The organism is Coprococcus sp. HCN-4056, assembly GCF_037892645.1.
GTDB lineage: Bacteria > Bacillota > Clostridia > Lachnospirales > Lachnospiraceae > Coprococcus > Coprococcus ammoniilyticus.
The window spans coordinates 461,371-519,041 of the sequence record NZ_JBBKBL010000001.1 but is presented as its reverse complement, the minus strand read 5'-3'; the positions used below and the strand labels follow the sequence as shown (position 1 = coordinate 519,041).

General features: G+C 42.2%; 47 protein-coding genes and 1 riboswitch (2 of these 48 only partly in view). Of the genes, 13 read left to right on the top strand and 34 right to left on the bottom strand.

Translation table 11 applies throughout. From position 1 onward, the window contains the following. The 7 genes from WKT03_RS02185 to WKT03_RS02155 all read right to left on the bottom strand — a co-directional run. Window positions 1–132 carry the 5' portion of a glycoside hydrolase family 9 protein gene (locus tag WKT03_RS02185; RefSeq protein WP_021944006.1) on the bottom strand. 2,169 nt of this gene lie to the left of the window's left edge, so 132 of the gene's 2,301 nt are visible here — the first part of the coding sequence; it begins with the start codon at window positions 130–132; the stop codon falls past the left edge of the window. Window positions 133–255: 123 nt separating this feature from the next. Next, complete coding sequence (hisA, locus tag WKT03_RS02180; RefSeq protein ID WP_021944007.1) at window positions 256–1,032, bottom strand: phosphoribosylformimino-5-aminoimidazole carboxamide ribotide isomerase; 777 nt, start codon at window positions 1,030–1,032, stop codon at window positions 256–258. Window positions 1,033–1,234: 202 nt separating this feature from the next. After that, window positions 1,235–1,957: a ComF family protein gene (locus WKT03_RS02175; protein ID WP_117784691.1), complete on the bottom strand. Its 723-nt coding sequence runs from the start codon at window positions 1,955–1,957 to the stop codon at window positions 1,235–1,237. Between the two features lie 81 nt (window positions 1,958–2,038). After that, on the bottom strand, window positions 2,039–4,288 hold the full coding sequence (gene recD2, locus WKT03_RS02170) for an SF1B family DNA helicase RecD2 (protein ID WP_117784690.1): 2,250 nt from the start codon (window positions 4,286–4,288) through the stop codon (window positions 2,039–2,041). Between the two features lie 15 nt (window positions 4,289–4,303). Next, window positions 4,304–5,296: a rod shape-determining protein gene (locus WKT03_RS02165; RefSeq protein WP_021944010.1), complete on the bottom strand. Its 993-nt coding sequence runs from the start codon at window positions 5,294–5,296 to the stop codon at window positions 4,304–4,306. A gap of 24 nt (window positions 5,297–5,320) precedes the next feature. Continuing rightward, entirely contained in the window at window positions 5,321–7,810 is a 2,490-nt protein-coding gene (locus WKT03_RS02160) for a PAS domain-containing protein (RefSeq protein ID WP_173789211.1), read from the bottom strand. Between the two features lie 99 nt (window positions 7,811–7,909). Beyond that, complete coding sequence (locus tag WKT03_RS02155; protein WP_118675510.1) at window positions 7,910–8,839, bottom strand: hypothetical protein; 930 nt, start codon at window positions 8,837–8,839, stop codon at window positions 7,910–7,912. A 267-nt stretch (window positions 8,840–9,106) separates the two neighbouring features. On the opposite strand from WKT03_RS02155, the gene WKT03_RS02150 reads away from it, so the two are divergent. Further along, window positions 9,107–9,802 carry a hypothetical protein gene (locus WKT03_RS02150; protein ID WP_021944013.1) on the top strand — a complete coding sequence of 232 codons (696 nt, stop codon included), beginning with the start codon at window positions 9,107–9,109 and terminating at the stop codon, window positions 9,800–9,802. 338 nt (window positions 9,803–10,140) lie between these two features. Here the strand turns inward: WKT03_RS02150 and WKT03_RS02145 are convergent, their stop codons facing one another. The 3 genes from WKT03_RS02145 to metG all read right to left on the bottom strand — a co-directional run bounded on the left by WKT03_RS02145 (window position 10,141) and on the right by metG (window position 15,474). Next, on the bottom strand, window positions 10,141–11,205 hold the full coding sequence (locus tag WKT03_RS02145; protein WP_021944014.1) for a DUF6382 domain-containing protein: 1,065 nt from the start codon (window positions 11,203–11,205) through the stop codon (window positions 10,141–10,143). A gap of 43 nt (window positions 11,206–11,248) precedes the next feature. Continuing rightward, window positions 11,249–13,066, bottom strand: coding sequence for a glutamine--fructose-6-phosphate transaminase (isomerizing) (gene glmS / locus WKT03_RS02140; RefSeq protein ID WP_021944015.1), 1,818 nt, complete (start codon window positions 13,064–13,066; stop codon window positions 11,249–11,251). 371 nt (window positions 13,067–13,437) lie between these two features. Then, entirely contained in the window at window positions 13,438–15,474 is a 2,037-nt protein-coding gene (gene metG, locus WKT03_RS02135) for a methionine--tRNA ligase (RefSeq protein WP_021944016.1), read from the bottom strand. A gap of 311 nt (window positions 15,475–15,785) precedes the next feature. Between metG and WKT03_RS02130 the strand changes: the two genes are divergently transcribed. After that, on the top strand, window positions 15,786–16,706 hold the full coding sequence (locus tag WKT03_RS02130) for a DMT family transporter (protein WP_340390850.1): 921 nt from the start codon (window positions 15,786–15,788) through the stop codon (window positions 16,704–16,706). 90 nt (window positions 16,707–16,796) lie between these two features. On the opposite strand, the gene WKT03_RS02125 is transcribed toward WKT03_RS02130, so the two are convergent. Both WKT03_RS02125 and WKT03_RS02120 read right to left on the bottom strand, forming a co-directional pair. Then, window positions 16,797–17,174, bottom strand: coding sequence for a DUF2752 domain-containing protein (locus WKT03_RS02125; protein ID WP_340390849.1), 378 nt, complete (start codon window positions 17,172–17,174; stop codon window positions 16,797–16,799). Window positions 17,175–17,183: 9 nt separating this feature from the next. Next, window positions 17,184–17,762, bottom strand: a complete 579-nt coding sequence (locus WKT03_RS02120; RefSeq protein WP_117808556.1) for a DUF4234 domain-containing protein — start codon at window positions 17,760–17,762, stop codon at window positions 17,184–17,186. A 366-nt stretch (window positions 17,763–18,128) separates the two neighbouring features. Between WKT03_RS02120 and WKT03_RS02115 the strand changes: the two genes are divergently transcribed. The 6 genes from WKT03_RS02115 (at window position 18,129) to WKT03_RS02090 (ending at window position 26,696) form a co-directional block, all read left to right on the top strand. Continuing rightward, complete coding sequence (locus WKT03_RS02115; protein WP_021944020.1) at window positions 18,129–19,061, top strand: ornithine carbamoyltransferase; 933 nt, start codon at window positions 18,129–18,131, stop codon at window positions 19,059–19,061. 249 nt (window positions 19,062–19,310) lie between these two features. After that, on the top strand, window positions 19,311–20,225 hold the full coding sequence (gene pyrB / locus WKT03_RS02110) for an aspartate carbamoyltransferase (RefSeq protein WP_021944021.1): 915 nt from the start codon (window positions 19,311–19,313) through the stop codon (window positions 20,223–20,225). A 13-nt stretch (window positions 20,226–20,238) separates the two neighbouring features. Then, the gene (locus WKT03_RS02105) at window positions 20,239–20,652 is read left to right on the top strand and encodes an aspartate carbamoyltransferase regulatory subunit (RefSeq protein ID WP_008400467.1); all 414 of its coding nucleotides are present in this window, start codon (window positions 20,239–20,241) and stop codon (window positions 20,650–20,652) included. A gap of 131 nt (window positions 20,653–20,783) precedes the next feature. After that, entirely contained in the window at window positions 20,784–22,085 is a 1,302-nt protein-coding gene (locus WKT03_RS02100) for a UDP-N-acetylglucosamine 1-carboxyvinyltransferase (protein ID WP_262528929.1), read from the top strand. Between the two features lie 311 nt (window positions 22,086–22,396). After that, complete coding sequence (locus WKT03_RS02095) at window positions 22,397–24,481, top strand: dockerin type I domain-containing protein (RefSeq protein ID WP_340390848.1); 2,085 nt, start codon at window positions 22,397–22,399, stop codon at window positions 24,479–24,481. Window positions 24,482–24,515: 34 nt separating this feature from the next. Next, window positions 24,516–26,696 carry a cadherin-like beta sandwich domain-containing protein gene (locus WKT03_RS02090; protein ID WP_340390847.1) on the top strand — a complete coding sequence of 727 codons (2,181 nt, stop codon included), beginning with the start codon at window positions 24,516–24,518 and terminating at the stop codon, window positions 26,694–26,696. A gap of 315 nt (window positions 26,697–27,011) precedes the next feature. Here WKT03_RS02090 and metK read toward each other — a convergent pair whose 3' ends face one another. The 6 genes from metK to WKT03_RS02060 all read right to left on the bottom strand — a co-directional run bounded on the left by metK (window position 27,012) and on the right by WKT03_RS02060 (window position 32,291). Further along, window positions 27,012–28,199, bottom strand: a complete 1,188-nt coding sequence (gene metK / locus WKT03_RS02085) for a methionine adenosyltransferase (RefSeq protein ID WP_021944025.1) — start codon at window positions 28,197–28,199, stop codon at window positions 27,012–27,014. 148 nt (window positions 28,200–28,347) lie between these two features. Next, window positions 28,348–28,478: riboswitch (SAM riboswitch) on the bottom strand. Between the two features lie 125 nt (window positions 28,479–28,603). Further along, a complete protein-coding gene (locus WKT03_RS02080) occupies window positions 28,604–29,350 on the bottom strand; it encodes a TraX family protein (RefSeq protein WP_117784684.1) in 747 nt (248 codons plus the stop codon). 7 nt (window positions 29,351–29,357) lie between these two features. Then, window positions 29,358–29,774 carry an HIT family protein gene (locus tag WKT03_RS02075; protein ID WP_021944027.1) on the bottom strand — a complete coding sequence of 139 codons (417 nt, stop codon included), beginning with the start codon at window positions 29,772–29,774 and terminating at the stop codon, window positions 29,358–29,360. A gap of 60 nt (window positions 29,775–29,834) precedes the next feature. Continuing rightward, on the bottom strand, window positions 29,835–30,977 hold the full coding sequence (locus WKT03_RS02070; protein ID WP_173789206.1) for a type II toxin-antitoxin system HipA family toxin: 1,143 nt from the start codon (window positions 30,975–30,977) through the stop codon (window positions 29,835–29,837). Continuing rightward, on the bottom strand, window positions 30,958–31,242 hold the full coding sequence (locus WKT03_RS02065; protein WP_021944029.1) for a helix-turn-helix domain-containing protein: 285 nt from the start codon (window positions 31,240–31,242) through the stop codon (window positions 30,958–30,960). Before WKT03_RS02065 ends, WKT03_RS02070 begins: the two co-directional genes overlap by 20 nt. A 224-nt stretch (window positions 31,243–31,466) precedes the next feature. Further along, the gene (locus WKT03_RS02060; RefSeq protein WP_340390846.1) at window positions 31,467–32,291 is read right to left on the bottom strand and encodes a nitrilase-related carbon-nitrogen hydrolase; all 825 of its coding nucleotides are present in this window, start codon (window positions 32,289–32,291) and stop codon (window positions 31,467–31,469) included. Between the two features lie 314 nt (window positions 32,292–32,605). Between WKT03_RS02060 and WKT03_RS02055 the strand changes: the two genes are divergently transcribed. Continuing rightward, window positions 32,606–33,178, top strand: coding sequence for a biotin transporter BioY (locus tag WKT03_RS02055; RefSeq protein ID WP_117808550.1), 573 nt, complete (start codon window positions 32,606–32,608; stop codon window positions 33,176–33,178). A gap of 117 nt (window positions 33,179–33,295) precedes the next feature. On the opposite strand, the gene WKT03_RS02050 is transcribed toward WKT03_RS02055, so the two are convergent. The 6 genes from WKT03_RS02050 to WKT03_RS02025 all read right to left on the bottom strand — a co-directional run bounded on the left by WKT03_RS02050 (window position 33,296) and on the right by WKT03_RS02025 (window position 41,602). Beyond that, window positions 33,296–35,014 (bottom strand): leucine-rich repeat protein, encoded by a 1,719-nt coding sequence (locus WKT03_RS02050; protein ID WP_340390845.1) that lies wholly within the window; start codon window positions 35,012–35,014, stop codon window positions 33,296–33,298. A gap of 343 nt (window positions 35,015–35,357) precedes the next feature. After that, on the bottom strand, window positions 35,358–37,043 hold the full coding sequence (locus tag WKT03_RS02045; protein WP_340390844.1) for a [FeFe] hydrogenase, group A: 1,686 nt from the start codon (window positions 37,041–37,043) through the stop codon (window positions 35,358–35,360). Window positions 37,044–37,057: 14 nt separating this feature from the next. Next, a complete protein-coding gene (locus WKT03_RS02040; protein WP_445293037.1) occupies window positions 37,058–38,956 on the bottom strand; it encodes an NADH-ubiquinone oxidoreductase-F iron-sulfur binding region domain-containing protein in 1,899 nt (632 codons plus the stop codon). Further along, window positions 38,949–39,431, bottom strand: coding sequence for a complex I 24 kDa subunit family protein (locus WKT03_RS02035; protein ID WP_117822517.1), 483 nt, complete (start codon window positions 39,429–39,431; stop codon window positions 38,949–38,951). Before WKT03_RS02035 ends, WKT03_RS02040 begins: the two co-directional genes overlap by 8 nt. Window positions 39,432–39,595: 164 nt before the next feature. Next, complete coding sequence (locus WKT03_RS02030; RefSeq protein ID WP_340390843.1) at window positions 39,596–41,149, bottom strand: DUF3794 and LysM peptidoglycan-binding domain-containing protein; 1,554 nt, start codon at window positions 41,147–41,149, stop codon at window positions 39,596–39,598. A 21-nt stretch (window positions 41,150–41,170) separates the two neighbouring features. After that, window positions 41,171–41,602, bottom strand: a complete 432-nt coding sequence (locus tag WKT03_RS02025; protein WP_117822516.1) for a protease complex subunit PrcB family protein — start codon at window positions 41,600–41,602, stop codon at window positions 41,171–41,173. A gap of 364 nt (window positions 41,603–41,966) precedes the next feature. On the opposite strand from WKT03_RS02025, the gene WKT03_RS02020 reads away from it, so the two are divergent. The 3 genes from WKT03_RS02020 to WKT03_RS02010 are packed head-to-tail and all read left to right on the top strand — an operon-like array spanning window position 41,967 to window position 46,589. Then, a complete protein-coding gene (locus WKT03_RS02020; protein WP_340390842.1) occupies window positions 41,967–44,342 on the top strand; it encodes an endonuclease MutS2 in 2,376 nt (791 codons plus the stop codon). 25 nt (window positions 44,343–44,367) lie between these two features. Then, window positions 44,368–45,084 carry a response regulator transcription factor gene (locus WKT03_RS02015; protein ID WP_021943696.1) on the top strand — a complete coding sequence of 239 codons (717 nt, stop codon included), beginning with the start codon at window positions 44,368–44,370 and terminating at the stop codon, window positions 45,082–45,084. A gap of 2 nt (window positions 45,085–45,086) precedes the next feature. After that, window positions 45,087–46,589 carry a HAMP domain-containing sensor histidine kinase gene (locus tag WKT03_RS02010; protein WP_340390841.1) on the top strand — a complete coding sequence of 501 codons (1,503 nt, stop codon included), beginning with the start codon at window positions 45,087–45,089 and terminating at the stop codon, window positions 46,587–46,589. A 259-nt stretch (window positions 46,590–46,848) separates the two neighbouring features. Here WKT03_RS02010 and WKT03_RS02005 read toward each other — a convergent pair whose 3' ends face one another. From WKT03_RS02005 to WKT03_RS01960, 10 genes are all read right to left on the bottom strand, one after another. Beyond that, window positions 46,849–47,925: a helix-turn-helix transcriptional regulator gene (locus WKT03_RS02005; RefSeq protein WP_340390840.1), complete on the bottom strand. Its 1,077-nt coding sequence runs from the start codon at window positions 47,923–47,925 to the stop codon at window positions 46,849–46,851. Window positions 47,926–47,937: 12 nt separating this feature from the next. Continuing rightward, window positions 47,938–48,429: a tRNA (uridine(34)/cytosine(34)/5-carboxymethylaminomethyluridine(34)-2'-O)-methyltransferase TrmL gene (gene trmL / locus WKT03_RS02000; protein ID WP_117808535.1), complete on the bottom strand. Its 492-nt coding sequence runs from the start codon at window positions 48,427–48,429 to the stop codon at window positions 47,938–47,940. An 18-nt stretch (window positions 48,430–48,447) separates the two neighbouring features. Further along, complete coding sequence (locus tag WKT03_RS01995; protein ID WP_117784671.1) at window positions 48,448–49,392, bottom strand: AIR synthase family protein; 945 nt, start codon at window positions 49,390–49,392, stop codon at window positions 48,448–48,450. A gap of 298 nt (window positions 49,393–49,690) precedes the next feature. Then, window positions 49,691–50,335, bottom strand: coding sequence for an endonuclease III (nth, locus tag WKT03_RS01990; RefSeq protein WP_008400494.1), 645 nt, complete (start codon window positions 50,333–50,335; stop codon window positions 49,691–49,693). A gap of 6 nt (window positions 50,336–50,341) precedes the next feature. After that, the gene (locus tag WKT03_RS01985; protein WP_008400495.1) at window positions 50,342–51,649 is read right to left on the bottom strand and encodes an ATP-binding protein; all 1,308 of its coding nucleotides are present in this window, start codon (window positions 51,647–51,649) and stop codon (window positions 50,342–50,344) included. Window positions 51,650–51,721: 72 nt separating this feature from the next. After that, window positions 51,722–52,975: an AI-2E family transporter gene (locus WKT03_RS01980; protein WP_021944004.1), complete on the bottom strand. Its 1,254-nt coding sequence runs from the start codon at window positions 52,973–52,975 to the stop codon at window positions 51,722–51,724. 79 nt (window positions 52,976–53,054) lie between these two features. Further along, window positions 53,055–53,705, bottom strand: coding sequence for a 3'-5' exonuclease (locus WKT03_RS01975; protein ID WP_117784669.1), 651 nt, complete (start codon window positions 53,703–53,705; stop codon window positions 53,055–53,057). Between the two features lie 159 nt (window positions 53,706–53,864). Then, a complete protein-coding gene (locus tag WKT03_RS01970) occupies window positions 53,865–55,319 on the bottom strand; it encodes an MATE family efflux transporter (RefSeq protein WP_340390839.1) in 1,455 nt (484 codons plus the stop codon). A 117-nt stretch (window positions 55,320–55,436) separates the two neighbouring features. Next, complete coding sequence (locus WKT03_RS01965; RefSeq protein WP_118663426.1) at window positions 55,437–56,282, bottom strand: patatin-like phospholipase family protein; 846 nt, start codon at window positions 56,280–56,282, stop codon at window positions 55,437–55,439. 156 nt (window positions 56,283–56,438) lie between these two features. Then, window positions 56,439–57,299: a hypothetical protein gene (locus tag WKT03_RS01960; RefSeq protein ID WP_340390838.1), complete on the bottom strand. Its 861-nt coding sequence runs from the start codon at window positions 57,297–57,299 to the stop codon at window positions 56,439–56,441. Between the two features lie 284 nt (window positions 57,300–57,583). Between WKT03_RS01960 and WKT03_RS01955 the strand changes: the two genes are divergently transcribed. Then, window positions 57,584–57,671: the 5' end (the start) of a tyrosine-type recombinase/integrase gene (locus WKT03_RS01955; RefSeq protein ID WP_021944128.1), read on the top strand. Its footprint extends 839 nt past the window's final position; the window shows 88 of its 927 coding nt (coding positions 1–88); the start codon lies at window positions 57,584–57,586; its stop codon lies beyond the right edge, outside the window.

The following is a 57,671-nucleotide window of genomic DNA, read 5'->3' as shown; positions in this document are numbered from 1 at the left end:
GGACTCGGCTTCCGTCGTAACCTCTGTCGTCTCACCATCTGCATTTTTCTTTGTACCACCACAGCCTGCAAGCAGTGACATGGTCATCGCCGCAGTCAGACAAAGAACAGCGACTTTTTTCATTTTTCTCATGTTTTATTATCCCTCCATATTTTCTTTATGTACGATACCTTCTCAACTGTACATATATTTATAACACGTCGCCTCCCGGCTCCATATGTCTTTCACTTTTATACCATAACAATTAGCCAGCTCTTACTGCTCCGGATATCGCACGACATCCTGATACCGCATATGTCCGCCAAAGATATCAAGTGCGCTTCCAATTGTAAAATCAACCCGGTTTCTGCCAAGCAGCTTCAGTTTATCCAGATCCTCAAAGGACGCGATCCCGCCTGCATAGGTCACAGGGATCCTGCCCCAGTTTCCAAGCAGCTCGGCAATATGTGTCTCGATTCCGGACGCCTTACCTTCCACATCCACCGCATGGATCAAATATTCATCGCAGTAACCGGCAAGCATATCCAGTGTTCCTTCCGTCATTTTTACCTTTGTGAACTTCTGCCAGCGATCTGTCACTATATAATAACCATCCTCGCATCGTCTGCAGCTCAGATCCAGTACCAGATGATTCTTGCCAACTGCCCGTCGGATGGCTTCCAGATTGTCATAGTTGATCTCTCCATTTTTAAATACATACGATGTAACAATCACATGGGATGCCCCCATGTCAAGAAACCGTCCGGCATTTTCCGCATTGATACCGCCACCGATCTGCAAGCCTCCCGGATATTCCGTAAGTGCCAGCTCTGCCTGATAGCAATCCTCCTCATAATACTCGCTTCCCGCCGGATTCAACAGGATAATATGTCCACCCTGTATACCCGCATCCTTATACATCCGGGCAAATGCTGCGCCATCGTACTCAGATACAAAATTCTCTTTTGCAGCATTTCCTTCATCCTGAAGGCTGCTGCCAACGATCTGTTTCACTTTTCCATTATGTATATCGATGCATGGACGAAATCTCATATTTTCTCCCAGGCAATATGCCTTTTTTCATTTTTATATCGTTACAATGTCTGCAAATACAAAGTGTCCGCAGACATTGTTTATTCTAACACAGAACCTTCTATAATCCAAGTGTCATATAAAAACCTGCGGCAGTTGTCCATTTCATGCAGACTCAGATCATGACTCATAACTTACACAAATAGAAAAGGCCGATGCAAGCTCATCGACCTTCTCCTATACATATCACTCCGACATAGACCTGTTCCACGCCAGCCTCCTGTAATGCTTCTGTACATGCCTGCACTGTCGCACCTGTCGTATAAATATCATCTATTAATAAGACCGTCTTCCATTCCGCCGGAAGTGCCCGGACCTCTAATGCCTGTTTTATATTATTTGCACGTTCAAGCGGTGATAATTCCTTCTGTGGTGTCGTATCCGACACACGGAGCAAATGTCCGTTATCTACCGGAATATCCAGTCTCCGTCCTACCACATCTGCCAACAGCTCCGCCTGATTATATCCCCGTTTCCGTAATTTACTTCTGTGAACCGGTACGGGCAAAATGATCTGAAGCCGTTCTGCAAGTCCCGCTTTCCGGATCCGTTCTGCAACAAGACTTCCATAATATTCCACATATTCCCGTTTATTGTGATATTTGATCGCGAGCACACTGGATGCGACCGGTTCCACATACCGGAAGACCGGATATGCCCGTTCAAAACTCCGGATATGCGTCCTGCAGTCTGCACAGTATTCCAACTCCTCGTCATCCAGACTTTTTCCACATTTCATACATGTGGGTTCTGTCACATATGGCAGCAACTCATGTTTTCCGCAGATTCCTTTTGCACCATACGGCATAACCTCATCACAGATCGGGCATCGTCTTGGAAATACCAGATCTATCATTGCCCGGTTCCATTTGTTCTGTATCTGCATATATAGCCCCCTTTATTGCTTTTCCTGTTATATCATGTGCTTCGCACATTCAATGCATTCGGAAATTATCCCTCTCCTGATTTATGCCAGTTCTACCAGTCGTTCTGCAAATGTCGTATACCGCTTCTGTTCGTCGATATTATCGATCATCGTCTTAACCAGACCTATATTGCCTACGATCACAACACCCTTTCTTGCCCTTGTAACTGCCGTATAGAGCAGATTCCTGTTCAGCAGCTTTGCCGGACCTGTAAGAAGCGGAATCACCACGACCGGATACTCACTTCCCTGTGATTTGTGTATTGTGATAGCATATGCATGTTCCAGTTCATCAAGCTGGGAGTAAAGGTAATCTACCAGTCTTCCATCATCATATTCGACAACAATCTTCTGATCAAACTCATCAATCTCTTTTACAAAACCGACATCCCCATTGAATACACCTACCCCCTCTTCCTTCACGAAGCGTCCTTTTGCATCCATGATCTTCCATTCCAGCTTGTAATTGTTCTTGATCTGCATGACCTTGTCGCCCTTACGGAATACAACGTCATTTTTCTCTTTCTCCGGTATACTTCTGTTCGGTGGGTTTAGGATCTCCTGCAGCCGTTTATTCAGATTCTCAACACCCAGCTCATACTTCCGCATCGGAGTAAGCACCTGAATGTTCATCGGATCGACCTGGAAGAACCCAGGCAGACTGTCTAAGATCAGATGTTTCAATTCTGCGATAATATCCTGTGATCCCTGTCTTGGTATGTAGAAGAAATCCCGGCTTTTATTATTGATCGCAAGCTGTTTTCCCGCATTGATCAGATGGGCGTTCGTGATAATGTCACTGTTCTCGCCCTGTCGGAATATCTTATCCAACACTGTTACGGAAAATACTTCCGAACGAATGATGTCCTTTAATACATTTCCCGGTCCGACAGATGGAAGCTGGTTGGAATCCCCTACCAGCACCAGTCTGGTTCCCGGCATGATCGCCTGCAGTAAACTGTAAAACAGGCTGCTGTCTACCATCGACATCTCATCTATGATAATTACATCCGCTTCTAACGGATTGTTTGAATTTCTTGCAAATGTATAGGTGGAACTGTTTCCTTCTTCATCAATCCCGCCACCGGACAGTTCCAGAAGCCGGTGGATCGTCTGTGCCGTATATCCGGTTGCCTCGGTGATCCTCTTTGCCGCGCGTCCGGTCGGTGCTGCAAGCAACAGTTCCAGATTCAATTTCTCAAACATCTTGATCATGGCATTGATCGTTGTTGTTTTACCCGTACCCGGTCCACCTGTGATCACTGCCACGCCGTTATTGACTGCATTCTTGATCGCAAGTTTCTGCTTTTCTTCCAGTGTAATCTTCTCTACTTCCTCGATCTGTGCAAGCATCTTATCCAGTGGACGATCCTCTGATGTAAAATCCAGATCGATATCTGACAATATTCTTGCTGAATTCAGCTCAATATAATAATTTGCCGCAGCATAGACCGCAATTACAGCTCCGTCAAGCTCCTTTACGATCGCCTTGCCTGCCATCTGAAGCTCTATAATCTGGCTTCCGATCTCATTTTCCAGTTCTTCATTATATGGCACATTGTCATCCACCAGAAGTGAATACGTCTTTGCCACCAGCATCTGCTTCGGAAGATACATATGTCCAAGCTGGCTCGCATTTAACAATGTATATAACAATGCTGCCCTGATACGAAAATCCGAATCACTGCTGATCCCCATTCGTTCAGCGATCTCATCCGCCGTCTTAAAACCGACACCACTGATATCCTCAGCGATCTTATATGGATTTGACCGGATGATTTTATACATCTCCTGACCGTATTCATTGAAGATCTTCACTGCCAGATTGATCGATATTCCATATCCGGTCAGAAAAATGATCGCATCCTGCATCTCTTTCTTTTCATTATAAGAGACTGCGATCTCTCTTGCTTTCCGCTCCGAGATACCCTTGACCTCTGCCAGTCGTTCCGGCTCTTCTTCAATGATACGCAGAGAATCCATCTTGAATTTCTTTACGATACGTTTTGCAAGTGCCTCACCGACACCTTTAATGATACCAGAACCCAGATATCGTTCTACACTTACCATATCGTCCGGCATCTTGATTTCATAGGATGTAAATTTGAATTGGAGATCATACTGGGGATGATTGACATATTCCCCTTCTGCAGATATGTAGATTCCTTCACTGATACCGTGAAGGGTTCCGACAAAAATGTCTTCGCCGTCTTCACCTTCTACAGTGAAAACGGCGTAGCCATTGTCGTCATTTTTATAGATAACTTTTTCAACATAACCTTCTTTTATCACAACAAGTCTCCTGCGTTACTCTGTCTTACTGTTGAGTAATTCGATATATTTTCCTGTTCCGATAGCAACTGCACGAAGTGGATCTTCTGCAGTCATGGTTGTAATTCCTGTCTTTTCTTCCAGAAGCTCTTCCAGTCCGTGGAGCAATGCTCCACCACCGGTCAATACGATACCTCTGTCTGCAATGTCTGCTGCCAGCTCAGGAGGTGTCCGTTCCAGAACGGAATGAACGGCTTCACAGATCTGGGATGCAGGCTCACGCAGCGCTTCTTCTGTCTCATCTGATGTTACTGTTACTGTCTTTGGAAGTCCGGTTACCAGATTCCTGCCACGGATATCCAGTGTGATGTTCTCCGGTCTTCTGAAACAGGTTCCGATCTTGATCTTAATCTCCTCTGCGGTTCTCTCCCCGATCAGAAGATTGTGCTTCTTTCTCATAAAACGCACGATTGCTTCATCAAAATCATCTCCGGCAACCTTAATGGAAGCACTTACAACCGGGCCGCCAAGGGAAATAACGGCAATATCTGAAGTTCCGCCACCGATATCGACGATCATATTACCACATGGTCTGTAGATATCAATTCCTGCGCCGATTGCTGCTGCCACCGGTTCTTCTATAATCGATACATCTCTTGCACCTGCTGCATAAGTTGCATCTTCTACTGCTTTCTTCTCCACCTCCGTTACCTGCGAAGGCACACATACACTGATACGTGGACGTCTTCCAAAGTAACTTCTTCCCACTGCTTTCTGGACAAAATACTTTAACATCTTTTCTGTTATTGTGTAGTCTGATATAACGCCCTGACGAAGTGGGCGGATCGCTACGATATTTCCCGGTGTTCTTCCAAGCATCAGTCTGGCTTCTTCACCGATCGCTACTATTTTATTTGTATCTCTGTCATAGGCAACTACGGACGGCTCTTTTAATACAACGCCCTTGCCTTTTACATATACCAATATACTGGCGGTACCTAAATCTATACCGATATCTGAACTTGCCATGATTGGTCCCCTTTCTGGTTACTGTTAATCCTGTACATCCCTTAATATTACAAGAGATGCCTTTCTTCCGTCAAGCCATTTCATGCTGACTTCGGATAAATCCATGATCTTATCGAACTGTCTGATATAACTTCTCCAGCTCACTTCTTTCCGTTCGGTCAGAAATGGCTTCTGCACCGTTGACACACCTTTAAATGTATCATTCAGATCACGGATCAGTGTCTTACTGTCTTTTCCTGTAAAATCATATCCGAGCATATCGTTTAACGGCTGATTGGAGAACAATACCTCTCCGGTCTCTTCATCACGGATAAAGATGCCGATCTTGATATGGTTATAAGTATCTACCAGAAGCTTATTTACCATTCGAATGTTGCCATCACCCTCTATTCTGGCAAGGATACCCTGAATGACGTTTCGAATATCCTTCGAGAATTCAATATCATCCTCTGACCATATCTTATCTGTATGATTGTTCGCCATAACAATACAACCGCTGATGATATTATTGATCTCTATGCTGAGTGCGACAAAACTTGTTACACCGATCTGCTCCATATTGCTCTGGAAGTTCTTAAAGTCATGGTTCTTATCTGCTACAATGCAGTCGTAAGAACGTTCCTTGCTGTGTGCAAAGAATTTCTTGCCCCGCTGCCATTCTTCCACATATTCTTCTGCAGACATGCTCTTTTCTCTTGACCAGATATGACTGCACATATACTCTTGATCTTCGTTCAGGGAATAGATCGCCATAACATCGATTCCCAGATAATCACTGGTTCTTTCCAAAATATTGCTGATCGTCTTATTATCATCACTGTCCATGGAACTGAGCGCTTCTGTCAGAATCTTCTGTCTCTGAATCTTCTCTTCTAACAACATCTCAACAGATTTGCTCCGTTCTGCTTCTTTGGACAGGACCTTGTCATTATATGCATATTCTGAGAAGATATTGCACATATTCCACTGGATCTTATAGACCTTCTTCATCTTTGTAACATCTGCTGTATCATATCCGCACAGGATCCAGGTTGCAATGTGTTTCTCTCCGATCTTAATCGGGGCTCCGCAGATAATACTTCCATCTATACCGTCATCCATCTCCATAATGACCGGAACATTGTTCTGAAGGATCACCTCATTTAACTTCACAATGATACTCTTATACTGAGGTTTTTCAAAAAGATCATAAAAGCTTCCCATATGCAGAGACGGTCCTGCCGGTTCTACAAGCTGATCTCCCGCCGGAGATACAACCGTTGAATATAGCCCGCTTAAGCTTGCAAATGCTTTTACAATACTGTTCCATTTGTCTTTATCGATACTCTCGCTCGTATATTCATTCTCATCTACATTCGTGTTCATAATGTAAGAAAGCTTGTCTTCATACTCTTTCTTAGCCTCCTCTACACTGTTCTGCAGCTTCTTGTTCTCTGTAATATCTGTTATAAAGAACTCAATCGTATAAGAAGAATCCCCTGCCTGTGTGATACTGTTCTGGGAACGAACCCATCTGACATTTCCATAATCATCTACGATACGATACTCGTCCTCATAATCGGATCCACCACTCTTTAACACATTCTTCGCATTCTGAATAACTCTTGCGCGATCCTGTGGATGAATATAGTCTTCTGTCAGTTTATTTCCCGCCATAAGCGCATCCACATTCATTCCAAGTAACCTGGCATTCGGTGTAATGTATTTCAATGTGCTATGTCCTCTGCTAATGGATTTTACCATCACAAGACTCTTGATTTTGTTCATAACAGATAATATATATTCACCTTTTTCCCCATCATAGGACTGCTTTTTTTCTTTTACAAATAATAATTCAATGCCATCAGCACATCCATCCGGCGACTTTACGATGTGACAGTTCAGCATCATAGTAGTGATTGCACTCTCTGCCGATACAAAACGTACCTTCATCTCAAAATCCGTATGTCCTGTATTCTCCGCCTTATAGAGATTCCCGATCAGAATATCATAGTCATTCTTAACTATAATATCGCGAATCCCTACTGCTCCACTGTAAAAGTCACCTTCTTTATATCCGAATTCCGTTATATTCTTTGTTACATAACGAGTCTGCCATCTGCTGTCCGGCTTGTAGAGATACAGTGCCAGAATGCCCGCATGGTTAATGATACGTTCCAGACTCATACTTCCGATTGCTACATCAGAGCGCAGTTCAAACAGTACCATATATGCCTTTTTCCCGTTATATTCAAACTGATTGACAAATCCACTTACAACCAGTCTTTTTTTCTTATTTATATTCAGAAGAAGCCGATGCCAGATAATCGTTTTCTTCTCATTTAAAATTGGCCAAAACTCATCACTGGACATAAACTTATCCGGCTCCATCGTGATCGAATCGATCTGGTTTCCAACCAGTTTTACTGCCGCATTATTGATACTTAAAACTTCTCCATCCTCGCAGAATACAACTGCGGGATATTCAATATGACTCAGAAAATCTGAATAATTGCTGATTTTGCCTATCTCCAAATGTATCCCTCTTTTCTCTTATGTAACCCCATAGACACATAAAACTTTTCCATGTCAGCCATAGAAAAGTTTCATGTATGTTAAATATCGCTGTTAATATTATTCCTCTGTTTTGTCGTCTTCCGTTCCGGCAGCTTCTTTATCATCCTCGGATGACACCATTGAAGTTGCTTCACTCTTCAGACCTGTAAATGCCTTATCTGCAATATCCTTTGTTACACAACATGCATCTACAACACCATCTAAGGCAGCCAGAAGTTCTCCCATATATTTGCTGACTGCATCACATTCCTTCTTTACATTCTTTCTGAGAACGTATGCTTCGCTGGTCGCTTTGTTTGTAATAGCTTCTGCTTCCTTCTGTGCATTTTCCTTCTGGGTTCTGCACTCATAATCTGTCTTTGCACTTAAAGCTTCTGCAGCTTCATGTGCTTTATTTCTTGTACGCTCGCTGTCGTTGTAAGCCTGCTCCTTCAGACTTGCGCAGGTTGCTTCCGTCTCATCATACATCTGCTTGCACTTTGCATTTGTCTCTGTCTCAAGTGCATTGCAACGATCGGTTGTATCCTTCTCCATTGCTTCACACTTTGCAGTCATCTCTGCATGCTGCGCATCACACTCTTTATTCGTCTGGGCAATCAGCGCATCTGCGCTCTCTCTTGCCTCTAAGAGTGTTCTTGAAATGGATTCATATCTTCCTGCGGATTCGAATTCCTTCTGCTTATAAGCGTTTACCTGCTCCTTCAGAGATTCAATCTCGCTTTCATATTCTGCATTCTTTGCCTTTAAGCCATCAATTGTCTTATTTGACTCTGTCAGGTTTACTTCTCTCATAGTCTTAAGGCTTAATACGGCTTCGCTGAGCTTGTTTACATTTGCCTTTAACTCATTGACTTCCTTTTCATGATCAGCCTTTAACTCTTCAATATAATAATCAACTGAATTCTTATCATATCCACCAAATGTTACTGTCTTAAATGATGCTTCTGTCTTTACTTCTTCCTCATCAAAATTATTGTCTTTTGCCACGATGATCCCTCCAAAATAATCTATTATTTAAGCATCTTCCTGTCGTCAGGGCAATCATTGCGCCTGCCATCGTCATCTATTTCTGTGTGTTATACTTATGCATTCCAGTACAGATGCTCATTTTCTGTAAGCACTAATTGAAATGATTATAACACACCCTTATAGTTTTGCACAATTATTTTTTCTTAATTTAGTTACAAAGCACATATTTTGTGCTATATTGGACAAGGAAATCAAACCGAACTATTAGGAGGAATTTTTATTACTATGAAACACACAAGAAAATGCCTGACCACTGCATTTATGATCCTGATCTGTCTTTTTGCTTTTACCGGCTGTGGTCAGAAAAAAGTTACCGCATACCAATCGTATGTAAAAAATCTTCTCGATGTTAATTATAAAGGTGATTACACCAATTATGTGAAACAGAATAAAGGAAATGAAACCGATGCACTTGCACTGTATCAGGACTGCCTTTCCAATCTCGCAAACCAATTGATCACACATTATAATCTGAATACCAACCAGTCTGTTGAAGTAAACCAGACTTTTACCACTGTTGCTGCCGCTATTTACAATGATGCACGATATGAAGTATCGGAAAGCTATAAAGAAAACGGGGACTACTATGTGGATGTAACCATATATCCACTGGCAATCCTTGACCAGTCCTACGATGAAATTATTGCTTATATTGAAGCCTTTAATAAAGACGTAGACGACGGTGTCTATAATGACGTTAAGAAAGAGGAATATGATAAAAAGTTTGCAAACGGTATTGCATCGATCCTTTCTTCTCATACCGAAAAACCACAGTACAAGGATCCTGTAGTCATCAAGGCACTTATCAACGATGACGGTGAATACTACAGCATCTCATCCGACAGCCTGAAGGAGATCGACCAGGCAATGATCGCCACTGAGACCGCTGACGCTACGGAAGCCGACACTTCCGAGGAATAAACGGGCGAAAGACAACAGCACCAATTTTTCATCTAAAAAAAGAACAATACCCTTTCACTACGCAGAACACTCTCGTTCTATTTCTCACGTAGCGGTACTAAACTCCCACCTAACGGTGGTTCGTTAAGGACCGACGTTCGTAACCGAGACCTTAGCGAGGCTCGCCGAGGTTAGTTCGAAGTTATACAGAGTAAAAAGGTCTGCTACATGAAAGATATTGTTCTTTTTTCTATCTATACATACTACACGCTGTTGTCTTTCTGCCTATTGATAAAATACTTACAGAATAGTTATATGAAAAGGCTTCGTCTGTCAGAAACAGGACGAAGCCTTTTGGTTTATTTCTCGCGGAATGTGAATTCCTCGTTTGCTAATTTGAATTTGCTGCCATCGATCAGCATCATGTCTGTGCCGCTGTTGATGATCTTGCCACCAAGATAGGTGTGATTGGTTGATTTGTTATCACGCAGATAATAAACGCCATTGACGTTGATGATATATGCATGACGACGGCTGACAGAATTGTTGTCTGTTACCTGATAATCAACACCCTGTGCAGACTTACCGATACAAAAGATCGGTTTGTCGATCTTAATCCGCTCACCGGTTCTGGTTCTTACGATAACAGGACCCGGTTTGCTCTTGGATGCATTCGTCAAAACAGTCGTTGATGTAATGTCTGAATCATCATCAAATCCGATATCATTACCGGAATAATCCTTAACTTCCTTTGCCAGTTTAAAGCTTGGAGTTGATACAACGGTTGTCTGTAATGGAACTTCCTTATCTTCTATTGCCTCTGCTTTCTGCGGTCTGACAATGAAATGCTGCTCATCCTCCGGATGAACATTGTTGTCATTCTTCATATCTGTGATCATCTTGTAGAACTCTGACAGATAGAAGGATGAATTATGATCAAAGAATTTGATCAGTTCATATCCACAGTCTGAAGCTTTCTTATTTGCAAAGTCAAGCTTGTTTACCAGATCTCTGACAAACTTCTCCATATTGCATTTTTCCATCGGTTTATCAATTGGAAGGAACACAAGCTGAACACTCATATCCTCCAGATTCAGATACATGTATCCAATATTCAGGATAACCTTACCGAGTGGCATATCATTCGCCTTCAGGTACATCAACTGATCAGCTATGCTGAACATAATGTCCACCAGTTCGTCCCTGTGAATCTTCTTTGTAATAAACTGATTCATCGTAATCATGGCCGGAATCGAATATGTAAGTGCTCTCTGTCCGTCAATATACTCTTCATGGCAAAAGCTGTTGTTTCCTACAAATGATGTATTGTACAGCTCGACTTCATTATGAAGGATCTGGACATCATCTTCAATCTTAAAATATAATTTGTACTCATCGCACAAATATGTCTTCTCTGTGCTCATAATAACGCCCTCCGCAATTATTCTCCAGCCACTCAAGTCCCATTTACTCTACAGTAACAGACTTGGCAAGATTACGCGGTTTATCTACATCCAGCCCTTTTGCATCTGATGTATAGTATGCGATCAACTGCAAAATAACAGCCGCTGCAAATACAGTAAATAAACTATCCTGCTTAGGTATTCTTATATGCTTATCACATATCTGGGTGTCAGTAACTTCGTCACCCATACTAATTAGAATAACATATGCTCCCCTGGCTTTTACTTCCCTTATATTTGAAACCATCTTCTCGTATACAGCCGGCTGTGTCGCTAACGCGATAACCGGTACATTCTCTGTGATCAGAGCGATCGTACCATGTTTTAATTCACCTGCTGCGTAAGCCTCCGCATGAACATAGGATATCTCCTTCAACTTCAGAGCCCCCTCCAGTGAAAGAGTATAATCCATGCCCCTTCCGATAAAGAATGCATCCGGAGCCATTTTTATGTAATTAGCAACAGTCTTGACTTCATCTGCCTGAAGCAGGGTTTCTTCTATTACCGGAATTGTTCCCAACAGTTTGCTGATAAATTCCTTTGCCTGCTCTTCTGAATAAATTCCTTTTACAAGTCCAAGCCTGCAGCCGATTAAATACATTGCCGCCATCTGAACCGAATATGCCTTTGTACTTGCAACTGCAATCTCCGGTCCGGCATGTGTATATAACACATAATCACTTTCTCTTGCGATCGTAGACCCTTTTACATTTACGATCGAAATAACCTTGGAACCACATCTTTTTGCCAGACGCATTGCTTCCAATGTGTCAATTGTCTCTCCCGACTGGGAAGTTACGATAACCAATGTCTTCTCATTGATCAGTGGTTCTTTATAACGGAATTCTGATGCGATCTCCACATTTACCGGTATACGAAGCTCTGATTCAATCATTGCTTTTCCTACGATTCCGGCATGCATAGCAGTTCCGCATGCAATGACTGTGATATTTTCACAATTTTTAAATACTTCATCATCAATCCCGTCTTCTGTAAAATCAGGGAGTGAATTCACAATTCTTGGTGTGATCGTATTTCTCAGGGATTCCGGCTGCTCATAAATCTCTTTTAACATGAAATGTGGAAATCCACCTTTCTGAGCGGCTGTAATATCCCATGTAATCTCTAACATCTGTGGCTTTACTTCATTGCCTTTCAGATCCTCAACCCGGATTCCTTCCTGTGTCATTGTAAGGATATGATATTCCGGCACAACAAAATAATCTTTTGAGAATGAAATGATCGCTGTCAGGTCTGACGCAATGATAGATCCTTCTTCGCTGTGTGCTGCTACCATCGGGCTGACATTTCTTACTGCATATATGATCCCAGGTCTGTCTGCAAACATAATGCAAAGCGCAAATGAACCCGCAATTATCTTAACCGCCTTCCGAATCGCTGCGATCGGATCACCATCATACAGAGTATCCAGCAGGGCTGCCACAACTTCAGAATCTGTTTCTGATACAAGCTTATCTGCCAGTCCATACTCTCTTATGATGTCACTGTAATTCTCAATGATACCATTGTGGATAAGAGCAACATTTCCACATCTGTGCGGATGCGCATTCGCATCTGTAACTCCACCATGTGTTGCCCATCTTGTATGTCCGATACCGCAAGTCGATGAATAATCTCCATCCTTACACAGTTCCCTGAGTTCGCTGACTCTTCCTGCCTTCTTCCGGATCGTTAATGTATCATCGTCATTTAAAAGTGCAATACCCGCACTGTCATAGCCTCTGTACTCTAACCGCTCCAGTCCATCGATCAGGATATCCTTCGCCGGCTTTCTGCCTGTAAAACCTATGATTCCACACATATATTCAATTATCTCCTTTCGGCTTATGATGCATATTTCTTTTTCTGTTCGTATATCTGTCTTTATCGTCCGTCAGATATTTTACTGCATCATCAAATTATCCGGTCATGCTGCTTTGTTTTGGAATCTCTTCCATATTTGGCATGCATGTGCGCATCCGGACTCTGCGTAGAGGCATCCGCCGAATTTTCGATAACCTCTATCCTCGTCACCCTTTTCGTCGTTGATCCAAAGGGACATGGCGCTAAGATTTCTAAATCTTTCAAAATCTGCTTTCCTCCATACTATAAGCAGACATTAAAATTCTATCATAGACCACCCAATAAATCAACGACTTCATATCTGTAGGGCTGCGTTTTCTATTAAATTAATTAGCTGATGAATGAACCACCTGGCAGATTCTTCTCGGTTGTAAGAAGGGACAGATTGCCCTCTGCATCCTCTGCACACAGCAGCATACCTTCTGATACAACTCCTGCAAGCTTGCATGGCTTCAGGTTTACGATCGCAACAACGCGCTTTCCAACCATTTCTTCCGGTGAATAGGAGCCTTTAATTCCCGATACGATCTGTTTCACATTGTTCTCACCGAATTTAACCTGAGAACATAAAAGTTTTCTGGAATTCTGTACTTCCTCACATGCAATGATCTCGCCGATCATCAACTGCATCTTCTCAAATTCTTCGATCGTGATCTGCTGTTTATTCAGAACAGACGGATCATTGTTAAGTGCAGCGACCTTAGCTTCTGCCTGTTTCATTTTCTTCTTTTCTTCGGAATTCTCTTTTTCTTCCTTCTGCTTCTTTGCTTTCTCGTAGATAGTTTCTTCTACAGGAGGTGCAAACTTGGCAACTTCTGCCATAACTTCCTTTACGTCCAGTCTTGCGAACAGGATCTCAGGAGTTTCTGTTACCTTGTTTCCGGATGGATAAAGACCGAATCTTCCAAGCTCTGTTACCTTTCTCTTTGCAGCATTTAACTGGTTCAGGATCTTAACAGAGGTATCCGGCATATATGGCTCCAGAAGGGACGCACCGATCACGATGCTCTCAACCAGATTATATAATACGGTATTCAGACGATCCTGCTTTGTTTCATCTTTTGCAAGTGCCCAAGGCATGGTCTCGTCGATATATTTGTTGCATCTCTTGAATAAGGTGAAGATCTCTGAGATCGCATCTGCAACCTTTAACTTATCCATGCATTCTGCGACCTTGATACGGCAGTTTAATACGACATTCTTCAGATCTTCATCTACTTCTTCTATTACTCCGGTATTCGTAACTACGCCGCCAAAGTATTTGTTTGACATAGAGATCGTACGATTTACCAGATTTCCAAGTGTGTTTGCAAGCTCGGAATTGATTCTTTCTACAACCAGCTCCCATGAAATGATTCCGTCATTCTCAAACGGCATCTCATGCAGAACGAAGAAACGGACTGCATCCACACCAAACAGGCGGACCATATCATCTGCATACATTACATTTCCCTTGGACTTACTCATCTTACCGTCATTCTGGATCAGCCATGGATGTCCGAAGATCTGCTTTGGAAGCGGTACTCCAAGCGCCATCAGCATGATCGGCCAGTAGATCGTATGGAATCTTAAGATATCTTTTCCGATCAGATGTAAGTCAGCAGGCCAGTATTTTTTATATAATTCATCGTTATTACCGTCTACATCGTATCCAAGACCTGTAATATAGTTTGATAATGCATCGATCCATACATAGATAATATGCTTGTCATCAAAATCAACCGGGATACCCCATTTAAAGGATGTTCTGGATACGCACAGATCCTGAAGTCCCGGCTTGATGAAGTTATTGATCATCTCGTTCTTTCTGGACTCCGGCTGAATAAAATCAGGATTCTGCTCAATGTGCTTCATCAGTCTGTCCTGATATTTGCTGAGTTTGAAGAAATATGCTTCCTCTTTTGCTTCCTGTACCGGTCTTCCGCAGTCCGGGCATTTGCCGTCTACAAGCTGTGAATCTGTAAAGAAGGATTCACATGGAGTACAGTATTTTCCTACATATTCTCCCTTATATATGTCACCCTGATCGTACAGCTTCTTAAAAATCTTCTGAACCTGTCTCTCATGATCTGCATCTGTTGTTCTGATAAATTTGTCGTAAGATGTGTTCATCAGATCCCAGATATTCTTAATCTCGCCTGAAATCTCGTCAACGAATTCCTTTGGAGTCTGCATGTTCTCAAAAGCCTTGTTCTCGATCTTCTGACCATGTTCATCGGTTCCGGTCTGGAATCTTACATCATATCCTGCGAATCTCTTGTACCTTGCAATGCTGTCAGCCAACACAATCTCGTAGGTGTTGCCTATATGAGGTTTACCTGATGCATATGCAATGGCGGTTGTAATATAATACGGTTTTTTTGCCATTTCAAAAACCCTCCTTGATAAAACTACAAACACGAATGAAATGTCTGCGCTATTTTTTCTGGCAATCTTATGTGCTCAGATAACAAAAATTATATGCCTTTTTTGTGCAAATTGTCAACAGATTCCATTTGTTTTTATACAGTTTTTGCAACCTTCATCTCTAAATAAAATTATGTCTTTTTTTTCGGATTTCTTTTATGCTATAGTATGTCCGAACAGTACGATCATGTAATACCGCACGACACATCTGTGGATCTGCCGTCATCTGTTACTGTTTAAAATTATACTTTTATTATTGAGGTTATTCTGTCATGAAAAATTTTTTAACGAAAACACCTGTTGTTATCACACTTGCACTCATCTGCTGTGCCTTATGGGGAAGCGCCTTTCCCTGCATCAAGATCGGCTACCGGATGTTTTCAATCGGCGAAAATGATACCGCATCCCAGATCCTGTTCGCCGGCATCCGTTTTCTGCTCGCCGGACTTATGGTTATCCTTATCTGCAGCTTCATATATAAAAAGCCTTTGATCCCACATAACGGGACAACGGTCAAACGTATCTTTATCCTGTCATTGTTCCAGACTATCCTGCAATACGTCTTCTTTTACATCGGTTTAGCAAATACGACCGGAAGCAAGGCAGCGATCATTGAAGCGACAAACGTCTTTCTGGCGATTCTTGTATCGGGTCTGTTATTTAAAATGGAAAAGGTTACATCCAAAAAGATGCTTGGATGTCTGATTGGATTTATCGGAGTTGTTATCATCAATCTGGGAAATGGTGTAGACGCGCATTTCTCTCTCACCGGAGAAGGCTTCATCCTGTTATCAACAGTGGCTTATGCTTTCTCTTCAGTTATCATCAAATATTTTTCCGATAAGGAGAATCCGGTTCTGCTCAGCGGCTGGCAGTTCTTTGTCGGCGGCTTCGTGATGATCCTTTGCGGACTTGCCGGAGGCGGACATATCGCGGGAGACTCCGCTCCTGCTGTCCTGCTTCTGCTCTATATGGCGTTCATCTCGGCCTGCGCCTATACATTATGGAGTCTGCTGTTAGCGCACAACCCGGTATCCCGGATCGCCGTCTACGGCTTCTCGAATCCGGTCTTTGGCGTACTGTTATCAGCTCTGCTTCTGCATGAAACATCTGCCTTAAACATCCGCTGTCTGGTCGCACTTGTTCTTGTCTGTGCCGGCATCATCCTTGCAAACACAGAAAAAGCCGTATAAAAATACCATCTTTCATTCAACAAAACCTTACACTAAAACTTTTATAATGCTATGTTCTGTCAAATAAAAGATGGTATTTTATAAATTTTTTTATAAATTTCTCACAACGCCGAATATCAGCGCCGCCATGATCAGTATATAGATTAAAACCGTGTCCGCTGTACCCAGCCGATATGCGTCTCCTTTTATATAGTTCAAATCTCCCCTGACTATCAGATATATGATACATGGTCCTGCAATGTACAAAAACGGATTATAGGAAAAGGATGTCCGTATCTCTCCTTTTAATAAAGACAGGCATGCTCTGGTTATCCCACAACCGGGGCACTGCCATCCGGTCAGTGTCCGGAATATGCAGGGTACTGCCAGACCGGTCAGTCTGACAAATACCGCATACAGGATTCCTGCTAAAAGAATAATGCTATCCCGATATATAATCTTTCGGACACGATTTTTCTTTTCTTCCATATATGTTTCTTACTGTCCGTTATATGGGTTGTTATTATCATTTCCATTGCTGTATGGATTATTGCCGCTCTGGTTGTAACCACCATACTGCTGGCTCTGATCATATCCACCATACTGCTGATTCTGGTTGTATCCGCCGTTATATGGCTGCTGATTCTGGTTGTATCCGCCGTACTGCTGGTTCTGATTATAGCCGTTATACTGCTGGTTCTGATATCCACCATTATATGGCTGGCCATATCCGTTCGTGCCGCTGTACTTATTAATCGCATCCTGTGCCAGTGCGTAGTCGATAATTCCAAGTCCAAATAACTGAAGAACTACAAACAGGATACCGCTGTTGCTGGATGGCATACCGCCTCTGCTCTTAATGATATCGACCTTTTCACCCATCTTGTAAGCCCAGTACCATCCATAAATACCACAGGTAACAAGTGTAAGCAGCAGTGCCATTCCGCCACCTGCCAGTTCATTCTCACCCGACATCTCATTTGTATCGTCTGTAATACATACAAACCAGTAAAGTCCATAAATACCACAGGTAACGATCGTCAATAAGATACACATACCAATACTTCTTTGTTTCATACTTTCCTCCTTGCCGATGCTCCTTCCGCATCTCTGATTTCATATAATAAAAAGTATAAAATATTTATAAACTGCTGTCAATGAAGTCTGTACCAAAATATTGCTTATTCTGCTATATTTATGCATAATGTACCAGTATCTATCTGTTATCGCCCTGTATGTTTGCAAAATAAATACAAAAAAATTGAAAAAAAATACATATCGTGATACAATTTGTTTTTCCGTTATTATTTCAATAACAATATTATAAATATGCCCTGCTTCTCTATTTTATGTTATATGAATATATGCAATTTTTCTGTATAATTTATGCATATATACGAAGCAGTGACGAATACATACTATTTTAAAGAAGAGGTGTCAGTTATGAAAAACATGTTAAACTTCAAGGAATTCACAGCAGATGAGCTGATGGATATCCTGAACCTTGCTCTGGATATGAAGAAGAATCCGGAGAAGTACAGCGAATCCTTAAAAGGAAAGAAACTTTATACTTTATTTGAAAAGACATCAACCAGAACCTTTCTTTCATTTGCAACCGGCATTACCGAGTTAGGTGGTACCTACTACAACCAGTTATGGAAGGACTCCAACTTTGTACTCGGCGAGCCTGTTTCCGAGATCAAATATGTCTGCCGTAATGTTGATATCATCATGGCACGTCTGATCAAAAATGAAACTGTTGAATTATTTGGCAAGAATGCTACGGTTCCATTTATCAACGGCTGTGATAATTCCTACCATCCATGCCAGATCCTTGCAGATGCCCTCACGATCCTTGAGAAGTTTGGAACTCTGGATGTCAATCTGATGTACATCGGTGCAAAGAACAATGTATTTAACTCCCATGTTGAATTCTTCTCCAAGATGAAGAAGGGTACGTTATACGGACTGACTCCACTTGTAAATGAGACAGCCTGTGGTCCTGATTTCTATGAAGAAGCAAAGAAAAGCGGTCATTATATCGAGCTTGATCCTGCCATGTCCATGGAAGAAGCAAAGGAATATGCAAATAAGATGGATGTCCTCTACACGGATACATGGGTAGATATGGAATTCTTCAACAATCCTGCTTATCAGAAGCAAAAGGAAGAAACCCTTGCAAAGATGATGCCTTACCAGTTAAACGGCGACTTCACAAAAGACAGCAAAGCGATCGTATTCCACGATATGCCAATGCATGTCGGCTTCGAAATCTCTCAGGATGTCGTAGATAAGAACCTCGACCATATCCTAGACGAGGCAGAAAACCGTCGTCATGCTGAAAAGGCCGTAATGTACACACTCTTAAATTCATAAAACCATGGAATGTTGATAACCGCCGGGGGCATACTGTTATATCGCAAGCATTATCCGAGGCCGGTACTTAAGTTGCGTCCTTTGCAACTTTATGTACCGCTGCACGAGGATACGAGTGGAAACGTCTTGCGAATAACAGTATGCCCCCCGGCGGTTATTTACATTCCATGATTTTACTGGAAAAAACCGGTTGCATGGCATTCAGGCAGGTGCTATAATCGGGGATAGCAAATTTGTAAGGAGGCCGCCATGAAACATCTGATAGACCCAATGGATTTAAGTTTGGAAGAGCTCGATCACATTTTAAATCTTGCTCAGGATATTATTGATCATAAAGAAAAATACAGTGAGTTATGCAAAGGCAAAAAGCTCGCTACTTTATTTTTTGAACCAAGTACAAGAACTCGTTTAAGTTTTGAAGCCGCCATGATGGAATTAGGTGGTAATGTACTTGGTTTTTCTTCTGCCAGTTCATCATCCTCATCTAAGGGTGAAAGCGTTGGTGACACAGTAAAGGTTGTAAGCTGTTATGCAGATATCATAGCTATGCGCCATTTCAAGGAAGGCGCTCCGATGCTTGCATCCATGAAATCCGATGTACCGATCATTAATGCAGGTGACGGTGGACATAACCACCCAACACAGACACTGGCTGATCTTTTAACGATCAAACGTGAAAAAGGAAGGCTGGACAACCTTGTGATCGGCTTCTGCGGAGATCTGATGTTTGGACGTACCGTTCATTCTCTGATCAAAGCAATGTCCCGTTATGAAAATATCAGTTTTGTGCTTATTTCACCGGATGAATTAAAAATTCCTGATTATATCCGCACAGAAGTGATTGAGAAGAATAATATACCTTATAAGGAAGTTTCATCTATGGAGGATGTGATCGGAGAACTGGATATCCTCTATATGACAAGAGTACAGAAAGAACGTTTCTTCAACGAAGCAGACTACATACGATTAAAGGATACTTACATACTGGATAACAGTAAGATGGCACTTGCCCGTCCGGACATGTGTGTCCTGCATCCGCTGCCACGAGTAAATGAGATTGCTGTTGAAGTGGATGACGATCCAAGAGCATGTTATTTCCGTCAGGTATTAAATGGTAAATATGTCCGTATGGCATTAATTGCCACACTGCTTGGTTTAGCATAGGAGGTACAAACAGATGAACATAGACAGTATTCAAAATGGTATCGTACTTGATCACATTGCTGCAGGCAAGGCACTCCAGATCTATAATGACCTGCATCTCGACAAGCTGGACTGCTCCGTAGCAATTATCAAAAATGTCAAAAGCCAGAAAATGGGTAAAAAGGATATCTTAAAGATAGATCAGGATATCGACATCAACCTTGATGTCCTTGGATATATCGATCCGGATATCTCCGTTAATATTATCCGTGACGGAAAACTGGTGGAAAAGAAAAATATTGAGCTTCCAGAACGTCTGGTAGGCATCAAGAAATGTACCAATCCGCGCTGTATAACCTCAACCGAACAGGGAATCCAGCACATCTTTAAGCTTACAGACAGAGCACACCGGATTTATCGTTGTATTTACTGCGAAGCAGATAAATAATTTTACTTGCTATTTACTTTTCGCAAAAATATGCTATAATCTAGAAGTTATCTGTGCGGTAAAGTATCGAAAAACGACAGAAATTTTAACCGGACTTTTTAAATATGTTTATAAATATTTAGAGGTGCAATATGGAACAATATGTGATCAAAGGCGGTCAGCCTCTTGAAGGAGAGGTAACTATTGCAGGTGCAAAGAACGCAGCTCTCGGAATCCTTGCTGCTGCTGTAATGACCGATCAGGAAGTTATAATAGAAAATGTACCAAATGTAAGAGATACCCGTGTCCTTCTTCAGGCAATCCAGGGTATTGGTGCGACAGTACGCTACATAGACGAACATACCGTATCCATCTGTGGCGCCGCTATCAATCCAAACAGTGATCTGTGCGTAGATGATGAATTCATCCGTAAGATTCGTGCATCTTACTATCTGTTAGGTGCATTACTTGGAAAATACAAGCACTCTCAGGTTGCATTACCTGGTGGCTGTGATATTGGTGCCAGACCGATTGACCTTCACATCAAAGGCTTTGAAGCACTTGGTGCTCAGGTTGATATTGCAAACGGTATTATCTCCACACACGCAGAAGAGCTGATCGGAAACCATATTTATATGGATGTCACCTCCGTAGGTGCAACAATCAATATCATGATGGCGGCTGCTCTTGCAACAGGTAAGACCACAATTGAAAATGCAGCCAAAGAACCGCATATCGTTGATGTTGCAAACTTCTTAAACAGTATGGGTGCTAATATCAAGGGTGCAGGAACCGATGTGATCCGTATCCGTGGTGTTAAAGAACTCCATGGCACAACTTATTCCATCATTCCGGATCAGATTGAAGCCGGAACTTTCATGGTAGCCGCTGCCGCAACAAAGGGTGATGTACTGATCAAGAATGTAATTCCAAAACATCTGGAAGCTATCACTTCCAAGTTAAATGAGATCGGTGCTCATGTAATTGAATATGATGACTCTGTAAGAGTTATGTCTGATAAACGTTTGAAACCAACCAATATCAAAACACTTCCTTATCCGGGTTTTCCAACGGATATGCAGCCGCAGATGGCTGTCACACTGGCACTTTCAAACGGAACCAGCATTGTAACAGAAAGCATATTTGAGAATCGGTTCAAATATGTCGCCGAGCTTGCCAGAATGGGCGCTCACATCCGGGTAGAAGGCAATACCGCTATCATTGATGGTGTAGAATCCTTCTCTGGTGCAAATGTAGCTGCTCCGGATCTTCGTGCCGGTGCTGCTCTTGTGATTGCTGCATTAGTTGCAGATGATTTTTCCGTTATATCAGATATTAAGTATATCCAGCGTGGATATGAGAAATTTGATGAAAAGATCCGTGGTCTGGGCGGAAAGATCGAAAAAGTTGATACTGACAAAGATATTCAGAAATTTAAATTAAAAATCGGATAAATATACACATGAAAAAGAGATGCCTGCTCCACTATATCGGTCAGCATCTCTTTTTATTTTCAAATCAACAATCACATTTTCACAACTAAATATTTTTGACCTGTCCCGCTGTCCTATTTTCTATTCCAACCTATATGTTCTATATTGTACGCACATCCAATTTTTTCTGTGAAATCACTAATTTTTTGACGAAAAAGGGGTTTGTTTTTTCTGAGATTATGGTAAACTAAAATCAGTATTGTATTTTTTAGGCTTATATATTTTTATCACAAAAATTGAATCGTGCATTTATATACAAAGGAGAGCATCATATGAATAACAAACGGCTAAGTAACAGACCATACCGATCCGCCATACTGGCGATCGCAGCACTTATCTGCTGTCTTGTGGTCTGTCTTTTCATGAACAGCGGACTTTCTGATGCCGCAGGAAAATCCGGTCATATCAAAGATGGAGTAACGAATGTTTATTTCCGTGATGCCCCCGGCGGCAATCCTGTAACGGATCACGGCAGTAACATTATGTTAAATGGAGGTCACAAGCTTACAATCCTGAACACCTCAAACAGCTCCTGGTATAAAGTATCCCTTGTTTATAACAAGACAACCTATACCGGCTACGTATCCGCTTCATATGTCACTATCGACAAAACAGACTCTTCTGATAAAAACAATACAACAGCAACGACAGAATCCTCAGGGAAAAAATCCGACAAAGATTTTGAATCCTATATGAATGATCAGGGATTTCCGGAAAGCTATAAGGCACAGCTCCGGGAACTGCATGAGGCTCATCCATCCTGGACTTTTAAAGCTGTCCAGACAGGAATCGACTGGGATGATCTTGTAGATAATGAACGAAACAAATCCGATCAGATCAAAAATCTGGTTCAGGGAACCAGCAGTTATCCACGCTACAACTGGCGTTCCACGACGATCGGTTACAACATCAAAACCGATACATGGGCATCCTTTGATGGTAACTGCTGGTATGCCGCATCGGATAAACTGGTCTCCTATTATCTGGATCCCCGTGTTTATCTGTATGAACGGTTCGTATTTGCATTTGAGAATCTCTCTTATGAAGATTCTCAGTCCAAATCCGGCGTGGAATCCATTTTGAACGGAACCTTTATGTACAAATCCAAGCCATCCGGTTCCAACAGTACATATTCCGAACTGATCATCAAAGCCGGAAAGGCAGTCGGTGTCAGCCCATACCACATTGCCTCCCGAATCAAACAGGAGGTTGGCTCATCACTCAGTTCTGCCACAAATGGAAAGCATTCCGTATATCCGGGAATCTATAATTTCTATAACATCGGCGGTTTCGACAGCGTAACCGGAAACGCCGTTACAAATGCACTTAAATGGGCATCCTCCGGTTCTACCTACGGAAGACCGTGGAACACCGTATACAAATCCATCTATGGCGGCGCTCAATACATTGGAAATAATTACATTCTGCAGAAGCAGAATACTTTGTATACACAGAAATTCAATGTCACAAATACCTCTGCCCTATACTCCCATCAGTATATGACCAATGTTCAGGCGGCTTCCTCTGAAGCCTCTAAGGTATACGATGCCTACAGTGGCGCAGGCACACTGAACAATTCAATCACATTCTGTATCCCGGTATACAAAAATATGCCGGATACCATGGTCAGCAAACCGGCAGACAGTGGCAATCCAAACAACTATCTCAAATCACTGAGTATTGATAACTATTCCCTGACACCAACATTTGCAGTCAATACAACAACCAAGTATTCCCTGATCGTATCAGAGAAAACAAGTTCTGTTACGATTTCTGCAAGTCCGGTCAACAAAAACGCTTCCGTATCCGGAACAGGAAAAGTCAGTCTGTCAAAGGGTACGAATACAGTAAAAATTACGGTAAAAGCCCAAAGCGGCGCAAAACGTACTTATACATTAACGATCGTCCGTGGTAAATCTTCCGGTAATTCCAGCTCAGATCCTGAATTTGACGGTAACTATACTGTATCCGACGGAACCATAACCGGCGTAGCAGTATCAACCACCGTATCTGCATTTGTCTCCAATCTTGGATGTACAAACGGAACTGTCAGTGTAAGGACTTCATCCGGTGAAGAAAAGACATCTGACCGTATCGGTACCGGTGACATTGTAAAAATAACTGTTTCGGGCAATACCAGCACCTATACCGTTATTATTTTCGGTGATGTAAATGGTGACGGAATTATCAATGCACTGGATCTGTTAAAGATACAGAAGCATATTATCGGTGCTTCTACCTTAAAGGATCCATACCTGAAAGCCGCAAATATCAAACGAAGTGGTATGTTATCTGCTCTCGATCTGTTAAAAGTCCAGAAATATCTGATGGGCGCAGCACAGATCATGCAGCAGTAAATGAATAGATGATAAAATACAGGAGATATATAAAATGAAAACAAGAAAAAAATTAGCAGCATTATGTATGATCTTGGTTCTGGGATTAAGCTGTCTGGTATATGGAAACAGCATACACTCCTATGCAGCATCTACCCAGTTCTCGATCTCGCTTTCATCCTCATCCATTCAAAAGGGTGGTTCGGTTACAGTAACCGTATCGATCAGTTGTTCTGAAGCACTGGGTGCTTACAGCTATTGTCTGTCCTATGATTCCTCCTTACTGGAATATCAGTCCGGCGATGGCTATGGCGGAGGTGGAACCGTATCCTGTGCCGGATATGGCGATGGAAATATTACTTCTGCTTCCAACAGCTTTACATTTTCTGCTATAAATACAGGATCTGCCTATGTCAGTACGGGAAGCTCCGATGTCTATACATGGGGCGAAGAACATGCCGGAGCATCAGATGCAGGTGCTACGATCACAATAACAGCCGCCGGCGGCAACAGTACAACAGAAGCAACGACCAGCGAACCAAATACAACAGACACCCCGGCTACAACAGAAACAAATTCTTCCGAATCTACAACAGAAGATACGACAGACACTTCTTCCGAGGACACAACGGAAGATACCACAGAGGAAATGTCTGATAACTGTTATCTGTCTTCGATCCAGATCACACCAGGTGAATTAAAGCCTGAATTTGCAAAAGATACATATACTTATGAGACAACCGTTCCCGGAGATACCACAAGCCTTGCGATCAATGCGATCCCAGAAGACAGCAAATCATCCGTTTCCATTACCGGAAATGAAGATTTTGAACCGGGAAAGACCTCTCATATCTCTATCAAGGTTACTGCTGAAACCGGCGATAATCATATCTACGACATTGCGGTTAATGTGGAAGAACTGGTAGATACAAGAGCGATCATCCAGATTGATGGAAAAGATTATTATTTTACAGAAGATTACAGCAAGCTTACTATTCCAGAAGGATTTGCCGAAATAAAAGAGAAATATAATGATACCGAAATCATTCTCTATCAGTCTCCAAACGGACTGGTTAAATGTGCTTATCTGACAGATAAGGACAGCAAAAACGGAGCATGGTATATCATTGATACTACTGCAAAATCTGCGGTTCCATTTATCAATGTTGCATCTGCTTACAAAAGCTTTATCATTCTGACAGCCGGCGAAGACGTTACAGTGCCGTCGGGTTACACAGCTTTCACCTATAAGTTTAACAAAAATTCCGTAACCGCCTATCACAAATATGAAGATGATACGATCCTCGTAGTATATGCCATGAGTCCGGACGGTGAACCTGGATGGTTCTACTATGATACCGTTGAGAAAACATTTACCCGATTTGTCGCTTCAGCAGTTCCAACAGAAGCAGTCACGACTGCTTCTGCGACAGATGCCAACAATGGCTCTTTCTTTGATCAGCACAAGGACAAGGTTATCACTATATGTATCATCGTGATCGTAGTTATGTTCTTCCTGATCATTATCCTCGGAATTATGCTGATCCGGGTGATCAAGCAGGGACTTCCTGACGATGATCCTGACGATGATCCTGATGGTGCTGCAAGCAACGGTTCCGATAACGATACCGACGACAATGCAGGCAATGATTCCGATAACGATACCGCTGGCAACGCAGGCAATGGTCCTGATAACAATACAAGCGGCGATGCCGAAAACGTTCCCGACAATACCAGCAATAATGCTGCCGATGATACACCAGACAACACAGATCACAACACAGGCAATGATACAGGTATCGATACTGATAATACTTCGGATGATACTGTTTCTGCAAATGATACAAAGTCAGAGGATACGATAGCCGCTGCTGTTGTTCTGGACGAAACACCAGCAGAAAATGCCGATGATACAAACAACCAAAAGCCTGCGGACATTCCGGTAACAGATGGCATGACAGAGCTTACTGCTAAGCCATCCGTAAAAGCTGAAGATGTCACTTCCACCAGATTAAGCAGCGAAACTAAAAAAGCAAAGGAAGAAAAAGAAGCAACTCCGGCAGATAAAATCATCAAAAAGGCGGCTCAGTACTCTTCCATGAATACGGCTGATCTGTCAGAGGTATTCAATATGGCAGAAGCGATCGTGAATCACGAAGAGCCAAAGAAAAACACCGGCTCCTTGCAGTTTAAGCCGATCAAGCAGAATGTACCGGATAGTAAAGAAGAAAAATAAGACCTACCAAAAGTTGTTATTTCCTGATTAAGGTTTCTAATCACGTTTGCCTACCTTTGTTTCACTCAATTTTATATGCACATGTCTCTGCCGCGATAAAAACCTTTGCGGCGACGACATGGCACAAAATTGAATGAAACTCAGTCGGCTACACTATGGATTATGAAACCTTATTCAGAAATAACAAACTCTGGTAGGTCTTATTTTTATACCACCGCTTTGTCATAATATTAAATCAATCTCATGCGGCAAAAACGTGATTATAAACCTTATTCAAGAGCTAAAAACTCTGACAGGCTTTTTATAATACCACTCTTATAAATATGCCTTCAACATATCAACTTTGTCGAGTCTCTCCCATGGAAGGTCGAGGTCAGTTCTTCCGAAGTGTCCATATGCTGCTGTCTGCTTGTAGATTGGTCTTCTGAGGTCAAGCATCTTGATGATTCCGGCTGGGCGAAGATCAAAATGCTCACGGATGATCTCAACCAGCTTCTCATCGGATACCTTTCCTGTTCCGAATGTGTCTACCATGATAGATGTAGGTCTGGCAACACCGATCGCATAAGACAACTGGATCTCACATTTATCTGCAAGTCCTGCTGCTACAATGTTCTTTGCTACATATCTTGCTGCATACGCTGCGGAACGGTCAACCTTTGTACAATCCTTTCCTGAGAAAGCACCGCCGCCGTGACGGGCATATCCACCATAAGTGTCTACGATGATCTTACGTCCTGTAAGTCCACTGTCACCATTTGGTCCGCCGATAACGAATCTTCCGGTTGGATTGATAAAGAACTTGGTATCTTCATCTACCATATCAGCAGGAAGAACTGTATCAAATACATACTTCTTGATATCTTCATGGATCTGTTCCTGTGATACTTCCTCGCCATGCTGAGTTGAGAGAACTACCGCATCAAGTCTCTTTGCTTTTCCATTCTCATCATACTCTACTGTTACTTGAGTCTTACCGTCTGGTCTGAGATATGGAAGTGTTCCATTCTTTCTTACTTCTGTCAGTTTTCTTGCAAGCTTATGTGCAAGTGCGATCGGATATGGCATATATTCCGGTGTTTCATTTGTTGCAAATCCAAACATCATACCCTGATCTCCGGCACCAATCGCTTCGATATCATCATCGCTCATCAGATGCTCTTTTGCTTCTAATGCCTTATCAACACCCATTGCAATATCTGCTGACTGCTCATCAATTGCTGTGATAACACCACAGGTATCACAGTCAAATCCGTATTTTGCTCTGTCGTATCCAATCTCACGGATCGTCTCACGAACGATCTTCTGAATGTCTACATATGCTTTTGTTGTAATCTCACCCATTACAAGTACAAGACCTGTTGTGATCGATGTCTCGCAGGCAACACGGCTCATTGGATCCTGCTCCATCAATGCATCCAATACTGCATCGGAAATCTGGTCACAGATTTTATCCGGATGACCTTCTGTTACTGATTCTGATGTGAATAATAATTTTTCCATCATTTCCTCCTTGTATAAATACTATCTATAGTTACTGCCATGCGTATTCGTTCACATAGCTTTTGATTTTTCTTTTTTCAGACAAGTTATCCCCACCTGGTTTTATGCAAAAGAAAAATCCGCTCTGAGCGGATTGATAAAATCAAACCTCTCATTGTTCGACGTCTGCATATCACAGACTCGCTCAGGAAGGCACCTTCCATACAGGTCTTTCTTTCACCTGTTCCGGGGTTGCCATGGCTTCATAGTCCCTTATGACTCCACCATTCTGAATAAGAGCATTTATAAATATTTATTTGTATTCAAACTGCAATGCAGTTCTGAAACAGCTATACTCTAACTGATATATTTCCATAAGTCAATAGGTAATTTCTGTTTTGCGACAAAAATTCATTAAAGCTATCCTATAAAACCGCCTTGCTGAGCAGGTATAAGATGAGCAAATGTGCCGGATAGAACACATAAAATGTATATTTAAGAACTTTATTCTTCCGACCATACTCTCCGTTGTACAGACTGATCGGCAGGATTGCCAAAACTGCATAGAGCTGCCTTATTCCGTAAAACAGGAAATACAGCACTGCCGATACGATTGCAAACCCCATATTCTGACGCAGCTTCCAGCCAAACGGATAATGTCCGGTCACAAGACCGGCATTTCTGAATACTTGTTCCGCCGTGTCATCCTTGGTCGAATAATAAATTAATACGATCAGAAGAATGCCCGCCATTCCATAATCAAAATGCAGAGCCTCTGAAACTACCATAATGACAACAATTCCGATGACTGCGCCCATCTGATTCCATTTTGCTACTTTTCCAAGATAAAGCACAACCAGCCCCGCCGCAAGTGTAAAGAAAATATTCTGCTTCTGCAGATCAAATACCTGTCCGGTCGATGCCAGATCAAATGGAACTTCCGAAATCAGCGCAAACAAAAAGAGCCGGATAAAATATTTTCTGATATCCGACGTATGCCTGTACCCTTCTACCAACAGGAATGCGAATATAGGAAATGCGAGCCGTCCTACAGCCCGCATTATCCAGTTATTATTCATTAGAACAAGTCCTACATGGTCACATAACATAAATATGCATGCCAGAAGCTTTAACTGATTTGAAGTTATCCCTGTCTCTGTCCTTTTATCCATGTTTTCCTTAAATTCTCTTACGAAGTGCCTTTGACAACCGATCCAGTTCCTCATTGTCTGACTGACCCGGAACCCATGTAACTGTAACCGTATCCTTAATGAATCTTGGCACAAGATGCATGTGAAAATGGAATACTGTCTGTCCTGCAGCAGCGCCATTGTTCTGAATAATGTTCAGTCCGTCAGGATTTAATTCCGCTTTCTGAGCCTTGGCAACCTCTGTCGCAATCGTAAAGATCTTTGAAGCAGTATCCGCGTCCATGCTATATATATCATCATAATGTTCTTTTGGTATAATTAAAGCATGACCTTTATTTGCAGGATTTACATCAAGTATTACTCTACATATGCTGTCTTCATAAACTGTTGCTGATGGTATCTCACCATTTGCAATCTTGCAAAAAATGCAATCGTCCTTACCCATAAAAGTTTCCTCCTTAATTGCTTTTTCCATTTTACTCCATTATGCGGGATTTTACAAGCTTTATGTGGTTTGGAAGGTTGCATAAGCCTTCAGATCTTCCTCAACCCGTTGTTTGATTTCGTTTATAATCTCCTGACATTGTTTTTTCTTCATTCCTGCCTGCACTCCTACTGTCAAAAGCTCCGTTTCTCCCGGATCTTGTCCATTTCCATCAACAGATGTTGTATGCTCACCATAATAGGTTGTGCTATACGTCAGATCATATGCCGGACTCAATCTCCATGTTTCTGATTCAGTATCATATACAAACGAAAAATTCTTTGAATGATCATCCCTGTTATGTGCAAATACATTAAAACACATTCTGCGAAACATATTTTCAACATCCATTTTATTATCTCGCGTCATTATTCTTGTTAATTTCATCAGGTCATGGTAGTCCAGACTTGGCTGATTAAAATCAAGTTCTAACAACGCTGCCGCCGTTGCCATATGAACCTTGCTCCCATCCGTTTTTCTATCAAATCTCCGGGTTCCAAAGTATCCTGCATGTCGCTGCGATGGAAACAACCTTGTCTCACTCATAACGATTCCACATTTTTTTGCACAGACCGAATAATCATATTCCATTTGTCCAATATCTGCCCTGTCAACATGTGCTGGAAATTTTATGATCCAATCTTCCCCATCTATCCTCGTCATGATCTTTGGCCTTGCTCCGCCGCTGGTTCCACCAAGCCCATATAATTCATCTAATTTATCCGAATATTCTGTATTCATGATTCTATGGCACGCTTCTGCTAATTCATCCAGATCATCCGTTTCCTGCTCCGCCACCAGAACGCTCTGTGGATGATAGCACAAAGCCCCCATCCCGGAATCTCCCACAATAGCAAGACGTTCTAAAACACCTTGTTCATCCGGATTGATATGATTTGCCCTAAGCAGCCGATCTAATAATAATCTTCCCCACGCATCTGGAAGACTATCTGCAAATATTCCAAACAGCCCACCGAAATAATCTTTTTTCGGCACAAATACCTGCTTTTTCAGCGGCAGCGAAAAAGGGCTGATTGAAAATCCATCTTCCAGCCATTCATCACTATATTCAAAAGCAGCTTTTCGATCTGCTGTTAACACCATCGTTCCCACCAAACGATCCTCATAGCAAACCTGAAGCATCCTATCTTCTATTTGTCTCATTCATAACCTCCTGAATATCCTTGTACGGAACCCGTGTAAACAATTCCCGAAGCTCATCTGCTATATCCAGTGCAACCGCAATCCGCGTCAATCCCAACAGAGAGATCTGTCCGGTTTGCTCAAATCGTTTGATTGATCCATAGCTTACGCCACTTTGTTCCGCTAACTGCTGCTGTGACAACGATCTACGCTTTCGTATATTGCGAACTCTTTCTGCCAATTTCTTATCTAATTCATCCGGTGTCTCCCATACAAAAGGTTCCATGTATCTTTACCCCGCAAATTATTTATATAGATAATATTTTATCTATATATCCGTCATTTTTATTATAATTGATAATATATTATCCATATTTATTATATACTATTATCTTATCACTTTCAATTTATCTTTATTCAAAAAATGAAATGTACTTACAACCAGTCGAATAAAAATGAAACATATCATGTATTTTTCATGCCGATCCAACTGTCTATAAGCACATTTCATTAATAAAGCATCTTATAAAATGTATTCTTTCTGTCATTTGTCTGTGGAAATTCTGTTCTTGCATGTCTGACTGCCCCGGGATCAATATCTGCAACACACAGCTTCTCACTAACCCGGATCGATACATCCCGCCCAAGCCAGTCATATACATGAGAGCCCGGAATATAGTGAAGCCCATCTCCATCTCCAACCCGGTTGACTGCGATCACATATGCCTGATTCTCGATCGCCCTTGCCTTCAAGAGTGTTTTCCATTGTTCCGCCCTCGTTTCCGGCCAGTTTGCGATCACCATGATAGCTTCATACTGATCTCTCATTGCAGAGAAAATCTCCGGGAAACGAAGGTCATAGCAGATATATCCGCCTATCCGGATATCCTTTACCTGTGCCTGTACAAGCTTTTCTCCTGCCCGATATACCTTATCCTCACCGCTATATGAAAATGGATGGATCTTCGCATAATCAAGTACCACATTTTCTCCATCCACAAGCACCAGCCGGTTCTCATAAACCGGTTCTTTCGTTTCATCATCCATCTTGTCGCTATCTGCCATAACCGCACGAATATACCCAAATGCCATCTGCATCTTATATTTTCTGCTGTTCTCCATAAAAAATGAAACACTGTCCGGGATGTTATCCGCATCCCAGCTTTCCGCATACAACCATGGCCGCATCGTGAATCCTGTCAGTGTCATCTCCGGAAATACCAGTAGCTCTACTCCATTTGCACTTGCTTCTTCCATAACTTCAAGGCAGCATTTCTTTGCTTCTTCCCTATTCTCAAATCCAATATTCAGTTCTGTAACGCCAACTCTAAGCATAGCCGCTGCCTCCTACCTGTTTTTCTTTATTATATTCTTATATAGTATATTTATATCTGCTTTTTTTCAACCCTTAAGCCTCTCATTCTAATTGTCAACCTTAATGTTTATTCTGTGGTTGACATTTAAGAATATACCATCTATAATGTTATCCAGTGGGTGCCATTTAATAGTTGACATTCAATTTGTTATCTGGAAGCGGATAGCTTAGCCCTGCTATCCGCTTCATATTTTTGTCAATCCCCCTTAACCTCATCCAATCAAGGGATGGCATCCATTGTACTTATATTATTTATTCAACAAGGAGAACACACATGAAAAACAAATTCACAACCGTGGAGATCACAATGATGGCTGTATTTGCAGCAATCTTATGCGTATCCGCATATTTAAGTATCCCAACTCCACTTCCAAATGCAGCACACATTACATTACTGAACTTTATGATCATGCTCATTGCACTGGTATTTGAAGTCCGCGATTCAACGATCATCGTTGCTTTATGGATGATCCTCGGTGCAGTCGGCGTTCCGGTATTTATCGGCGGCGGCTCCGGTATCGGTTATCTGACAGGAGTATTCGGTGGATATACATTCTCATTTATTATCGTTACTATCTTTGCAGGTCTGACAAAGGGTAAGAAATATAATCGTATCCGTTATACGATCGTTGCTATTTTAACAGCAGCTCTCATTGATATCATCGGAATGTTATGGTGGAAATTCAACGGAAACTTAACTTGGAAAGTTGCTTTCCTTTCAGGCTTTGTTGCATTTATTCCATTAGATCTTGTAAAAGCTATTATCGCTGCACAGATCGTTCCATTATTCAAGAAACTGATGCCGGAAGCAAATGCAAATACAGGCGCAAAGAAAGAAGCAGCATAAAAAATATTATATAGTTATAAAACAAGCAGGAATCTTTAAAAGATTTCCTGCTTGTTTTTATTTTATAATAACTTAACCGCTGCCTCTGCAACAAATATATTACTCTTTCCGGCTTTTTTAGATTGCCTTAACCTTTACATTCTTGCTCAGTCCGCACTTACGGAAAAGCTTCTTATATGCGCTAAGCTTGCTCTTTGGTACTTTGACTGTTGTCTTTGAGGTGATACCGGCAAAGGTTTTCTTGCTCAGCGTTTTGGATGTCAGCTTGGTTGTTTTGATCTTTAAAACCTTTAAATCCCTGCTGTTAGCAAAAGCATATGATCCAATTTTCTCAACCGATGTTCCAAGGGTGATCGTCTTTAAAACTTTTGTTCCGGCAAATGCCTTGGATCCAATTGTTTTAATACTTCCTCCGATCACAATATTATTATTTCCATCATATTCAGAGAATGTTGCACCTGCAAATGCTCCAGAATCAATGGAAGTCAGCTTATAAGTCTGATTTCCATATTTTATTCCTTTCATATTTCTTTTCCAGCCTTTTGTGCCGAAAGCACCTGCATTACTCCATACTCCAAGGGCTGCTGTCCGATTTCCGGCCTTTGTACTTGTAACACGGAAGATACAATATGGATGATTATATGTATCCTCAACAAAATAGGTTCCATTTTTGACTGGCTTTGTCTTTTTCTTTATGGACACCTTAAGATTTTTATCATACATAATTCCATCCGTTTCCATATTCTTTGGTACAATGATCTCTGTCAGTTTATTCTCCTCACAGACAATTCTCTGACATAATGGGCTCGCACTTAAATCCAGTTTCGTTAACTTATTATCCGCGCAATCTACCCATACCAATGCATTATTATGACTGGTATCCAACTGGGTCAACTGATTCCTTGTACACTCCAGACTAACAAGCTGTTTATTATTTGTTAGACGCAGCTTGGTCAGTTTGTTATCGTTACACCACAGGCATTCAAGCTTTTCATTCTTATCAACATTTAATCCTGTAAGCTTATTACCTGAACAATACAGATATATAAGGTTAAGATTCTTGGTTAGATCAAGTTTCGTAAGTTTATTATTATCACAATTAATTTTAAATAATTTCGTATTTTTGCTAACGTCTAATTTGGTCAGTTTATTATCATAACACCACAGATTATTAAGTTTTGTATTTTTTGTAAGATCGAGCTTTGTCAATTTATTACCGCCACAATACAATTCCACCAATTTTGTATTCTTACGGAGATCCAGACCAGTTAAGTTATTGCTCTCACAATCTAATATCTCCAGATTTACATTTTTGCTGACATCTAATTTTGTCAGTTTATTGACATAACAGCGCAGCTCTTTTAATTTCGTTAATTTGGATACATTCAATTCTTTTATGCCGTTACGACCACATTTTACGAATTCCAGTTTTGTATTTTTGTGCAGATCCAGTTTGGAAAGATCTTTCTGGCTTTCACATTCCAGACTTTTCAATTCTGTAAATACACCAATACCGGTCAGATCATTATAAACATATTCATTTCCAGCTTCATCATAATGCTCCAGTTTTATTTCAGTAACTTTCTTAATCTCCGCTTTTGATAATACACCATCTTTGTTTCGGTCAATGTTCTTAGAAATATATTTCCGAAATTCTGCATCCGGAAAATTCGTTGAATTGATCTTCACATCCCCCTGTGCTGCATCAACTTTCCGCATACCTGCATTTCCCGATAACAGTGGTACTGCTACTAATGCTGCCAGTCCTCCGGCGATCAGCAGACGTTTTAATTTTGTCTGCAATGCCTGTTTGTTCATTTGTTTTTTGTTTCTCATATTGTCTCTCCTTCCAATTTCTTCTTTTTACTCCGGGTTGACACAAGCGCAAAAAAGACCCGAAACAGGATAATCTTCCATTATCCTGTTCCAGGTCTTCTCAACTGCAATTCTATATTTTATGGTATGCAAAAAAGCGCTATTTAAGCGTGCTGTGCTGTGCTGTGCTGTGCTGTGCTGTGCTGTGCTGTGCTGTGCTGTGCTGTGCTTAAGCCTTTTCCTTTCTGCATCCTTTGTCAATCCCTTTCGCAAAAAATTTACGAATTAAGTGTAGCACACCAAATGGTGAATGACAATTGTTAAAAATCACAGATTCTATGTGTTGCAACAAATTCGTGCATATCTACAGATTCCGGTGCAGCAACCGATGTTCTTTTCCGGCAAGAAAATGATCGTACAACTGGCGAACTGCCGGGTTCTCCTCGGAGAAACGGACATTGGAACTTGCGTCTGCATTGTACATACCTTCCATACGGCTCCGTCTGGTTCTTGGGCCTGCGCCGGATGGCTGACCACCACCCATGATACATCCTCGTCTGCACGCCATAACCTCAACGAAATCATAGCTTGCTTCGCCGGATCGGATACGGTCAAGCAACCGTCCTGCATTTGCAAGACCATGTACAACTGCGATCTTCACTTCTCTGCCATCTAACTCGATCGTTGCTTCCTTCGTTCCTTCAAATCCCCGGACACCTGTATAACTGATCTCACGGATCGTGTTATAGGATTTGTCCTCCGCAAGGCGACGGAGCACCGCTTCCGTTACACCACCTGTCGTTCCGAAGATCTTGCCTGCACCGGAAGCCACGGAAAATGGTGCATCTGCGGATTCATTTTCCAGTTCGGTAAACTGCAGTCCCATCTGCTTGATCATCCGCACAACCTCTGTCGTTGTGATGACATAATCGGTATCCTGTCTGCCATCCGTGAAATTATCCGGTCGGAGGATCTCTCCCTTCTTTGCTGTACAAGGCATGATCGATACAACCATCGTTCTCTTACCATCTTCTTTATCTTTCTCCGCAAAATAATCCTTGATTACTGCTGAGAACATTCCTTGTGGAGAACGGCAGGTTGACAGATTATCTGCAAATTCCGGATATTTTTCTTCACAATATTTGACCCAGCCCGGACAACAGGATGTAAATAATGGCAGCTTCTCATCCGACGCAAGACTCGCCGCAAATTCTTTGGATTCCTCCATAACCGTAAGATCGGCACCAAAGCTTGTGTCAAATACCATGTCAAAGCCCATGATACGAAGTGCTGATACCAGCTTACCAAAACAGTTCTCGCCCTTTGGTATACCGAAGTTATCTCCAACTGCCACGCGGACTGCCGGTGCGATCTGTGCGACCACCCGGATAGACGGATCTTCGATCGCATCCCAGATATCGGTTACATTGGTACGGATCGAGATCGCTGCGGTCGGGCAGACAACTGCACATTGTCCGCATCCTACACAGTCTGTCTCTACAAGCGGCTTGTCAAATGCCGGCTGTACCTTCATTTTCGAACCACGGAATGCAAAATCGATAACACCAAGTCCCTGAATCTCATCGCAGGTACGCACACAATCACCGCACAGGATACATTTATTTGGATCCCGGACGATAGATGGTGAACTCATATCGATCTTTTCTTCTTTTTTATTATTCAGGAAACGAACCGCATGCACACCAACCTTATAGGCAAGTGACTGGAGCGCACACATGCCATTCTTCTGGCAGGTCGTACAGTCTCTGCAATGAGAGGATAACAACAGCTCGATAATAAGCTTTCTGTACTGCTGCACTTTCTTTGTATTCGTATAGATCACCATGCCCGCTCTCGGTGTCTCGGAGCATGCTGCAAATATTTTTCCTCTGTCATCTTCTACCACGCACATACGACATGCGCCATAGATGGATAATTCTGAATGATAACAGAATGTCGGGATGTCGATCCCTGCCTTTCGGATCAGAGACAGAACATTCTTCTCGCCCTCGATCGGCACTTTGATTGAATTGATCGTAATATAATCCATGTTCGTCTCCCTCCTTAATTCTCTGTATATACTGCATGGAACGCACAATTATCGATACATGCACCACACTTGATACATTTGGCTGTATCAATGACAAATGGTTTCCGGATCTCGCCTGTGATCGCACCGACCGGACAGTTTCTCGCACATTTGGAACAGCCCTTACATGCTTCCGGATCGATCTTATAGCGAACCAGTGCTTTACAGTTTCCGGTTCTGCATCGTTTGTCAACCACATGCTCGATGTATTCCTGACGGAAATTCTTCAGCGTACTAAGTACCGGAAGGGCTGCGCTCTTACCAAGTCCACAAAGGGCTGTGTCGGTGATTGCCTGTCCCAGTTCCTCTAACAGATCCAGATCCTCTAACGTACCATTTCCGGCAACGATCCGCTCCAGGATCTCAAGCATCCGCTTGGTTCCTTCACGGCATGGAACGCATTTGCCGCAGCTCTCGTTCTGTGTAAAGTTCATAAAGAAACGGGCTACCTCAACCAGACAGGTATTCTCATCCATAACAACCAGACCACCTGAACCGATCATCGCTCCTTTACTCTTTAATGAATCAAAATCCAGACTGACCTCCAGATCATCCGTCACCAGACAGCCACCGGATGGTCCACCGATCTGAACTGCCTTTAATGGGATGTCATCCTTTAAACCACCGCCGATATCATACACGATCTCACGTAGCTTTGTTCCCATCGGTACCTCGATCAGTCCCGTATTCTTTACACTTCCGGTCAATGCAAATGCCTTTGTTCCCGGACTTTTCTCCGGTCCGATCGACTTGTACCAGTCTGCACCATTTAAAATGATCATGGACACATTTGCATAGGTTTCTACATTGTTCAGAACCGTCGGCTTGGCAAATAAGCCCTGCTCTACGGTTCTCGGCGGCTTGGTTCTCGGCATTCCGCGCTGTCCCTCGATCGATGCCGTGAGCGCACTTCCTTCTCCGCAGACAAATGCTCCCGCACCACGATTGATATGTATATGGAAAGAGAAACCGGAGCCTAAGATATTCTCACCAAGGAAGCCAGCTTCCTCTGCCTGTGCGATCGCTGTCTTCAAACGGCTGACTGCCAGCGGATATTCTGCTCTTACATAGACATATCCCTCCTGCGCACCAACCGCATATGCAGCAATGATCATACCCTCTAACATCTTATGCGGATCGCCTTCCATCACGCTTCGATCCATGAACGCACCCGGATCTCCCTCATCACCATTGCAAACAACATATCGGATCTTCTCCGCCTGTCTGGCAACCTGCTGCCATTTGTATCCGGTCGGGAAACCACCGCCTCCACGTCCACGCAGATTGGAGTCACTGATGACCTGAATAACTTCCGAAGGCTCCATGGTAAATAACACCTTACGAAGTGCCTGATATCCACCGACCGCAAGATATTCATTGATATTTTCTGCATCGATATGTCCGCAGTTTTTCAGTACCAGTCTGGTCTGTTTCTTATAAAATGGAATTTCTTCCTGCTGTCTGTAGACGATACCATCCTTGTGATACATCAGACGCTCTACCGGTCTTCCGTGCAGGATCGTCTCGTTGAAGATCTCCTCGCAGTCTTCTTCCTTTACTTTTATGTAGATATAATTATATGGCTCGATCCGCACAAGCGGCCCCATCTCGCAGAAACCATGACAACCGCTTTTCTTCACGCCGACATGACAGGATTCTTTTATAACTGTATACTCCGCCTCCGGGACAAATTCTACCTTCACGCCCTCCGACTGCTTCGCCATCTCGCAGAACCGGTCGTATATTTTCTGAGAGCCACCCGCCAGACATCCGGTTCCTGCACAGACAAGGATCCTGTGCGAATCCGCATGCAACATCTCTTCTGCCTGTTTTACTGCTGCGTCAAGCTCCGATACATTTGTTATTCTATTCATCCGCACCCTCCTTCAATTCTGCTATCAATGCAGTTACCTTCTCCGGTGTCATAGCCGGATGAACAACATCGTTTACCGTCATGACCGGTGCGAGTCCGCATGCGCCAAGACATGATACTGTCTCTAATGTGAACATCATATCATCTGTTGTGTGTTTCTCTTTTGACAATCCAAGTTCTTTATACAATTGATTTAAGATATCCATGGATTTTCTGACATGGCATGCGGTTCCATCGCACACCTTAAGAATGAACTTTCCTTTTGCATCAAATGAAAAGTTCTCATAGAATGTTGCTACGCTGTAAGCTTTTGCCTCTGCGATATTCAGTTTGTCCGCCACATATCGTAATAATTCCGGCGGAAGATACTTATATTCGCTCTGAATATCCTGAATGATCGGGATCAGAAATCTTGGCTCTGTCCCATATGCAGCAATAATCTTATCAGCCTCATCGTAGTAAGATTGTTCCAGCATGTATTACCCTCCGTGCTTTGCCCCATTGTTGGGAATTTTTATCAATACCTCATATACAGATGATAACATTTTTCAATAGGATTTGCACGAAGATTTTGGATTGAAAAATAAACCCCCGCCTGTCTCCGGCACAATGGTGGAGACAGGCGGGGGTTTTTATATTGCTAACATTTTACGATCAATAGTTTCTCACCCGGTGTTACCTCGTCGCTTTCCAGATGGTTGATGGTTCGGATGGAATCCAGGCTGGAAAAATATTCTTTGGCAATAGACCAGATACTGTCGCCTTCTTTTACAACATATCCAACCATACCCGGCATGGCTGCCTTCTTATTCCAGTCGATCGGCAGGATATTCATATCGGTAATGACGTCCACAGAACCCGGTGCAAATACCGTAACATTCATATTGATCACCGCCTTGATCTCCACCTCATCGGAATTCAACATCTGGGCTGTAATCTGGTCAACGGATGGATTGATACGGATTGAATCCTGATTGACAAATGGTACGGATTCCACTTGATAATTGAATGGTATCGCCGTTTCAATCTGCTGTAACGGCTTGCTATCCTCTGCTGATACATAGAGTATTTCAGCTTTTACCGCACCTGATATATCAATGCTGTCCTCTCCTGCTTTTACCTCATCGATCTCAACTGTTCCGGTTGCATATACGATCTGCAGGATCTTCGGGAAGCTGCTCTTGATTCGCTCTTTATGTACGACTTTTGTCTTGGCATTATTTTTTATCTGAAGATTCTCAAATGGAAACTGTTCACAGATTGTTTCTACATTTGCCGACGGAGAGAACATATCCCCGATGATAGAAAGCTCCATATCTTCATAAATCTTCATATCTGTATGAAGATTATATTCAACTTGAAGCACACGGTCTTCTCCGTCATTGTCAGCACGCACACTGACTTCTCCTTTTCCCATCGTGATGCGGTCATCCAGGATCATTCCTTCATTTGCTTCTTCGCAAGGGATCAGACCTTCAAATTCCCGGCTCTCATTCAGATACTGCATCGGTACGCCGGGCTCCTCCGCCAGATAGATTACAAACAGGTCCATCTGTCCTTTGATATTTATTCCCCCATCTACAACCTTTGTCTCGATGCCATAGAAGGACACCCGGCTCCAAAGCACCCGACCGATGTTTGGTTTATTGGCAGCGATCTCGAAATCTTCTTTTACCTTCAATATATCTTTTACAGATGCCACATTATTTGTAAATGGGATCTGCTCATTCCTGCATTCGATTCCCGATCCGTTTAACAATCCGGTTGCCCCGGACAGCTCTACGGAATCCATAGCCCACAGTTTCATGCCAACCAGCCCACGAACTTCAAATTTTCTTGAATTGATCATGGTTATGTACAGATCTTCCAGCACGCAGCTGACATCGACCTTATCACCGGCAAGTATGCCATCCATATTGATGGATTCCTCAAATGGAACATCACCCTCATAGGTTTCAAACCGAACATCTTCACCAACTGTCTGATACAGGACTTTAAATACAACTGTTCCTGATATCCGCACCTTATTCTCCAATGTCTCTACATCATCTAAAAGGACATTTCCTGTACTTGCAATGATCCGTTCCATATCGTCTTTTGCATCCGGTACATTAAAATCATCATTGATCGTAAACTGCGAATACTTAGAAGTCTTTAAAATCGTTGTACTGAGTTTGTTTTTTACAAGTTCCATATGATACCCCCATACTATTTTCTAATTTTTAAATACAACCGGTGTCGTTGTCCGTGCGATCCGAAGAACTATATATGGATACGATACCGTATCCTTACTTACTGCATCTGATGGTGTCGCCGTCTGCCTAAGAACCGATTCGATGTAAATAGCATTTTCATCCATATACATCTTATCTACAACCACGCCAACATCATCCCGATTCTGCCTGCCGCTGCAGATCACAATATATGTGTAAGTGTTGTTTGAATATGTCAGATTAAACGGTTCTTCTTTTTTGCTGTTAATGACGCTCAACAACTCCTCCGGCAGCATGGTGTCGTCACAGATATCGTAAGTCAGCGCTTCACCATCTTCTTTCACCTTATAAAAACTGCATCCGGCAAACAAACTCAGCCCAACTACCACAGTCAACAACCCTGCCAGAATACGCAGCCATCTTTGTCCTCTCATCTCACCGCTCCCTTCACAATGTCATTTTTCGGCTCTATCTTTACCCTTGTCAATCTCTATACCATTATTTATATGTCCTGCTTTGCAAGTCTATGCATGGAAATTTTGCCGGAGCTTTCTCCTTTTTTAAGGACATACAAAAAGCACCTTAACGATCATTAGCTAAGGTGCTTATCTCTACATTCCCATTTCTTCTATCTCTTTTAACATAAATTCTTCTAGTTTCTTCTTGTCCGGCAAGTATAACATATAAGTTGAAACAACATATAGGTTTCCGGCGCCAACCCACACTGGACAGTCACAGGCAAACTGTTTATAATGGATTGTGTATGCGTATTTGTGCATTTAAGATGGAGAAAATGATATGAATTTAAGGACTTTAAGACTTTTAGAATATAATAAAATTGTAGAAATGCTGACCTCCTACGCGGCATCCCCGATGGCAAAACGAAAATGCGAACGCCTGAAGCCCCGCAGGGATCCGGTACTGATCCAGACCTTACAGCAGGAAACAAGAGATGCGCTGATCCGGCTGAATACACAGGGCAATCTGTCATTTGCCGGTCTCCGTGATATCGGTGCTTCGATCAAGCGGCTGGAGGTGCAGGGAGCACTCGGCATCAAGGAACTGTTAGATATCGGAAGTGTCCTTGATATGGCATTATCCGCCAGACAATATGGCAGCGGCGATGATAACGAGGAAAAGGCACATGACAGCCTCTACTCCCGCTTCATGGAACTTGTTCCGCTGGAACATTTAAGTCAGGAGATCCACCGCTGTATCCTGTCAGAATCTGAGATCGCAGACGATGCATCGTCCGGTCTGAAGGCGGTCAGACGGAATAAAAAACTGACAAATGAAAAACTGCATAACCAGTTGAACAAACTTGTAACTGACCAGAGCAAGCAGACGATGTTTCAGGATAATCTGATCACGATGCGTAATGGAAGATACTGTATCCCGGTCAAGCAGGAATATAAGAACAGCTTTCCGGGCATGATCCATGACCAGTCTTCCAGTGGAAATACTGTATTTATCGAACCTCTGGCGGTAGTTAATCTAAACAACCAGTTAAAAGAGCTGGATAATCAGGAGCTGGCAGAAATCGAAAAGATTCTGGAAAGCCTGTCAGCGCAGGCAGCATCTGAATACGAAAATATAAAATTTGACTTTGAGACGTTGACCGATCTGGACTTTATATTTGCAAGAGCGAATTTTGCAAGATCCTATAAGGGAACCGAACCGATCTTTAATACGGACGGCATCGTGGATATCAAACAGGGCCGCCACCCACTTTTAGACAAACATACCGTTGTTCCGGTTGACATCAAACTGGGTGAGGACTACAACCTGCTGATCATTACCGGTCCAAATACCGGTGGTAAGACCGTATCCTTAAAAACACTGGGTCTGTTTACTCTGATGGGTCAGTCTGGACTTCATATTCCGGCACTGGACGGTTCCAGACTGAATGTATTTGATGATGTATTTGCCGATATCGGAGACGAACAGAGCATCGAGCAGAGTCTCTCGACCTTCTCCTCCCATATGAGCAATGTCGTATATATCATGAACCATGTGACACCGAACACGCTGTGCCTTTTCGATGAGCTTGGCGGTGGAACCGATCCAGTCGAGGGTGCTGCACTTGCGATCGCGATCTTAAGCAGTTTAAATGATCAGGGCATCCGCTGCATGGCTACCACGCACTACAGCGAACTGAAATTATTTGCCATGTCGACTCCGGGCGTTCAGAATGCAAGCTGCGAATTCGATGTAGCAACACTGATGCCGACTTACCGACTTATTATCGGTATTCCCGGCAAATCAAATGCATTTGCAATATCTAAGAAATTAGGCTTATCCGACGATATCATCGAACGGGCAAAGACAAATATCGACAGCAACAAGGTTGATTTCGAAACACTGCTGTCCGATCTGGAAAACAGCCGAAAAGAGATTGAACGAGACAGAGCGGAGATCGCACGGTTCAAGGAAGAAGCCAGACAGCTTCAGGAACGGGCAAAGGCAAAGGATGATGAACTCTCTGCCAAGAAGGCTCAGATTCTTGCAGATGCAAGAGAAGAAGCGGCGGATATTCTGGAAGAAGCAAAGGAAATGGCGGATTCAGCCATTAAAAAATATAATAAATGGACAACAAATCCTCATAAAGCAGATGCAAGCACGATGGAGAATGAACGAAAAAAGCTCCGTACCAAGATGGACGATTACCGGAAGATGACGCCGGAAAAACGCAAATCCATGACCTCCCATCATACGGCAAAGGATTTCAAGGCCGGAGACACCGTGCATGTTATCAGCATGGATACAACAGGAACGGTTACTGCTCCTGCTGATTCGAAGGGAAATATCAAGGTTCAGATGGGCATCTTAAGCTCTCTGCTTCCTGCTTCTGATCTTGTGATTATCGAGACACCAAAGCAGAACAACGCTCAGGTATCGATCAATAATAAACGTGGAATGAGCAAGGCTCTAAACATCCAGCCGGAGATCAATGTACTCGGCATGACTGTAGCCGAAGCTACCTCTTTGGTTGACCGTTATCTCGATGATGCCATGATGGCACACCTGCACAAGGTAAGGATCATCCATGGAAAAGGCACCGGAGCACTCCGGAAAGGCATCCATGACTATCTGCGCAAGCAGTCATACGTCAAATCCTTCCGTCTGGGTGAGTACGGCGAAGGCGAAGCCGGCGTTACGATTGTAGAGTTATAAAATATACATCAACAAGGAGAACTATATGGACAAAGAAAAAATATTGATCGTTGACGATGACGAAAACATCGCCGAACTGATCTCCCTTTATCTGAATAAAGAATGTTATGAAACACAGATTGCCACAGATGGAGCTTCTGCCCTGGAGGCATTTGTCGAATTTATGCCAAATCTCATCCTCTTAGATGTTATGCTCCCGGGCATGGACGGCTATCAGGTATGTACCGAGATCAGGAAGCAGTCAAATGTACCGATCATCATGTTATCCGCAAAAGGCGAGGTATTTGACAAGGTGCTCGGACTTAAGATCGGTGCCGATGATTATATCGTAAAACCTTTCGATTCCAACGAACTGGTTGCCCGTGTCGGTGCATTGCTTCGTCGCTGCAACTCACGGACGGATAATTCCCAGAACTATAATCCGACAAACGCCGATCATATCGGCACCTATGTTGAGTATGATAATCTGGTCGTTAATATTTCAAATTATACCGTTACATTAGAGGGCAAAAATCTGGAAATGCCGCCAAAAGAACTGGAACTGCTGTATTTCCTTGCAAGCCGTCCAAATCAGGTATTTACCAGAGAACAACTTCTGGACAAATTATGGGGCTACGAATATGTCGGTGACACCCGTACCGTTGATGTACACATCAAACGTCTGCGTGAAAAACTGACCGATAAATATAACTGGTCCATTTTTACAGTATGGGGAATCGGTTACAAATTTGAGGTTAAATAACCATGAAAAAAACGATTTTTGATAAGATTGTTGTCGGCTTTGTCCTGCTGGTCATTGTAATCTTCAGTGTACTTGCTCTGTATACCGTCAATATGACACAGTCAAAGCTGCTAAGCAACACAGAACAAAATCTGAAAACAGAATCCAAGCTTATCATCAGCACCACCGTAACGGATTATATGAACGGTCTGATCGATAAGGATACGTTTTATCAGAAACTGGATGAACATGCGGCTGATATGGACGCAGAGATCTGGCTTTCTACTGCAAATGGTGAGATCATATACTGTTCAAACAGTGAAAGTCCTGCTGCAAAAGATATGATGATCACTGATTTTTATGACCGGACGGATATATATTCCCAGACAGTAAAAACCGGTACACTGAATGGCTGCTTTTCAACAAAAACCTTAAGCCTCAGCACCCCTGTTTATCAGGATAAATCCTATGCAGGACTGCTGTCCATTCACTTGTCACTGCAGTTTATCAAGGATATTGCGCAGAAAACATTTGCATCCACCTATATGCCATTTCTGGTCATTGTGGTGTTGTCTCTGATCGCCTTAATGCTGATCACGAACAGTACATTAAAACCAATCCGTGAAATCATTGCAACCTCCAAGCAATATGCCACCGGAAATTTCAATGCGCGAATTGATGTTCATACCGATAATGAATTTGGTGAACTGGCACGATATATGGAGGAAATGGCAGACGAGCTGAGTCGTTCCAATGAATACCGAAAGTCTTTCATTTCCAATATATCCCACGACTTCCGTTCTCCTCTGACCTCGATCAAGGGATATATCGAAGCCATGATCGATGGAACAATTCCACCGGATAAGCATGAGAAATATCTACAGATCGTATTAAATGAGACAAAACGTCTGACCAAGCTGACACAGGGACTTCTGGAACTAAACAACTTCGACTCCTTTGACCTTCAGCTTGATAAGTCGAATTTTGATATCAAGAGCATTATCCTTCCTACGATCAACACCTTTGAAGGTCGTTGTCAGGACAAAGGCATTTATCTGCATGCAATCTTCCATACCGACAATACCATTGTCTACGCAGATCGTACAAGAATCCAGCAGGTTATCTACAATCTGGTTGACAATGCGATCAAATTCACCCCGGAAGGCAGACAGATTACAGTTCAGGTCACAGAAAAATCCGATAAGATCTTTGTCAGTGTCAAGGATGAAGGTGTCGGAATTCCACCGGAATCGATCAAGAAAGTATTTGACCGTTTCTATAAAACGGATCCAAGCCGCGGAAAGGATAAGACCGGAACCGGTCTCGGACTTGCCATCACAAAAGAGATCATCAAGGCGCATGGTGAGAATATCACCCTCAACAGTAAGGTTGGCGAAGGAAGTGAATTCATTTTCTCTCTCCCTATGCAGAAGGAAATGCAAGTTCCGATCAAAGCTGTGCATGTGAAAAAAGAAGACGCTACACAATATATCTCCAACGGAAAGTTCCGTATTAAGAAGAACTAACCAAAGCCCCACCCGCTCTTGCCACTATGCTGGGTAGGAGTTGAAACTCGCTACACTTTCTATTCGGTTCGCACGCTGATTTGTCAGCAGTCGCCCAAACTCGCCTTATAAGGCTCAAACAAGGGCTTGATGCTGACAGCTAGTGCAAACCTCATAACGAAAGTTTCACTGATGTTTCAATTCCTACCCAGCATAGTGGCAAGAGCGGGTGGGGCTTTATTTTATGTCTTACTCATAATGTCTCCATTAATAGGAGGCATTATTTATATCTCCCTGCCATCTCATTTACAGCATCACGGATACGTTCACGGAGATCTGCAGGCTCTATGACTTCCACGCTGGTTCCGTACTGCATCGCCCAGTGGAACATGGCATTCTGGCTACAGGTCACACGGATAAACGCCTTATTGGCATCTGTCTCAGGATTAAAGTTATCTGGATAATTGTTCTGAACAAATTTTGGTGACAACACTTCAAAGTTCTTATCAAACCAGTCTACAATATCACCCATATTCCCTTTCTGAACCTTTAATACAATCGTAGCTGCGGGATCACTGAACATGTAGAGATGTTCCGCCATATGCTGTGGCAGATTCAGTCCATGCTCCATCCCTTTTACCAGACTTTTATCCTTGACCTTTTCATCTAATATCTCAATCTCCGTCATACGGTCGATCCGGTAATTCGACAGATTGTCATATTTATCATAATTGCAGATCAGATAATATTTGCCCTCATTTGCAACCATCTGATATGGATTTACGATATACTTCGTATCCTTTCTTGGATGAAGCTGTTTATCGATACCATAGGTGTTATAGAGAAATGCAACCTTCTTGCCCTCACTGATCGCATCATCGATCATCTCAACATTTAACATGGTCTGACGGTTATCGGTATGTGATAACCCCGGCAGATTGCACACATGCTGTACCTTCGCACTGAAATACACATTCGAAAGCCCCTTGATCTTCTCGATCAGCTCCTGTGCCTGATTTCTCGGTATCGTCTTTGAAAATAAAATACTGTCGATCAACATTCTAAGCTCAGCATCATCAAATTCATGATTGTAATACCAGTCCTTTGTCAGGATCTCGGTCTCTCCGTTTTTATTTTCACGTTCAATCTCCGTACATTCCAGATTATAACCAAAATCCACCAGATTCATCAGATTGCTCTTGACAGATTTCCGGTCAACCTTCATTCCATATTCGGTTTCCAGTTTCTTTATGATATCCTTCTGATCCATTGTATGTTCGGAATCCGTGTATTTCCGAAGAATCTCAAGGATACAGATATTCATCATTTTCTTTCCATCTACCATGTATGTACTCATAAATACTCCTTTTTACCACTCATAATGGTGAAGCTGTCCCTTCGTCTCAAGCTCCGGGAAGCCCTGCTGTCTGAGTGCCTCATATAACACGATTGCTACAGAATTTGCCAGATTCAGGGAACGGATCTCTGGGAACATCGGAATCCTGACTGCTGTTTCCTTATAGTCTAACAGAATTTCCTCCGGGATTCCCGCGCTCTCTTTTCCGAACATGATATAGGCATCTTCCTCATAGTTTACATCTGTATATTTCTGTTTGGATTTGGTCGTTGCCATATAGATCTTTGCGCCCGGATTCTTTTCAAGGAAATCATTGAAATCATCATAGATCGTTACATCTAATTTGTCCCAATAATCCAAACCCGCACGCTTTAACTGCTTCTCGTTGATCTGAAAGCCCAGAGGCTCGATCAAATGAAGTCTTGCACCTGCTGCCACACAGGTACGTCCTATATTTCCTGTATTTGCCGGCATCTCCGGCTCATGAAGTACGATATTTAACATGTTTTTCTCCCTTCGCTCTTATGGTGTCAAAAAGCTTTCCTCTCCATCGTGGATGATCACGCGGTCATGTCCGGTTGTTGTTCTGCCGATCACAGCAGCTTCAAATCCGGCTTCATACAGACGATCGCTTAACAATCCACCATCTGCCGTGACAAATAATGCCGCTCCGCATCCATCGATCCGGTATGGATCATCCCCGGTAAATTCACAGATCTCAATGGTTTCCTGCATGATCGGTATATGGTCATGGCTGATCCGAAGCCCGACATTTCCAGCCTCTGCCAGTTCCCATAATGCGCCATATACTCCTTCTGTTGAGATGTGGCGTGCATATATACTGCCACATGCCATCGCAATATCTCCCTGATCCTTCATAAGTAATAACCGGTCAAATTGCTCTGCTGTGCGAAGATATTCCTCAGAATATCTGGTCAGAAGCTCTTCTTTTCTTTCCCTTACCCGAAGCAGGGTTCCGAGGATGCCGGTCTGTCCGCACATAACGATATCCATATCCGGCTTGATCTTTGCATTTTTCTCGCCCTGCGATATCTTTCGTCCATACATCGTTACAGTTACCGCAGGCTCCTTGAATATCCCGCTGATCGCGGTATCTCCATACACAACATCCATGTGAAGCTCCTTCGCAAGATCAGAAAGCTCCCGCAGAATTTTTTTCATACGCTTCTCATCATTTTCCGGCATCATGACCGTATCTGTAAGTGCAAATGGCTGATACCCGCCAAGCCGTAATTTATTATATTGTTTGATAACATCCGAAGTCACCGTACCCAGTGCATTTGCAAGGCAGAGTCCTTCCGTTACTGCAAGCTCACTATCCAACAACACAAGCCGGCTATAGTCATCTCCTATGCCGGCTTGTGTTATGTCAGAATGTTCCTGTTTATTCAACGATCTTAAGATTGACCGCTTCTGCTGTATAAATCGAAACTTTTCTTTATTCATCCCTGATACCTTTTAGAATGCATATGCAAGCATACCGATTACCATAGCTGCTACCAGGATTCCAACTATAATTGCAGATGCTACCTTTTTACCCTTTGAACTGCTTAAATTGATCATTTCCCATTTCTCCTTTATATTTTAAACTTATAATTTTCTGATATTATCCGCCCCACATCAGACCTTTTCCCGTCTTATGCAGCGACATCATGTATAGATTAACGCTGAATTTTCACTTTGTCCAGATATAATAGCATTATTTTATAGCAATTTAGCATTTGTGCCAGATTCTGCCAACTGCTTATTCCGTTACATTTGCCGATGGGCACACACGGTTCAGCGCGCATTCGGCACATTTTGGTCGTCTGGCGATACAGATCGTTCTTCCAAGTGTAATGATCTGAATATTATATAAGATCCACTGTTCCTTTGGAAGCTTTTCCATAAGCTCATGCTCGATCTTCACCGGATCATCACTATCTGTCAGCCCAAGCAGCCTGGAAATACGTTTTACATGTGTATCAACGACGATACTTGGCTCGTGGTAGATATTGCCACGGATCACATTTGCAGTTTTTCTTCCAACACCGTCTAATTTCGTCAGGCTCTCGATATCACTCGGCACTTCTCCGCCATATTCACTGATGAGCTTCTTTGCACAGCCAATTATATTCTTCGCTTTATTCTTATAAAATCCGGTCGAGTAAATATCCTTTTCCAGTTCCTTGATATCTGCATCGGCAAATGCCTGCAAGGTCGGATATTTCACGAACAGATCTTTTGTTACGATGTTTACTCTGGCATCTGTACATTGTGCCGACAGCATCGTTGCGATCAGAAGCTGCCATGCATTTTCATGATTCAGATAACACTTGTAATCTGTTCCATATGTCTCATTCAAGATCCGACAGATCTCAGCGACCTGCTGCTTTTCTTTTTTTGTCATGCTGCATTACTCCTGTTTTCCTGCCAGATAGTTGATAAACTGCTGGGCTGTACGACCGGAGATTCCACCATGCGACAGCTCCCATTTGTTTGCTTCCGCACACAGTTCTTCCTCTGTCATATGGATGCCGTTCTTCTCTGCCAGACCTACAACGATCTGGAAATATTCCTTCTGTGATGGCTTGCTGTAATTGATCGTAACACCAAAACGATTGACCAGTGACAGCTTCTCCTGCATCGTATCGCTCTTGTGCATACCATTGTTATTCTCAAGATCGGTACGATCTGTCCATGTTTCACGGATCAGATGACGACGGTTCGAGGTCGCATAGATCAGAACATTATCCGGCTTGATCTCCAGGCCACCTTCGATGACTGCCTTCAGATATTTGTATTCTGTCTCAAACTCCTCAAAGGACAGATCATCCATGTAAATGATGAATCGATAGTTACGGTTCTTGATCTGGGAAATAACCTGAGACAGATCCTGAAACTGATGCTTATAGATCTCGATCATACGAAGTCCCTGATCGTAATATTCATTTATGATCGCCTTGATCGTTGTTGACTTTCCGGTTCCGCTGTCACCAAATAACAGCGCATTATTTGCCTTACGTCCTGCAACAAAGGCTTCTGTATTCTCCACGATCTTCTGTTTCTGGATCTCATATCCGATCAGATCATCCAGACGAACATCCTCTGTGTTATTGATCGGAACAAACTGCATATCTCCATTTGTCGGATGAACGATACGGAATGCCTTGTTCAGTCCGAACATTCCAACACCATATGCCTTATAGAAATCCGTCACGATCTTGAAGATATCATTTTCATCCTTTGCCCCTTCGATCGCACGGCTGATATCCTGTACCTTTGTGCTGACATTCTTATTATACATACGTTCTTTCTTGCCGATGGCTTTATAATTATTCACGATCGTGAAGCAGTCAATATCCAACGCTTCCTCGATCTCAGAGAAATCAAAATCAAACAGCTTCTTGAAGATCTTGAAATCATTTTTTGCAAAATAATTAACGGTTCCGTCATTGGCACCCACTTTTTCACTCGTCATAGAGAATGAATTCTCATTTGTGATAAGAATAAATGCCAGATAATTGTGCCACAGATTTGTGTCAAATCCATAATCGGTAGCAAGATCCAGCAACCGCTTGATCTGGTCGTAGATCCTTGCAACCAGCTCCGCATTCGGACAGTCTCCGCGGTCAAAATCCTCAAATATCCCGGACAGCTTCATCAGAATACTGTTCTCACCCAGATTTCTATATAATACTAATTTCGCTATATCTCTGTACATCTTAAATTATCCTTCTTTCTTCATTTGTCTATATAAACAGGCATTTGCCCTGTTTTATCCAGCTCGTTTCTCTCAGGCATTTTCCTTGCTTCTTTTCTCTTTCATGCGTCTGGACTGTCGTCTCTGCTGCCGCTTCCGGGGTTTCTCCCTCCAGCCATCATCTGACGAAGCGTAAGGTTCTCCATACTTTTCCCAGGCGACTCCCTTTTCCCGCAATCTCATAAGTACGAATTCCTTCACCAGTGCATATAAGACAGAGGATAACGGTACAAATATCAACATACCGAGAATTCCCATCAGATCTCCGCCAATGATAACTGCAACCAACACCCATATAGATGGAAGTCCGACGGAACCGCCTACCACATGCGGATAGATCAGATTTCCCTCGACCTGCTGCAGTATGATAAACAGGATCAAAAATACCAGTACCTTTTTCGGATCGTCAACCAGAATGAGAAATGCACCAACACCACATCCAATAAATGCACCAAAGACCGGAATCAATGCCGTTACCACAATCGTAACACTGACCGTCAGTGCATATGGAATACTAAGGACGCTCATGGATACAAAGAACATCAAGCCCAGAATACATGCCTCCAGGCACTGTCCGGTTATGAAATTTGCAAATGTCTCATCTGCCATAACGCAGGTCTTGATAATCTTATCTGCTGTTTTCTCTTTAAATAACGCATATATCAGACCCTTTGTCTGACGCTTCAAGTTCTCCTTCTGTGCCAGAATATAGATTGCAAAAAATAATCCAACCACAAAATCGACTATACCGCTGACAACGGAGGTTGCAAAATTAAATGTTGATGACAACAGGCTTCCGCTTCCATTCTTTATCAGATTGATCGCACTCTCACTCACCTTATCCCATGCAATATCAATCTCCATGATCCGGTCAACGATATCCGGATATCCCGCTGCCAGATTCACCGCCCAATTCTTAATTGCCTCCATCGTAGACGGAAACTGCTGTCCGATCGCTGTAATTGTCCGGCTGACCTCCGGTATCAGCATCGTGATCACAAAAGCAATCACCAGAACGACGCAGATAAGGGAAAGCACCATACAGACCGGTCTCCGGAACCGATACCATCTACTTTTTTCATTTCGGAATAACAGATTTTCAAATCCCTTCATCGGCACATTCAGAATGAACGCAATCGCAAATCCAATCACGAACGGCATAAGCAACCCGATGATCCATGTACCGCAGGCATAGATTTTATCAAAACGAAATACGCAAAATACGACTAATACAGTTATAATGATCAGTTTTATAAGCTTTTTCATATTCGAATTATTCAGTTCCAAATTCAATTTCCTCTGCTTTCTTTTTACATTTTTTTGAGCAGGCACATAGAACGTGTCTGCTCAATCATGCCAAGACCATTTATTCCGGCAGATTGATGTTTCCAAATACATCTCCTATGGAATAGGTCATATTCTCTTTTGGTTTATAAGCATTCATAATCGGAGCCATGATCTTCTCAAACTTCTCCCTGTTCTTTGAAAGAACGAATACTTCTGCTGTATTTCTGGCATCCCACAATGCATCATGCTCTTTTCCCTGAAAATCTTCTCCCAGATAGAATACCGCATCTGACAGTGCCAGTCTTCTTCTGGTTCCAAGCATACGTGCAAATTCCTTCTGGAAATCCTTCCATTTGGATGCAAGCTTCTGTGCATCCGGGTTATTGTAGGATTTTAACTTGCGTTCCCGGTTAAACTGCCGCAGATCATTCTCACTCCATGCATAGATCACATCCGCGCTTAAGCCCCATGCAATGAACCGATCCATCGCAATCGCAAAATCCGGTGCATCGTCTACCATCTCATTTGTGATCCCGGTAAGATTTGTTATTCTGGATGTCACAGGCGTAATTCCCGGCTTTACATAAGTCTTGAATGAATCAATCTCCTTATATGTATCGTCCAGCTTAACAGCTCCTATTTCAATTATTTCATTTTTGCAAATTTTTAATTCATCGGGATGAGAATTATCGATCTGATTCATCTCAAAATCCACAAATATATACTCCATGTGTCACAACCTTCCTACAGCTGTCTTCCGGATGAAAGCCACCTGTCGAACATGGCTTCCACCGTCACAATCTTACCTTAAAGCATACCATTCACGGTCAAAAATGTCTATCTTTTTCTTGATGGAGATTTCCTGTAAATGCCCTGTTAAAAAATGTAGCTATTTTCTACCTGTTTTTTTACACATATGAATCGCCACAAGTATAAACGGCAATGAGAATATCCCAGACAGGATATCCGAGATTCCCTGCGTTACCGCTACACCATTTTCCTGAAAATACATAGGAAGAAGCCAGATCAATGGCAGGAAAAAGATTCCCTGTCTGGTGGAGGATATGAGAATGGCTTTTCCGATCTCCCCTATTGCCTGAAATAACATACCGCTGACCAGACACACCGCCATAAATGGCAATGATACCGCGTGCATCCGAAGAGAAAGAACTCCCAGCTCAAGTGCCGCATTTTCCCCAAATAATGAGATAATCGAGGATGCAAATATCCACACAAGAATACCTGTAACAGCCGATGCAATGACCTGACTTAGAATCGTAAATATGATCGCTTTTCTTACTCTATCATTCTTCTTTGCTCCATAATTATAACCGGCCACCGGTGCAAAGCCCTGCCCATATCCGACCATGACTGCAAATAATATGGCAAATACTTTATTCGATACCGATATTGCAGCAACCACATCATCCCCATATTCTCTCGCCGCCCGGTTCAACAGGATCGTTGCCACACAGACCAGCCCCTGACGGAAAAAGGATGGGATTCCGGTTCTCGTAATATCGATGGCTGTCTGTCGGAATGCCTGAAACCTCTGTTTGTCCTCTCTCTTTATCTTCTCAATTTTGACCCGTATTCCCGTCGGTTTATAGTTTGAATCTGCCTTGTTTAATCCGATCACGCTTTTCCCGCTCAGCATTACGATCAGCATAATAGCAAGGCTTACACTCTGTCCACAAAATGTCGCGATTCCCGCTCCGCGGATTCCAAGTTCCAAACCTGACACCAAAATCGGATCTAAGACTGCATTTAAGACAGCACCACTTCCAATTCCAACCAATGCCCATACAGGCATTCCCTCCGCCCGCAGAACATTGTTGAGTACATACGACACACACATGACCGGAGCTATAAGCAGGATCCAGAATCCATAGTCTAATGCAAATGTCTCGATCGTATCCGTTGATCCCAGAAAACGAACCAATGGTTTCTGCCACAGAAAGCCGGCCGCCATCAGTATCAAGCCGGCCATAAGAGCCATCAGGACAGCAGCAGACGCATCTCTGCCCGCCTCCTTCTCTTTCTGCTCCCCTAAGAACCTGGATATCCTGCTGCCTGCTCCCATCCCAAATGTATAACCTACTGCCTGTATCATCGCAAGCACCGAAAACAAAATGCCAACTGCCGCCACTGCACTGGTTCCAAGATCTGAAACAAAATACATATCCACGATATTGTATGTCGTTCCGGCAAGCATACTGACAACGGTCGAACAGGACAGCCGCAGAATAAGAGAAAGCACAGGAGTCTGTGTCATTTTCACATGATTCTCCTGTGCCTTATCCTTTGTATTGTCAGCTTTATTTGAGATATTATCTTTTTTCATATGCAGTCTTCCTGCCTTATAGCCGTAGTAAGAAACTGACAAATAAATCTTTCTGTATCTATCCAAACTTTGATACCAAAATCATAACAATCTTTTATATTATCCGGATATGATGCATTATTTCAGAAATTCAACAACTTCCTCGATCTTATTCTGTGCATCATATACGCCCAGATCGTACATTGCCTGAATCTTCTTATCATCCTTTTCCGTTCTTGATATGTCAATCTGTACACTCGGACGGATAATAAGAACCTCGCCCTTCTGTTCCAGTTCAGCCAGCTTCTCCAATGTCTTATTATAATACAAATGCCGCATGGCTATTCGTTTCACATACTCTGGATATTCCTTATACCGGATTGCTTCCAGCTTCAACATGCTGTCTTCTTCCTTGACATAACCTTCCGGTCTGGTCAAAACTACGATATCTTTTCGATATCCCATTCTCCGGAACTGGAAGATTGGAATGCTGTCTGCCGTTCCGCCATCCAATAACTTCTTGCCATCTACTTCTACGATCTGTGACACGATCGGAAGTGATGCTGATGCACGTAGCTTGTCCATATCCTTTCGAAGATCCGTACATTCCAGATACTCCGGCTGTCCGGTCTCTACATTCGTACAACATACATAAAATCTCGTTGGATTCTCCTCGAATGCATCATAGTCGAATTTGTATAATTCATTCGGCAGTCGATCATAACAAAAATCAACGCCAAATAAATTTCCCGTTTTCAGCAATGACTTCAAACTCATATATTCCTTATTGTTTCGGTATTCCAAGCTATATGCAATATTTCTTCCACGCTGCTTGGATACGAAAGATGCTCCATGAATAGCTCCCGCCGATACGCCGATCACGCCATCCACTGTAATATTATGATCTAAAAATACATCCAGTACGCCGGCAGTATAGATGCCACGCATGCCACCGCCTTCTAAAACCAATCCTGTCTTTGTCATATATCTTCAACTTCCTTTCAAACAAATTTGCTGTCTTTTGTTTTACTATGATAACGCAAATCTGGATTTTGGCAAGGAGAATTTGAGCTGATGGAAGATAAAAATAGGATGATAGATAATAAAAAGTTATCATCCATTTTTTATTAATTGCATTATTTAAATTACCTCTTTAATTATCTCTTTAATGAAACAAAAATGCAACTTTCTAATATTCAATAAATTATAATTAATATTAAATTCTGGTTTCATCTGTCCTTTTACAGCCATTATTAATTCAGGATTTTTCTTAGTAATTTCATCAACCAATTCATTTATATCATTTTTAAACCTTTGACAATTAATAAACTTACCTTGTTCCATTTCTTTTTCAATATTTTCAATATATTTTAAATACTCTTTTACACACAGTCTTTTCTTTAAGTTTGAAACAAATTCATAAAATGAAATATCACTAGGCTTTGCTTTTAAAATATATTTAGTAAAAACTGGAAATTTCATTTCATAAACATTCTCTTTCATGCTTTTATTAAAATCCTTATAATATTCCTTAATTGATTCATCTAACAGATCAAAATACTTGTTTTTTTTAATTAAATTCTGATCTCCGATAATATTAAATAAATTTCTTGTTAAATTTTCGTTTTTAATAAATCTACTTCTTTGAGAACATGGCAAATAGTCAAAACCTTTTTCTGCCGCTAATAAACTATATTCTATAGCCCCACAAACCGTATTTCTCGAATATCCTGTAAATATTTTTCCATTATACACTTCCTGTGCAATATTTGAAAATTCATCTGTATAACCACATCCTGTTATATAATTACGCAAATCTGTATCTCCTATCAAATACTGCCAAAAATGTGAATATTCATTCTCTGGATAATATACATTATCCCATAATAGAATTGCTTCTAAAATATTTAAAAATTCTTGACTCGAAAATAATTGTAATTGATCATTATACTTAAATGCAATATTTTCCAAGAACCAATTATCAATCAATACATTTTTCATAATTAAATTTCTCCTTTTCCTCCCCTCCAATCTATCCCCAATCCCATGCAAAATCAACCGTTTTGCATAAAACGACCATATATTGCAGAAAATGACCAAATTTCTCTTATTTTTCGATTGTATCCTTCCATTTTATAAATTCCAGAATATATACTAGACAAGGCAGAACCCTGCTACGGAGATTCTATGCACAGCAAAATAACCTTGGTAAGATCCATACCGGACTTATATCGGATCTATCTTGAAGTGCATCTAATAAATAATTTTAAGGAGAACAGATACAAATGACTACGACTCTTTTATCTACACACATTCAAAACTATCTCACCTACTGTAAGAACCAGAAACGACTGGATGAGAAAACATTAAAAG

Bases quoted from the DNA above. Each gene is read 5' to 3' on its own strand.
- hisA (WP_021944007.1), bottom strand. From the start codon at position 1,032: ATGAGATTTCGTCCATGCATCGATATACATAATGGAAAAGTGAAACAG.
- WKT03_RS02175 (WP_117784691.1), bottom strand. From the start codon at position 1,957: ATGCAGATACAGAACAAATGGAACCGGGCAATGATAGATCTGGTATTT.
- WKT03_RS02165 (WP_021944010.1), bottom strand. From the start codon at position 5,296: ATGGCAAGTTCAGATATCGGTATAGATTTAGGTACCGCCAGTATATTG.
- WKT03_RS02150 (WP_021944013.1), top strand. From the start codon at position 9,107: ATGAAACACACAAGAAAATGCCTGACCACTGCATTTATGATCCTGATC.
- WKT03_RS02145 (WP_021944014.1), bottom strand. From the start codon at position 11,205: ATGAGCACAGAGAAGACATATTTGTGCGATGAGTACAAATTATATTTT.
- glmS (WP_021944015.1), bottom strand. From the start codon at position 13,066: ATGTGTGGAATCATAGGTTTTACAGGCAGAAAGCCGGCGAAGGATATC.
- metG (WP_021944016.1), bottom strand. From the start codon at position 15,474: ATGGCAAAAAAACCGTATTATATTACAACCGCCATTGCATATGCATCA.
- WKT03_RS02130 (WP_340390850.1), top strand. From the start codon at position 15,786: ATGAAAAATTTTTTAACGAAAACACCTGTTGTTATCACACTTGCACTC.
- WKT03_RS02125 (WP_340390849.1), bottom strand. From the start codon at position 17,174: ATGGAAGAAAAGAAAAATCGTGTCCGAAAGATTATATATCGGGATAGC.
- WKT03_RS02120 (WP_117808556.1), bottom strand. From the start codon at position 17,762: ATGAAACAAAGAAGTATTGGTATGTGTATCTTATTGACGATCGTTACC.
- WKT03_RS02115 (WP_021944020.1), top strand. From the start codon at position 18,129: ATGAAAAACATGTTAAACTTCAAGGAATTCACAGCAGATGAGCTGATG.
- pyrB (WP_021944021.1), top strand. From the start codon at position 19,311: ATGAAACATCTGATAGACCCAATGGATTTAAGTTTGGAAGAGCTCGAT.
- WKT03_RS02105 (WP_008400467.1), top strand. From the start codon at position 20,239: ATGAACATAGACAGTATTCAAAATGGTATCGTACTTGATCACATTGCT.
- WKT03_RS02100 (WP_262528929.1), top strand. From the start codon at position 20,784: ATGGAACAATATGTGATCAAAGGCGGTCAGCCTCTTGAAGGAGAGGTA.
- WKT03_RS02095 (WP_340390848.1), top strand. From the start codon at position 22,397: ATGAATAACAAACGGCTAAGTAACAGACCATACCGATCCGCCATACTG.
- WKT03_RS02090 (WP_340390847.1), top strand. From the start codon at position 24,516: ATGAAAACAAGAAAAAAATTAGCAGCATTATGTATGATCTTGGTTCTG.
- metK (WP_021944025.1), bottom strand. From the start codon at position 28,199: ATGGAAAAATTATTATTCACATCAGAATCAGTAACAGAAGGTCATCCG.
- WKT03_RS02080 (WP_117784684.1), bottom strand. From the start codon at position 29,350: ATGGATAAAAGGACAGAGACAGGGATAACTTCAAATCAGTTAAAGCTT.
- WKT03_RS02075 (WP_021944027.1), bottom strand. From the start codon at position 29,774: ATGGGTAAGGACGATTGCATTTTTTGCAAGATTGCAAATGGTGAGATA.
- WKT03_RS02070 (WP_173789206.1), bottom strand. From the start codon at position 30,977: ATGAGACAAATAGAAGATAGGATGCTTCAGGTTTGCTATGAGGATCGT.
- WKT03_RS02065 (WP_021944029.1), bottom strand. From the start codon at position 31,242: ATGGAACCTTTTGTATGGGAGACACCGGATGAATTAGATAAGAAATTG.
- WKT03_RS02060 (WP_340390846.1), bottom strand. From the start codon at position 32,291: ATGCTTAGAGTTGGCGTTACAGAACTGAATATTGGATTTGAGAATAGG.
- WKT03_RS02055 (WP_117808550.1), top strand. From the start codon at position 32,606: ATGAAAAACAAATTCACAACCGTGGAGATCACAATGATGGCTGTATTT.
- WKT03_RS02050 (WP_340390845.1), bottom strand. From the start codon at position 35,014: ATGAGAAACAAAAAACAAATGAACAAACAGGCATTGCAGACAAAATTA.
- WKT03_RS02045 (WP_340390844.1), bottom strand. From the start codon at position 37,043: ATGGATTATATTACGATCAATTCAATCAAAGTGCCGATCGAGGGCGAG.
- WKT03_RS02040 (WP_445293037.1), bottom strand. From the start codon at position 38,956: ATGAATAGAATAACAAATGTATCGGAGCTTGACGCAGCAGTAAAACAG.
- WKT03_RS02035 (WP_117822517.1), bottom strand. From the start codon at position 39,431: ATGCTGGAACAATCTTACTACGATGAGGCTGATAAGATTATTGCTGCA.
- WKT03_RS02030 (WP_340390843.1), bottom strand. From the start codon at position 41,149: ATGGAACTTGTAAAAAACAAACTCAGTACAACGATTTTAAAGACTTCT.
- WKT03_RS02025 (WP_117822516.1), bottom strand. From the start codon at position 41,602: ATGAGAGGACAAAGATGGCTGCGTATTCTGGCAGGGTTGTTGACTGTG.
- WKT03_RS02020 (WP_340390842.1), top strand. From the start codon at position 41,967: ATGAATTTAAGGACTTTAAGACTTTTAGAATATAATAAAATTGTAGAA.
- WKT03_RS02015 (WP_021943696.1), top strand. From the start codon at position 44,368: ATGGACAAAGAAAAAATATTGATCGTTGACGATGACGAAAACATCGCC.
- WKT03_RS02010 (WP_340390841.1), top strand. From the start codon at position 45,087: ATGAAAAAAACGATTTTTGATAAGATTGTTGTCGGCTTTGTCCTGCTG.
- WKT03_RS02005 (WP_340390840.1), bottom strand. From the start codon at position 47,925: ATGAGTACATACATGGTAGATGGAAAGAAAATGATGAATATCTGTATC.
- trmL (WP_117808535.1), bottom strand. From the start codon at position 48,429: ATGTTAAATATCGTACTTCATGAGCCGGAGATGCCGGCAAATACAGGA.
- WKT03_RS01995 (WP_117784671.1), bottom strand. From the start codon at position 49,392: ATGAATAAAGAAAAGTTTCGATTTATACAGCAGAAGCGGTCAATCTTA.
- nth (WP_008400494.1), bottom strand. From the start codon at position 50,335: ATGACAAAAAAAGAAAAGCAGCAGGTCGCTGAGATCTGTCGGATCTTG.
- WKT03_RS01985 (WP_008400495.1), bottom strand. From the start codon at position 51,649: ATGTACAGAGATATAGCGAAATTAGTATTATATAGAAATCTGGGTGAG.
- WKT03_RS01975 (WP_117784669.1), bottom strand. From the start codon at position 53,705: ATGGAGTATATATTTGTGGATTTTGAGATGAATCAGATCGATAATTCT.
- WKT03_RS01970 (WP_340390839.1), bottom strand. From the start codon at position 55,319: ATGAAAAAAGATAATATCTCAAATAAAGCTGACAATACAAAGGATAAG.
- WKT03_RS01965 (WP_118663426.1), bottom strand. From the start codon at position 56,282: ATGACAAAGACAGGATTGGTTTTAGAAGGCGGTGGCATGCGTGGCATC.
- WKT03_RS01960 (WP_340390838.1), bottom strand. From the start codon at position 57,299: ATGAAAAATGTATTGATTGATAATTGGTTCTTGGAAAATATTGCATTT.